The following is a 57,671-nucleotide window of genomic DNA, read 5'->3' as shown; positions in this document are numbered from 1 at the left end:
GGTAGTGGAAAGGCAAAAGCCGATTAAAAATAGATGCTTCATGATTTTTTATAGAAAGTTAAAGTTAATGTGGCTCTATGTTCCAAAGTCCGATTTCGATCGGCATACGCAATGACCAACGCGCCGGCATCTCGAAATTGCGTGCGACGAACGGTACATACCTCGTCTACGTCCAGATTTCGTTACCTACGTCATCTATCCAGATGGCTCCTCCTGGGCAATCTTCTGAGAAGAACCATATCGCAAGTCCGGTATTATTTTCCAATTCTGCCTCACTCGTAGGGAAAGACTCCAGAAATCTCCTAATTATTTTCTTTTCGTCATCCTCCGAAACCAGCTCCCTCTTTCCCATCTTAATTATTCCGTTTTCTAAAAACCTTTCCAATAGCCACAAGAATGCTTCTCTTGCGACGTCGAAATCCCCATAATCCTGCTGCACGCATAACCATACGGCATCGAGCGCCATCCCTTCTGTAAGATCGGCAATTTCCTGCAGGCGCTCATCTTCGAACATGGGAAATATCAATCCTTCCTCAAAACCACACCACCCCCTCGGCTACGCTACTGGTTCAAGTACTTCCTCCGAACCATAAGCAGATCATCGCGGAAGCTATCATTCGAGAACCTAGTCTTAGATCCGAGAATTTCCCGTTTCGATAGCAGCACGCACTGGCCGTTGAATTGCATAACTCACATCAGCTCGATGCATTCAGCCATTCCAAACCGGATAAAATCCGTTCTTTAATCTTCTTTGCATCCTCGATGATCCCATGGTCATTATCCAGCAGCACAGTTTCAGGATCACTTAGACCCAGAACGAATTTGGTAGAAAATTCCATTCCACCGTCACGCCCCTCAACCAAAATAAATCAAGGATCTGAAACTCGCTCCTTCAACCGGTCAATTTCGTCTTTGCTATAGCAGCCCATCTCGATATCAACAGGTTGAATAGCGATCCAACCATCCCGCATACCACCCGGCTCCTCGACGATATATCGCTCACCATATTCTCGTCGCATCAGACCAATATTCTTTATTAAGTCGCCGACACAATCAGGCCGACTTGAGGAATCGATGATTAGTAGGAATGTGTACATCAACGAATTCCCGATGACTCGCTGTGCGCCGCCCTGGTATATTTACGCCCACCCGGGAGAATCCAACTCTCGAAGCAGTTTCGGATCTCAGTTGGACTTCGGCACGTATTTCCAATAAATTGAACATGAGAGTCAATCCATCACATTCGGCGCAACCTCTCCATACGCGTACGATCGACCGTTCACCCCTTCATTCTTATAATACAAAAACGAAATTTCCCTCACCCCTCCCGAGCCGGCTCATCTCTTTCTAGTATCTCAAGGCGAAACCTCCTTGCCTCTACATCCACTCTAACGGATGATTTAAATCCTTTTAGACTTCCTTCAAACAAGAACTTCTCGAAACGATCTTTACCCTCCCCTTTATAACCATAAACGACAGGATCAAGCCAGACCGTCTCACCATCTTTTTCAGAAATCTGCCTCACTTCAAAGGTGAAAGTTCTCACCTCATCGAAAACCAGAACACAGTGCCCAACAAATCCATCGACATTTCTGCGCGAAAATAAATGGACCATCTCAGATCTAACAGCCAGCCAATGGCTAACATAAATCTTCAGCGCGGAACCATCGAAAATGCGAGCACCATACTGACAATTAAATGTATCAATATCGCCCCAGCAATTATTAATTGATCTCATTATCGATCTCTCCCAAGGTAGTGGCAACGCATTGAAATAAATTACGCTCACCACCGAATCGGCGACCCCTTTAAACAGAACTCTTCGCACTAGAGCCGAATTCCGCTATCAGCCTCATCGAAAACCAAAACACAATGCCCAACAACTCCATCGGAATTTCTGTACAAAAATAACTCAACTACCTCGCCGCTAGCAGCCGACCAACGACTCCCACTCGCTTCCCGCTGCGAAGAACCGACGGGTTACGGATTCCTTATCAAATCTATGGCTACGGCCATCTTAATCTGACTCATCCTCGACTTGTGGCGACTCGAATATTCTTGTCGCGAACTAGTTTCATATGAATATGGTGATCCATCCTTGGGAATTTCTAGCGTTACCACCATATCTTCCGACACAAGTAATTCATAAATATCTTCGCCTTGATCAGGTATAGAATTAAGAACCACCGCATTTTCTATAGACGGAAAAATGTCCCGTATAGCTCCCAACAAAAGCGGACACCATCCTTCAATAAAAATTGAATTTCGGCCCGCAATCAAATCTCCTCTAATTTTATTCTCCGTCACACTTCCGATGAGTTTCATTTGATTCTGCCTGACATCAAATACGATGATATTTCGAATATTATCTTTCGGCACGGTGAAGAGAGCATTATTCTCTCTTCACCGTGAGGGCGGCTGCATCAGCATAATAGAATCCACTTCTACCCATAATTCGTATCTTATTGAGATAAAAAACCCATTCTGAACCAGCGTAGATTAACGATTCATACCGTGAAAGAAACAACGAATTCAGACCCGAGCTCCTGTTGTAATTGTTTTGCAAGTTTAATACCTTGCACTTTGAATTCCGCCTTTATTTCATCACTATTGAATCCGGAATTCACTGGATCCTCTATATCGATAGCTTCATCGAAGAACCGAGCCCAATCCGCTATTTTCTGCCGAAGTTCTGTAGAGATTGGCAAAGTGTTTGGATCAATATCACCGTACATACCAGGCGACATGTCCCATAGAGGATGGCATTGATAGTCAGCCATGAGCTTCAAATTTTTCATTTCACACTTCCCTTTGGATTCGCGCTGACGCGGGTGTTGCACTTGGGACTTGAAACTGCCCACCTAATTCCAGTTTGACCTTGATGGTCTGCTGCAGGTGGTAGGGGTGGCCGACGGAGGCTGGAGGCGGCTCAGGAGGCAATGCAACCGCCACTGCGGGGATGGCCGACCGTTTACAACCGGCAGTTGCAAGCACTGCGTTGCGGTCGCTCTCCGACAACCCAGTGCCCACGCGCGGTCGAGGGACAACAGCTTGTATAGAAGCGCTGGTCATGTTCTAGCATGAAGGCGCGTGCACGAACTGATGCACACGTAAGACTATGCTGGGCGCCTTCCTCCGTCACAACTACCATCCTTGCTTACGAATATGATCCAGTTTCCAAAAATGGAATAATTAATATCACCGGTCATGAGTTTCTCCTTGCAACCCTAACAAAGATATAAAATTAAGCGCTAATTCATTGCAATCGTCACAATTAAATTATCGAATTCTGGGGCTGATGTTCCATCGCTGCAGAGCAATTTAATTCTATCTATATCGTTCTCAACAATCATTCCAGAATTACCAATCCAAGCCTGCATAATCCCGTCAACTCGCCACACATTCCAAGCCTTAAAAACAGTTTCCAATGCACATGAAATCTCCATATCAACAACATCTGGACTAGTGTCTTCCCATAGAACGATGTCTTTCTGTTTCTGGCCAGCGACGGTGATATGACCAAGATCAACCTTTAACCTAAGTCCTTGAACTGGACTATTTTTTGCTGATATTCGCTCTACACGGACATGCCACTTCCCCGCCGCGAGAGGGATCCGATAAATTGGTACCACAAGCATATCACCCAGAATTACTGGCTGTGCCTTTGACTCTTGAAACAACTTGGCGAGCGTTTTTGGATGCATAGTTTCTAGTATCCATGTCCTCTAGCTTCTATAGAAGCGCTGGTCATCTTCTAGCATGGAGGCGCATGAACGAGCTGATGCACGCGTAAGACTATGCAGGGCGCCTTCCTCCATGACAACTACCATCCTTGCTTACGAATATAGGCCAGTTTCCGACAACAGAATGATCAATATCACCGGTTTCGACGAACCGGCGCGTTTGATACGGGAAATGCCATCTCCCATCGGCCTCCCTAATGCCCGCATCGACGATTACATATTGATCGCACTTGGGAGGACTCAAACTCTCTTGCAAGTACTTCTCGGCAATCTTCCTAGCTTCCGCAATATCCATTTTCACTGCCCCGTTGATTACACCAAACCGGATGCTCTGGCTGACCTTGGGACTCTTGGAATAACTGAGCAAGTGTTTTTGAAGGCATGGATCCCGGGATATTTTTGGCTGTATACATCCATCTAACTCCGCTTTCATTTCACCTTTTTTATCTTGCCCGCTGGAACCGATTCCCCAATAAAATCAAGCAACTCTTTTCTTTGCATTGCGTGGACAAAATACCTGAGATTAATAGATCCCCTCGCAAACAGCGCTGTCCATTTAGCACCCTCGATAGCTACCATTTTTTCTTATTTAACAATATACTCCGCCATCCAGAAATATCCGGATGCCCGGAATACCTGACTAATATTGCACAGCCAACGTTAACTGGACTCACGCAGCTATTATTTCGAAAACACTGCTTTCAAATGCTCGGCCAACTCACGTAGATCCGCATAAGCCAACGGCCCGAAGTCTGGATAGTTTTCCTCTACGTATTGCTCCGGTGTAATTCCGATATCTCGCGCCATTTCCGACACATCTATAATGAGTTTTGGGCAAATCATCCAATTTGTGGTGCCCGGAAAAAAGTCCCGGGAATGACCCACAATTACCCACTTGACATTCCCCTCAAATGTATCCACACCCAATCTGATTTTTGATATTGTCTCAGAGTTCTCAACTACAAATCTAAAACTAGTAAAAGGCGGAACTTTCGATCTATCCTCGCTTATTGGATCTTGGCCTTTAAATTTGAAAGTTGGATATCTAGACTCAAATCTTTGCCAGGCGAGCGGACCAAGCTTTTCAATAAAATCAAGTAACTCCCGCCCTTGCTTTGTATCATCGGTTTCCATTATTGCAGTCCTATTAATTTTTTAGAAATTGTTATTCCATCTGGATTCATCTTTCTCATATGTTGCCCCCAGTCCCCCAATGGAATTGCTTCTTTCGAAATACGAGGATCATACACATAGCGGCCATCAGTATAGATCTGATGATAGGATAGTCCGTCTAAGTTATTTCCGTTCTCAAATATATTTAAGTTATGAGGTTTACTTGACCGAACCTCCAATATTTCACCTTTCCCGCCAGCGGCGTCAAGCAGACGCGACGCAATCTCTGAACAATCAGTGCAACGCGTATTCGCTACCATATCCCGCATTTGTGCTGTACCCATTGCATCAAGCACAGACTGGTTCGGCGGGAAACTTGGATTTGGCGGACGAACGGGGCGACTCATGCCGGGAAGAGTGACTTCACCAGTGATCCCCACGCCCTTTCCGAGGGTTGCCGCCTTTGCGGCCTCCTCCGCCGCCGTTGTCGCTGTCTTGACTACGCCGGCAGCGCCACCGAACGGCAAATACGTAACCAACTCACCACCGATTCGCCCAATTTCCTTGGCGTCTCCCTTCTCGTAGGCCGACGCCAGTCTCTCCCTCTGCTCAGCCGTAGCACTAGCTATCAACGCCTCCCAGGCTGTCGGATTCGCCAGAAGCCGACCCAATCCATCGATCGTGCCTCGCAACTCTTCACCCGCCTTCTGGTCACCCATCCCTGAGGCCACGACGGTGCCCGCCAGCTTTGCCATGTCAGCAAGTCCCTGGGCAATTGCATGCCCGGCGCCGGTAGCGGTGCCGACAAGGCGATCGACCTTCGACATCGTTCCCGCCGCCTGCGCCTCTGTGTTCATGGCAAGCAGAATGTAGTCGACCGGGCTCACGCCGAATGCACCGAAGGTGTCGTCCCGCTTACGAAGGATCTCGGCCTGGGCGGAGCGAACTTCCTGTTGCAATCCTGTGCAAATCGCGCTGCTGCTCCCCGCGCAGGCTGACAGAGCTGCATCACGTTGCTTGTCAAGTGCAACGAGCCGATCGCGCTCCCGGCAAGCTTCTGCGTTACCGCTTGCCGTGCAGGATTGATTTGCCTTCGTGAAATCAAGTATCTCTTGGTGCTTCAGATAGTTGTTTTCCGTGGCAACCTTGCCAACGCTACCGCCCACAGCCAAGTCAGAGCCGGATCCACCGGCAGCACCGCCTGCTAGGCCGCCAACGATCATGCCTGCAAGCTGCACCAGCGCCTTTCTGTCTTCTACGCTGACGCCTTCCATACCAAGCAGTTGAGCGCCGAATGACTCCACTGCCAGCTTGGCGGCGGCCCCGCCTGCTGCGCCAGCCGCAAAGTTTCCGCCGATCGCCATTGACATGAGACCGCCCAGAAGGCCGTGCACAGCCACCTTGGTCGCCGTGGGCTGGCCCTGGAGAAGGTCTCCTGCTTTGTCATAAACCATCGGCGCCAACTGCTGCACCAGTTCGGCCCGGACTTTGTTCTCCTCCTGCTGCTCCTTCACCTTCTTCGCATCAAAGATCTTATCGAGAGCCTGGTTAGCGCCATCCGTATCCCGATTCAAGCTGGCAAGCACTTCTTCCACCGTCTTGCCAGTCTTCTCCTTCTGTGCCTCGGCATTGGTGATGGTCACCGTGCTATTGGCAATGGCGCTCCGGGTAGTGCCGGCGGCGTTGCCTTCGATCGGCTTTTGCGCATTGCCTGCTGCTGTGGCTGCCAGGGAGTTGACACCGTTCTGCAGCAGGTTCCCGTTGCCCCATTCGGTGTGCGCCTTGATCAGGGTGTCGCCGTCTTTGACGTCGGGCATGCTCTTGCCCGCGGTGAAGCTGCCGGCAATAGTCGACGAACTACTGCTGTACTCCGCCTTGTTCTCAATATCGCTGGTGGTCAGCGTGCCGGTGGTGAGGCTGTTCTTGCCAGCGTCAGCCGTGCTGGCCAGCACCGCGCCCTTCAGGTCCGTGTTCTGCTTGACGTTGACCTGGAACCCGCCATTGCCCGCGTAGATGCCGCTTTGCTCCCTGACCGAGTTGTAGGTGCTGTCGGTGTTGCCGCTCGACACACTGACGCTGCCGCTGACCGTGGTGCCGTAGCAGATCGGGGGCACGCACAGGCTGGCCTGGAAGCCGGATGACGATTCGCGGCTGTGGTAGTTGTCGGTGTCTTGCCGGCTTTCCACATTGAGGTTGCGCCCCACCTCTGCCCGCACGGTGTCGCCGGTGACTTGCGCGCCCTTGAGGTTGGTGTCGCGCCCGCTGGTGATGGTGAGCTGGTCGCTGGCGCTGACATGGCTGTTGTGGTTGGTGACGGAGTCGCCGTCGCCCTTGGCCTTGTTCTGGCTGGCGGCGAGTTCGAGCGTGAAGCCGTTTTGCTGTCCGCCAAGTGCGAGGCCCACGCCGATGCTGGCGTTGCTGCCGCCGCTCTTGCTGCTTTGGCTGGCGGTGTCTTGCGCGCTTTCCAGGTTGACGTCGCGGGCGGCGCTGAGGGTGACGGTTTTGCCGTCGATCTGTACGCCGCGCCCGGTGATGTCGCCGTCGGTGGCGTAGCCGTTGGCGTCCTTGCCGCCGGAGCCGGCGGCGACGATGGTGACGGCGTTGCCGGCCTTGACGGTGGTGCCTTGGTTGGCGCTGGCCTGGCTGCGGGATTCGGACTCGGAGCTGCCGCCGCCAATGCTGACGGTGGCTTTGATCAGCGCGGTGCCGCCGGTGCCGCCGCTGGCGAGGTCCCGGACGGTGCTGACGCCGTTGGCGACCGCGAGCGCGGCCTGCGCCGCGTAGAGCCCGCGCAGACGGTCGTTCTTGCTGTCTTCCATGCCGCGGGCGGCATTCTCGATGGTTTGCGCGGCGGTCACCGCGTAGCCGGACAGGGCGAGCGTGACGCCGTACTGGCTGGTTTTGTCGACCTGGTGGCTGTTTGCCGTGTCCTTGCCGGGGTCAAGCACCACGTTCTTGCCGATCAGCGTGACGTCTTTCCCGGCGGCGATGTCGGCGCCGCGTGCGGTGAGGTCGTCCTTGGCGCTGATGGTGACGCTGCCGTTCTGGCTGACCACCTGGCTGCGGATGGTGTTTTCGGTGGTCTGCGCCGTGTCCAGGTGGTGGGACTCGGTGCGGATGCCGACGGTGCCGGTGTAGCCGGTGCCGCCCAGGTCGCCGATCTGGCGGCTGCTGCTGTCGCTGCGCTTGGTCTTGCTGTCCTGGCCGGAGAGGATGTCGACCTTGCCTTGCAGGGCGGCTAGCGTGAGGTCGCCTTCAGCCGACAGGCCGCTGCCGGCGATGGTGATGTCGCCGCTGCGGGCCTTGACGGCGACGGTATTGCCGGTGACCACCGTGGCGTTTTGCCGGGCGGCGCTGGCGTCGCCGCTGGCGCTGGCTTTCTGGTTGCCGTACGGCAGCATGGAGACGCCGCCGTTGTTGGGACCGCCGCCGACAAAGCGGCCGACGTCGCCAAGCGAGGGCGCGGCGGTGCTCAGGCTCCAGCCGCTGCTGCTGGAGCTGGTGGCTTCGCGGTAGCTGTCGGTGGAGGCTTGCAGCAGGACGTCGCGCTGGGCGTCGAGGATGGCGGCAGCGCCGGCGCTGACGGTGCTGCCGGCGATCAGGATATTGCCGTCGGTGGCTTTGCCGTTGGCGTCCTTGTCGCCGTTGCCGGTGGCGCGCAGGCGGATATCGCCGGCGCCGGTGAGCTGGCTGCCGCGCTGGGAGATCGATTCGGTCTCCACCTGGCTGCTGCTGCGGTTGCTGCCAAAGGTGATGCCCACCTGCGGCGCGGTGAAGGCGGCGGCGCCGAGTTCATTGAGCGTTTGCTTGGCGCGGGTGACGGTGCTGGGGTTGCGCTGGATGTCCTGGAGGTTGCGCGCCGTGTCGAGCGGCGTGCCGGTGAGCGCCATGGACAGGCCGCTGGAGCGGCTGCTCTGGCTGCTTTCCTGGGTGATGTGGTCCACGCCAGCCAGCACGGCGATGTTCTGCGCCTGGATGTCGATATGGCCGGCAGTGGTGTTGCCTTCCTTGCGCCCGGCGATCAGGTCGCTGCCGAGGATAGTGGCATCGCGCCCGGCGCTGATGGTGACATTGCCGTTGGTGGCGCCCACCGTGCTGCGCGCATCGCTCTGGGTGACGGCAAGTGCGTGGCCGGCGCTGTTGGCCTGGTTGCTGCCTGCCGAGACGCCGATGCCGCCCTTGCCGGCAAAGGCGGAGAGGCCGGAGGATTTCTGCTCGTGCGCGTAGCTTTCTTCGCGGGTGTTCTGGCCGGCGGTGATCAGCACGTTGCCTTTGGTGGCGGCCAGGGCTACGCCGTCGGTGGCGGCGATGCCGCTCTGGCGCACGGTGAGGTCGTTGCCGGCGGTCACGCGCACGGTGTCGCCGCTGACCAGGCTCCCTACGCCAAGGTCGGCATGGCTGCTGGTCTGGTCGTGGCTGGAGCTGCGCGAGAGCAGTCCGCTGCTTCTGCTGCGGCCATCGTAGCTGGCGTCGTGCACTTCCCGGGCTTCGCCGATGGTGATGTCCTGGGTGGCGACGATGCTGACGCCGGAGCCGCTCACGCCGGGCTTGCCGGCGCTGACTTCCGAGCCGGTCAGCGTGACGCTGCCCTTGCCCGTGCCTGTGACCGGCGCGGCGGTGATGCCGTTGGCTTCCAGCAGGCCGGCCGCCAGCGTTGTTTGCCCGGCTGCCAGGGTGGCGCTGGTGCCGCCTTGCACGGTGCTGCCGCGCACGGTTTCGTCATAGGCGGACTGCGTGTAGGACGCGCCCTTGCCGCCCAGCGAGCCTTCGCTGTGGGCGGTGGTGTCCTTGAGCGCCGTGACGGTGAGATCCCGCCCGGCGATCAGGGAGACATCGCCGCCCGCCCCCACCTTGGACCCCGCCAGCGCGGCGTCGCGCCCGGCCACCGCCACCACATTGCCGCCTGCCTGCACCGTGCTGCCGGCCACCGTGCTGGTCTTGTCGTGGGCATAGCTCTGGCCGCCGCGCGAGACGGCGTCCTGCGTGGTGCCGAGGGTGACCGCGCCAATGGTGAGGTCACGCCCGGCGCCGATCAGTGCGCCCTTGCCGGCTTCGAGCACGGCGCCGCTGAGGGTGACGTCGCGCCCGGCCAGCACCACGGCGTTGCCGGTTGCCGAAATCGCCGCCACCGCGGCCACGCCCGTGGCGCCCGCGCTGTAGCCGTTGGGCCCGATCGTGCGGACTTCCGTGACGGTCTGCGTTTCGTTGACCACATCGCGCCCGGCTTGCACCAGGACGTCCTGGCCGCCGATGCGCCCGCCCAGGTTGCGTACGTCCTGCAGGGCCTGGACCACGGTGGTGCCGGTGGTGTCGCCAATGGCGCCGCGGTTGACGATGTTGTTGCCGAGCACCTGCGTGGCGACGTCGCCAACGATGCGGCCGCTGTTGTTGACGTTGCCGGTGGCATTGAGCGCGACGCTGTTGCCGGTGACGAGCGCGCCGGTGCTGTTGAGGTCGACGGCGTTGGACTGCGCCAGGTAGACCTTGGGCACCAGCACCGATTGATGCGTGCCGTCGGGCAGCGTCACCTCTTGCGCTACCAGCCAGACCATGTCGGTGGTGAGCTGGCGCATCTGGTCGTCGGACAGGCCTACGCCGGGGGACAGGCCGAAGGCTTTGGCGTAGGTCACGCCGCTGTTCATCAGGGCCTGGTATTCCTTCAGCTGGTCGGTGTAGCCGGCCAGGAAGGTACGGCCGGTTAGTGCCGTGACCTGGTCGCGGACGAGCTTTTCTTCATAGAAGCCGTCGCCGAGGCGCTTTTGCACCTGCTGCGGGTCCAGGCCGAGGGCGCCCAGCATGTAGTCGCTGGAGAGGAAGGTCTTGTACTGGGTGAAGCGTGAGTCGGTCTCGATCAGGTAGGGCGTGGCCGGGGCCGGGCGCAGCGTGAACAGGCCGTTGACGGGCAGCGTCAGGTTGGGGATGCCGCCGGCGGCGGTGCCGAGCGTCTGCGGGCGGTTGGTGGTGCCGGTGGCGGCCGCGACGGGGCCGGCGCCGAGCGTTGGCGCGGCGCCGGCCGTGCCCGCGAGGCTGTCAAGCTGCGTGCCCGAGGCGCTGCCGCCGGCCACGCCGCTGCCAGTGACAGTCTGGCCGACGCGGTTGACGGAGCCGACGGTGATGTCCTGCGCGGTGGTCTGCACCGCCTGGTTGGCGGTGGCAAGGGCCGGCAGCGCGGCTACCGTGGTGGGCGCCTGGGGCGTGGTCGGATACGGCACCGTTTGCTCATCGCTGTTGCCGCCGGATTTCTGGTGCCAGTAGAACGTGGAGGTGTCGGTGGTGCTGACCGTCTGCTGGAGCACCGTGCCGACGTCCTGTACCCCGCCGCCGGCAGCGCGCCGGGACAGGTTGCCCCCGGCGGCCATGATGGACGACTGGTTCAGGATGCTGCCACCGTCGCTATTGATGCGGATCGAGCCCTGGGCCTGGACCTTGGCCGCGGGGGTCGCGCTGACCAGGCGGTCGGTGGCAACAGTGGTGACGGTGGTGCGGGAAGTCTCGCTGTAGTCGTGAACGTCCGGGCCGAGGTCGTAGCGCACGCGCACCTGGTCCGGGCGGAGGTGCTTGGCAGGGTCCCAGTCAGGCCAGAAGGTGATCCTGTAGGTGGTGCCGGTGTCCTGGATGTCCTGGTAGTACTGGGTGGGGTTGGTGGCAAACGGGCGCCCGCCCGGACCGTCTCCGCCGGTGCAGCCGTTGTCGTTGCAGATCGGGCCGAAGTAGCCGCCGTATGTCTCAAAGGGCGGCTCCGTGAAGGAAAGCGTCTTGGCCGTGGTATTGAGATTGACCACCTTGGACTTCGGCACTTCGAGCGTGACCGGGGCGCGCAGCGCGTTGACCATGTCCCCGCTGATGCTTGCCGCCGTAGTGCGCCAGGCCCATCCGGGGAACGTGGCACTTAAGTGACCATTGGTTTCTCCGTCACCCAGCCCGGCGAGCCAGAGCGAGAGCGTCTGCGTCGTCGTGGTCTGCGGCGTGCCCGCCTCCGTCACGATGCTGGTACGCGTGTTGTTGACCGTGCGCGCGGCGATGTCGATATCGCCGTCTGCCTCGATCGTTGCCGAGCGGTTGTTGAGCACGCCGACCTGGTTGGCCAGCATGCCGGTGCCCGGGTCGCGCGTGCCGTCGCGGGCGATCTGCAGGTTGCCGGCACTGTAGATCAGCGCGCCGTCCAGGTTGGAGACGGCGTTTGAGGCATGGATCTTGAGGTCCTGCGCGGCGGCGATGACGGCGGCCGGGCCGGTATTGCTCACGTCCGCTGCCTGCACCTGCACGGTGTTGCCGATCACGGCGCCGGTGTTGGCCAGTGCGCCGCTGATGGTGTTGACGGCATTGCCTTCGATGCGTCCGGCGTTGGTGATGGTGCCGTCGGCCTGGACGGTGGTGGCCTGCGAGTTGATGCCGGCGCCGGCGGCATTGTTCACATTGGCGCCGCGCACGGCCAGGCTGCCGCCGGCCGCCAGCGTGCCGGTGTTGGTGACCGCGCCGCTGGCACGCAGTTGCAGGTCGCCGTCGGCGCGCAGCTTGTTGGCGGCGTCGTTGAGATAGTCGCCCGCTACGTTGAGCGTCAGGTTGCGCCCCGCCGTCATCTCGCCGCTGCCGCTGACGGTGCCGGCGCGGCTGGATACGCCCACGTCCTGGTTGGCGCGTACCGCGCCGCCCTGGTTTGTCATGGATGCGACGGTGAGCTGCACGTCGGTGCCGCCAAGCACGTTGCCGCCTTCATTGGCGAGCGTGGTGCTGGCCTGGTTGAGGGTCAGGCCCTTGGCGCCGTAGATCCTGCCGCTGCGATTGTCCACGCTGCGGGTCACGCCCAGCGTGAGCGCGCCGGCCGCGGCGATCTGCGCGCCGCTTGCGTTGGCGAGATCGGTGGCGGCGAGGGTCACGTCGCCGTTGCCGCCGAGCGTGCCGCTGGTGTTGTCCAGCGCGCCGGCGGCGGTGATGGTGGTGGCGCCGTCGCCCGCGTTGGCAAGCCGCCCGCCGCGGTTGTCGATGCCGGATGCGGAGACGGTGGCCTTGCCGTGCGCGCCGTTGGCGGTGAGCGTGCCGGCGGCGTTGCTCAGTGTGCCAGCGGCTGCGACCGACAAATCGCCGCTGGTCTGCGCCGTGCCGCCGGTGTTGTCCACCTGGCCCTGGCTGGTGAGCGACAGGCCGGACTGGCCGTAGAGCGTGCCCTGGCGGTTGACCAGGTCCGCGCCCGTGGTGACACTGGCGGCGCCTTGCGCGGACAGGTTGCCCCGGGTGTTGTCCAGCGAGGCCGCCTGCACGGCGAGTGCGCCGTTGCTCTGGATGGCGCCGGCTGTATTGCCCAGCGCGCCCCGGCTCGTCAGCGCCAGGGCGCCGTCTCCGGCGTGCGCGATGCGCCCGCCGTCATTGGCCAGCGACTGCGCGTCCACCGTCAGGTTCTTGCCGTTGGTGGCCAGCGTGCCCGCGGTGTTGTCGAAGGCGCCACCCGCGTTGATGACCGTATTGGCCTTGCCGAACTGGTTGATGGCGCCGCCGTTGTTGGACAAATTGCCTGTGGTGCGGATGCCGGCCTGATCGCCTTCGATGCGGCCGGCGGCGTTGTCCAGCGACGCCGCCGACAGGTCGACGACACCACCGGACAGAGTGCCCTGGCGATTGCTGGCCGCGCCCGACACAGTGGCCGTGAGCGCTTCGCCCGCCGTGATGCTGCCCTGGCCGTTGTCCAGCGACTGTGCATCCAGGCTGGCATCGCCCTTGGCGGTGATCTGTGCATGATTGGCCAGCGTGGCGGCTGCCAGCTCCACCTTGCCGTTGCCGCCGATCCGGCCCGCATTGGCGTTGACCAAGGCTTGCTGCGCCTGGACCCGGGTCAAGCCATCGCCCGCATTGACGATGCGCCCGGCGGTGTTGTCCACGCTCGCGGCGGCAAGTGACATTGCGCTGTGCGTGCCGGCGGTTTCGATCCGGCCGGCCGCGTTGGTCACCGCGCCGGCGGCCCGCAGGTCCAGCGCGCCGTTGGTCTGGATGGTGCCCGCGGCATTGCCCAGCGCGCCACGGCTGGTCACGGCCAGCGTGCCGTCGCCCGCGTGCGCAACGCGGCCGCTGTCGTTGGACAGCGACTGCGCATCCACGGTCAGGTTCTTGCCGTTGGTGGCCAGCGTGCCCGAGGTGTTGTCCAGGACGCCACCCGCGCTGATGCGGGTGTCTGCCTTGCCGAACTGGTTGATGGCGCCGCCCCGGTTGGCCAGATCGCCCGCCGTGCGCACGCCAACCAGGTCGCCTTCGATGCGGCCCGTGGCGTTGTCGAGCGAGCCGGCCGTCAGATTGAGCGTGGCGCCTGACATCGTGCCCTGGCGATTGCTGGCCGCGCCCGCCACGGTGGCCGTGAGCGCATCACCGGCCGTCACACTGCCCCGGTTGTTGTCCAGCGACTTGGCGTCCAGGCTGGCGTTGGCCCGCGCGTTGATCTCGCCGGCATTGGCCAGCGCGCCGGCCTTCAGCCGCACATCGCCGTTTCCGCCGATCACGCCGCCCTTGGCGCCGCTGGCCGTGGTGCCGGCGGCATTGGCCAGCGTGCCTGTTGTGGTGACCGCCAGGCCGCCGGCGCCCAGCGAGGCCAGGCGGCCCGCGCTGTTGTCCAGCGAGCCGGCGTTGACGGCGAGCGCGCCGCCCGCCTGCAACTCACCTTGCTGATTGTTGACGGCGCCGGCCGATTGCAGCGTGGCTGCGTCTTGCGCCAGCATCCGCCCGCCCTGGTTGGAGACGCTGCCGGCCGTGATGGTGGTGCCACCCTGGCTGGTCAACTGTCCCCGGTCGTTGACGAGCGCCCCGCTGGCATTGGCGCTTAGCGCCCCGCCCGCCTGGCTGCTGGCGCCGCTCAGGTTGATGTCGCCCGCGCTGGCGGCGAGGCTGAGGTTGCCCAGCGCCGCGTTCTGGCTGCCGGCGAGCTGCAGCGCCGTGCCCTGCAGGCTGGCATTGCCGCCCGCGAGGTGCTTGCCGCTGGCCGACAGCGTGCCGGCCGCCACCACGCTCAGGTCCGCCTGCTGGCCGATCGCGCCGTCGCCATTGACGCCCGCGCCCAACGTGCCGCTGGAGACCACGCTGCCCGCGTTGACGCGCAAGCCCTGCTGCGCCGCCAGCGTGCCGCTGTTGCCGAGCGCGCCCGCGGTATCGAGCGAGACCGCCTGCGCGCCATAGATGGTGCCGCTGTTCTCCACGCCTTCGCGCGCGGCGATGGCGAGGTTGCCGCTGGCGCTGGTCTTGCCGGCGAGTTCCAGCCGGCCCTGCGCGCTGAGCGTCAGGTCGCCGGCCTGCGCGGCCAGCACGCCGCGGTGGCTCACGCCCACGCCAGCCTCGGTGCCGACCAGCAGGATCTTGTTGGCATACATGCCGCCTAGCTGGCTTACATCGATGCCGATGCCCGGCGCGGGACCGGTCCCGGCGATGGGCGTGGCGGCCAGCGTGGCGCGGTCTACCTGGCTGGCGCCGGCGATGACGTTGAGGTTGTTGGCATAGATGGCCGCATTGGCGGTGACGCTGCGGGCGATCAGGTCGACCTGGTCGACGTTGCCAGCGTTCAGCCCGGTGCCCTGCACCGAGATCTGCCCGCCGGTGACGCGGAAGGCGTCGAGGCTGCCGGTGCCGCCGTACACGGGCACGCCGGTGGTCAGTGTGGCGCGGCTGGTGTTGATGAAGCCACCACCGTCCACCATGATGCCGTTGGGGTTGGCCACCACCACTTCAGCCCGGGCGCCGGCCACTTCCAGGTAGCCGCGCAACTGGCTGGGCAGCGCGCTGGTGACCTGGTTGACGATGACGCGCGCGTTCTGGCCCGGCAGCAGGTTGGGGTTGCCGTTGACGAAACCGGCTTGCTGGGTCGAGACGATGGTGGGCGAGTTGTTGAGGATCGCGCCGCCCTTGGGCACGTCGAACTGGGTGTAGGCGTTGGTGGACACGCCCGCGCCCGAGGGCCGCGTGATGTTGACTTGCGCCAGGCCGTTGCTGGTCTGGATCACGCCGGGGCGGTTGGCGCCGGCATTGGGGTCCGCCACGATCTGGGCCGTGGCCGGGGCAGCCAGCCCAAGCAGGGCAACCGAGGCCAACGAGGCAGTTGAGGCAAACGAGGCAAAGCGCGCGCGCGGCATGGCTGGCAGCGCGGCCGCCATCGATGCCATCGATGCCAGCGATGCCAGCGATGCGCCAGGCGCCGGGCCTTGCCCTGCGCGGCGGCGGCGCCGTTGCGCGCGTGCGCCGCCTTGCTGTCCTGTTCCGATGCTGGCGGCCGATTCTTCAACGGCGACCAGCATCGCGCGATGCCTGCTGTAGACCAGGCGGAAACTGCCCTTGTTCATAATTGGATAGACCCTGGATTAGCGGTGCTTTTCTGATGACTGGCACCCTTGCCGGAATGACTGGCGACAACCGTCACCCTCTTTGAATGTGTGGACAATATTTAATGATGACGGCAATGCGGTCAATCGGACACGTACGAATAGAGGGGTATTGCGAGCGCACAAGAGCGGGCATTGCACACCGCTGCTCACCGCCAATCGGCGGCTGCAAGTGGCATTGCGGGAGATTTCGCAGCGCAGGGCGCGCTTTGACCTACTGAAGGGGGATTGAAAAGCAGACGCGCGGCGTGTTATTAGCGCCGGGATAAAAGGCAACGCCCAGGATTAGGACTAGGATTAGGACTAGGATTAAGACATTCCTAATCCTAGTCCTAGGCGCCTTAATCAATAGGAATTATCAGAACAGATACATTTCACTAAGAACGGAATTCAGACTATCTCCGACTACCTCCATTAACGGCAGATGTCCGCGATCCTTTAGCGCGCAAGCCGGGCGCGGCTTCAGCTACGCCCGATTTCCTGCAGGATGCGCGTGAGCAGGTACAGTCGCGGCACGATGGAATCGATCTCGATGTACTCATCGCGCGCGTGGTATCCGAAGCCCGCCAGGCCGAAGCTCTCCACGACCACCGCCTTGCCGGAGCGCCCGGCGAAGCCCGCATCGGTGGCGCCGCCGGTGCCTTCGGCCAGTGCCAGCTGGCGGCCGTCGAGCTCGGCGTAGATGGCTTGCGCGCGCTGCGCCAGTTCGCGGCCGCGCGCGTTGGCGACAAACGGCGGCCGGCCGGTTTCCATGGTCACGGTGGTTTGCGTGTCGGGGACGAGCTTGCCTTCGTCTACCTTCTTTTGCAGCGCGGCCTGCAGCTTGCCGGCGCCGTCCTTGACCGTGGTGCGCACGTCGCCGATGGCAGTGGCGTGCTCGGGGATCTGGTTGCGGACCTCGCCGGCCTGCGCGGTGGTCCAGTTGAGCTGGGTGCCCGGCACGGATTTGGCCACGTCGCGCGTTTGCTGCAGCTGGTAGGCCAGCTCGATCAGCGCATTGCGGCCCAACTCCGGCGCGGCGCCGGCGTGCGAGGCGCGCCCCTTTACTTCCATGACGGCGGTTGCCGTGCCGCTGGCGCCCATCAGCAGGGCCTCGGTCTTGACCACGGCCTTGGCTGCGGTCGGCTCGAACGACAGCACGATGTCGTGCTGGTCGGCCAGTTTGGCGATGGTCTCGCCGGAGCCGATGGAGCCGACTTCCTCGTCGGGGTTGAAGAGCACGGTCAGCTCGGCATAGTCGTTCCAGCCGGCCGCCTTGAGGATGGCCAGTGCATGCAGGATCACCGCGATGCCGCCTTTGTCGTCGGCGATGCCGGGGCCGTACAGGCGGTTGCCGTCCTGCTTGATGGGCTGCGTTGCCAGTATGTTGGCCGGATAGACCGTATCCATATGCGCGATCAGCATGATGCGGCGCTTGCCCGTGCCGGTCAGCGTGCCTTTGACCATGATGCCCGGGCCCTTGGTGACCGCGATGCGCTCGGTGCGGGCGCCCAGCGCCGCCAGCCGGCCTTCGGTGTAGCTGGCCATCTGCGCCAGGCCCGCCGCGTTGGCGCTGCCCGACTCGATCGACACCATCTCCTTGAGCGACTGGATCACCGCGGGCTCTGCGGTGCGGGCTGCGGCCAGCAATTGGGCGTCGGCGGCGTGGGCGGCGTAGGCGCCGCCGGTGGCAAGGATCAGGGTGGCGATGGCCGCCTGGGTCAGCCGGCGCAGGGAGGGATGCATGGTGTCTCCTGTGGAGGATTGGATCGTTGTGACGGCAAGCCGGGAGGCCTGCCGGGCGATGCTAGCGCGGGCACGGGCGGCAGCGCAAGGGTGCTGCCGCCCGCGCCGGAGCGCCTTAGTTGCGCCTTAGTTGCGCCCGATTTCCTGCAGGATGCGCGACATCAGGTAGAGCCGCGGCACGATCGAGTCGATCTCGATGTATTCGTCGCGGGCGTGGTATCCGAATCCCGCCAGGCCGAAGCTCTCCAGCACCGTGGCCTTGCCCGAGCGCACGGCGAAGCCGGCGTCGGTGCCGCCCCCGGTCTGCGGCACCAGCGTCAGCTCGCGGTCGATCTCCTTGTAGATCGCCTGGGCTTTTGCCGCCAGCGCGCGGCTGCGCGCGTCGCTCACGTAGGGTGGACGCCCGGAGATGACTTTGACCGTGGTTTCGGTGTCGGGAACCAGCTTGCTTGCGCTGACCTTGGCTTGCAGCGCGGCCTGCAGCTTGTCCTGCGCGTCGGGCTGGGTCAGGCGCACGTCGCCCACGGCGCTGGCCTTTTCGGTGATCTGGTTCAGCGGGCCGTTGGTGTTGGCCTGGGTCCAGATCAGCGCGGCGCCCGGCACGTCCTTGGCCACTTCGCGCGTTTGCAGCATCTGGTACGAGAGTTCATAGAGCGCGTTGCGGCCCAGCTCCGGCGCGGCGCCCGCATGCGCGGCGCGGCCCTTCACATCCAGCGTGGCCGTGGCGACACCAGCCGCGGCCAGCAGCAGCGGCTGGCCCTTCATGACCACCGAGCCCGCGGACGGCTCGCAGGACAGCACCACGTCGTGCTGCTCCGCGAGCTTGGCAATGGTGTCGCCGGAACCCAGCGAGCCCACTTCCTCATCCGGGTTGAACAGCACGGTGATCTGCGCATAGTCCTTCCACCCGGCTGCCTGCAGGATGGCCAGCGTATGCAGGATGACCGCGATGCCGCCCTTGTCGTCGGCGATGCCGGGCCCGTACAGGCGGTTGCCGTCCAGCTTGATCGGCTGGGTGGCCAGCGTGTTGGGGCCGTAGACCGTGTCCATATGCGCGATCAGCATGATGCGGCGCTTGCCGGTGCCGGTGAGCGTGCCCTTGACCATGGTGCCGGGGCCTTGCGTCACGGCGATGCGCTCGGTGGTCGCGCCCAGCGCCTTGAGGCGTGCTTCCGTGAAGCTGGCCATTTGCGCCAGGCCGGCGGCATTGGTGCTGCCGGACTCGATCGACACCATGTCCTTGAGCGACTGGATCAACGCGGGCTCGGCCGCGCGGGCCGCGTCCAGCAATTGCGTGTCCGCGGCACGTGCGCTGCCGGCTGCCCCGAAGGCCAGCGCGAGCGCTGCCACAGCGGTATGGGTAAGTCGGCGCAGGGATGGCTGCATGAAGTCTCCTGTTGCTTGCTTCGTTATTGTGGTTAGGGCGGTGGTTCGCCGAGCGACGATGCTAGCCCTTGCGGGCGCGCCAAGGTAGGATCAATCCCGCCAATTGGAATGCCGATCCCGCCATGCCTCCCTCTTCTGCCACTACCGCCCTGCCCGAGCCGCCCTCCACCAGGCGCCCCGTGCCGCTGCACGTGCGTTTGCTGTGGTTGCCCGAGGCCATGCCCGGCATGCTGTTCGGCGCGCTGGATGTACTGCGCGCCGCGGCCGGGGTGGCCCGGCTGCAACGCCCGGATGCGGACCGCGATCTGAGCTGGACCGTGATTGGCCCGTCAGGCCGCGCGCTGGCCCTGCCCGCCCTGGGGCTGGAGCCCGCGCGGCGGCGGCGCGCGACGGAAGACGGCAATGCGCTGGTGGTGGTGCCGGGCGTGCTTGCGCGCAATGCGCCGCACCTGGGCGAGATCCTGGGTGGCGCCGGCCAGGCGCTGCGCTTGCTGGAGCGGCACGCGCAGGCGGGCGGATGGATCGCGGCGGGTGCGAGCGGCATCGCCTTTCCCGCGGAGCTGGGCCTGCTGGATGGCGCGCGCATGGGCGCGCCGTGGACCTTCCAGAGCTGGATGAGCCAGCGCTATCCGCGCTGCGATTTTTCCGCGAGCGAGCCGATGGGCTTGCACCAGCGCGTGTTTGGCTGCGTGGCGCCGGCGCTGCAGACGGAGTTCATGCTGCGCGTGCTGGGGCACCTGCATGACCCGGACCTGGCGCAGACCTGTTCGCGCATGCTGCTGTACCAGGCCGAGCGCCAGCAGCTCACGCCGGAGCTGGTGTCGCAACGCTGGCTCAGCAAGACCGCCGACAGCCCCGTCTACCGCGCCATGCGCTGGCTGCAGGCCAACGTGGATACGCCGTACCGGCTGGCGCTGGTGGCCCAGGCGGCGGCCGTGAGCGAGCGGACCTTGCTGCGGCATTTCCGGCAGGTCAGCGGCATGACGCCGCTGGAATACCTGCACGGGCTGCGCGTGGAGCGTGCCAAGACCCTGCTGGAAGTGACCCTGCATGGCTCGCAGGCGGTGGCCGAAGCCTGCGGCTACAGTGATGCGGCGGCGTTCAGGCGGCTGTTCCAGCGGGCAACGGGGATGTCGATGTCGAGCTACCGGGCGCGCTTTGCGCTGCGCTCGCAGCGGCGCTACTGGCGCGTGGAGGACATGCCGCGCCCGGCGGGCACGGCATGATCCGATCCGGCGATTGAATCTGTGAACCTGCGAACTTTCGAACCTGCAAACCCGCGACGTGCTGTTGGCAGTAGTGGCGCTTAGTTGCTCAGCACGATGCGGTTGACCACGTCCTCGACACCATGCACGTACCAGGCATCGCGCTCCGCCTGGCGTTTGCCGGCCTCGGTGGTGGCGTAGCCTTCGAGCGTGACGACGCGGTCCTTGGTCTGCACGCGGATGCGGTCAGCATCGACGAACTGGTCGGTCTCCAGCACCAGCTTCAGCGCTTCCGTGACTTCGTCGTCGCGGTCGGCTTCGGCCGGGGCCACCACCAGCTCGTTGACCACGCAGCGGCAACCTCGCGACCACCACGCCAGCACACCGGCCAGGCGCATGTGCGACAGGCTGATCACGTGGCCGCGCAGGGTCACCACGCCGTCGACGACTTCGATGGCGATCTCTCCGCTGGACTCGCCAACGGCTTCGCGCACGGGTTCGATCCTCCCCTTGGCATGCGCGCAGATGCGGCAATTGCGAAAATCGATCGCCTGCAGCAACCGTACGCAGATGGCATTGCGCAGTTCGCCGTCGCCAACCGCCGCGCCGCCATCGGCAACGCGCAGGTGATCGATCACGGCGGACACACCGTCGACACGGCGTACCGACGCGGCAACGCGGCTCTTGTCGACAATATCGGGGACTTCGCCTTCGAGAATCAGCGCGCCGTCGCTCAGGCGCAGGTGGATGGTGGGATGGATGGGATGGCTGTGGAAAGGCACGTGGGCGATGGCCGCCCTAGCCTGAGTCAGGACTGCTTCACTGCTATGCATGATGTCTGCCTTATCTTGGAAGGTCTGGATATAGGAGACGCGTTCAGTCCATTGAACGCCCGCGCGGTCCCGCGCCAGGTGCGGCGCGGGACGGCGAATCTTCATTATAGGTAGCCAGGATGGCCACGCCCGACCTATTGGGCTGCTGGCCTGCTGGCCTGTTGAGATATTGACCGGACACCGGGCCTGGCACCCGCCGTGGCCGGATCAGGTTTCCACCTTGGCGTCCATGGTGATCTCCGCCTTTAGCAGCTTGGACACCGGGCAGCCGGCTTTGGCTCCTTGCAGGCATTGCTCTACCGCCGCCTTGTCGGCCCCCGGGACGCGCACCGTCACGTCCAGGTGCACGGCGGTGATGGTGAAGCCGGCGCCGTCCTTGTCGAGCGTGACCGTGGCCTTGGTGGCAATGCTCTCGGCGACCATCTTGGCCTCGCCCAGGATCAGGGACAGCGCCATGGAGAAGCATCCCGCATGGGCCGCCCCGATGAGCTCCTCTGGGTTGGTGCCGGGGCCGCCTTCGAAGCGAGCCTTGAAACCGTAGGGCGCATCCTTGAGCACGCCGCTCTCTGCCGAGATGCTGCCCTGGCCGTCCTTGATGCCGCCTTGCCATTTAGCCGATCCGTACTTTTTCATGAGCACTCTCCATCGTCGAGGGGGGAAAGGTGCGGCGTTCACCGCACCGGTAATGGGACGCTTGCGGCGCGTCCGGAAACGCTTGTGCTGCCATGGTGCGACGCTAGAATGGCCGGCCGGGTTCACGACTTGTGGCGCCCAGGGGTTTCGGACCGCAGGAAAAAACCGCCAAATCCCCGCCAAATCCCCGCCAAATCCAGCAAATAAACCTTCAATTCCTTTTAATTTAAGCGAATTTCAGGGAACTGAATCCCTGATGCGATTGCCTTACATGCGCGCTGCCGCCCGAGCGGATTGCTGCCGCCCCAAGCTGAACCACAATAGGACGCCAAGGGGAAAACGGCCAGCAAGCCCACTAAGGACGGCACTTTCTCGTCAGCCCGGACGCGCCTCATTAATCACAAAAAAGCTGAATCCACACATTTCATCAACAAGAAAGGGAGATCGGATGCCATTGACGTCGAATAAATTGCCTGCCTGGACCTTGTGGCTGCCGCTGGCAGCCTGGGGCATCCTCGGGGCGGGCATGGCCGCGCCCGGTCAGGCGCTGCTGCTGGTGTTGGCCGGCCTGGCGCTCGCGGGCTCGGTGTTTGCAGCGGTGCACCATGCCGAGGTGGTCGCGCATAAAGTGGGCGAGCCCTTTGGCACGCTGGTACTGGCGATTGCCGTGACCGTGATCGAAGTGGCGCTGATCGTCTCGGTGATGCTGTCCGCCGGCCCCGAGAAGGCCGGGCTGGCGCGCGATACCGTGTTTGCCGCGGCCATGCTGGTGTGCAACGGCATCGTGGGGATCTGCCTGTTGGTGGGTGGCCTGCGCCATCGCGAGCAGGCTTTCCAGGCGCCGGGCGCCACCGCCGCGCTGGCCGTGCTGGCCGCGCTTGCCGTGCTCACCATGGTGTTGCCCAACTACACCAGCGCAATCCCCGGGCCAATGCTGTCGCAGTCGCAGCTGGCCTTTGCGGGCATTGCCTCGCTGGTGCTCTATGGCAGCTTTGTCTTTGTGCAGACCGTGCGCCATCGGGACTACTTCCTGGTGGAAGGCACCTCCGACGAAAGCGTGCACGCCCCGCCCCCGCCCACGAAGATCGCGCTCGCCAGCGGCGGCATGCTGCTGGTGTGCCTGGTGGCGGTGGTCGGCCTGGCCAAGCTGCTCTCACCCACGGTGGAAGCGGCGGTAGCAAGTGCCGGCGCCCCGCCGGCCGTGGTTGGCATCGTGATTGCCGCGCTGGTGCTGCTGCCCGAGGGGCTGGCCGCACTGCGCGCCGCGCGCGCCGACCGCCTGCAGACCAGCATGAACCTGGCGCTGGGCTCAGCGCTGGCCAGCATCGGGCTGACCATTCCCACCGTGGCCGCGGTATTTATCGCGGTTGGCAAGCCGCTGACGCTGGGCCTGGGCCCGACGGAAACCGTGCTGCTTGCGCTGACCTTGCTGGTCAGCACGCTCACGCTGCACTCGGGCCGCACCACCATGCTGCAAGGCGTGGTGCACCTGGTCATCCTGGCGGCGTACCTGTTCTTGTCGGTCGTGCCTTAAGCCGGGCACAGTCTCGGCGGGGGCGGCTTCTGGCTGATGGCTTCTCCCCGCCGAGCGCACACAATGCGCGCTCGCCATGAGACCAAATCGGTGCTGGTTGCGTGCAGTCCTTTTGCGCAAACTGGCGCCCATGACGCTTATGACGCCCAGGATCCCCACCAAACGCATTGTCATCGTCGGCGCCGGCGTGGCCGGCAGCATCATGGCCCGCGCGCTGGCCATGCAAGCCGGGCTGGAAGTCACCTGCCTGGAGCAGGTTGCACCGGATGACCACGCAAGTGCCGGGCTGGTGATCGGCCCCAACGCCATCAAGGCCTTGCACATGCGCGACCCGCTGCTGGCCAGCGCCATTGGCGAGGCCGGCCTGCCCTGGGATCACTGGCGTGTGTCGCTGTGCAGCGGCGAGGTGCTGCTGGACCTGCCGCTCACACGCGTGGCGGACCATGGCGGCGTGCGCATCCTGCGCGCCACGCTGTACCGCGTGCTGCGCCAGGCCGCCGGCAACACCGTGCGTTACCGTTGCAAGCTGCTGGCGTGCGGCGCCAGCCCGCAGGATCCGGCACGCAGCTACGTCGTCTGGGAACAGCATGGCCAACAACACCGGCTTGACGACATCGACCTGCTGATCGCGGCCGATGGCCGTGACTCGCCGATCCGAAGCGCGTTTGACAGCCAGCCCCGGATGCACCAGCTTGGTGCCCTGCTGTTCCGCCTCCTGGTGCCGGACGCCGGCGCCGGCCGGATCGACGATTACGAACAATGGTGCAACGGCCCTAACCGCCTGCTGGCCTTCCGCTTGCCGGACGGGCGGATCAATATCGCCGGCAGCCTGCCGCTGGCCCCCGGCGAAAAGACGCAAAAGACGCCTCACGCGGGCATCGGCCCGCAGGCGCTACGCGCCGCCTACACGCCCGCACACGCCAGGCCGGGGCCGCAGGCTGGCTGGCTGATCGATACGCTTTGCGCCAATGTGGATGCCATCTGCTGGTACCGCATGCAGGCGTGCGGCATCCGCTTTGCCGAGCCGCATGCGCAGGTGATGTACCTGGGCGACAGCGCCCACGCCATGGCGCCACCGCTTGGCCAGGGCGTGGCGCAGGCCATCGAGGATGCCTGCAGCGCCGCCGAGTTGATCGCCACTTCGCTGGCCGGGGGCGAGACCAGCCCGCGCGCCTGGCTGGCGACGTTTGAAGCGGCCCGGCTTGAACGCTTGCGCTTTGTGATGTCGGTGGCCCCGCACGCTGCCGGCCTCATGCTGGGCGATGCCACGGAGCAGGACCGGGCGTCGGCGCTGGGCGCGCTGCGCCAGCTCTACTGCCAGGTCGCGTTGCCCTGCCATGGCGGCGGCTCCGTCGCTGGCGCTGGCTTTGGCCATGGCGTTGGCCCTGTCACAGGGACCGGGCTGCCCGCGTAGCGTCGGCGCGTGCACGATCCTTGCTAGTGAGAGCGGATCGTTCTCACTAGCGCCCGAGCGCACGCCGCCATGCTCCACCCGCCCCGCCTTTATCTCTATCTTGACGCCGTGGCCCGCGTTGGGTCGATCCGCAAGGCCGCCGAACAACTCCACGTCGCCTCCACCGCGCTCAACCGGAAGATCCTGGAGGTGGAGCAGGATATCGGCACGGCGTTGTTCGAGCGCCTGCCCCGCGGCGTGCGGCTGACCGCGGCTGGCGAGGTGTTGATCGCCACCGTGCGCCGCAGCCTCGCGGATCTGGATTCGGCCGCCGCGCAGATGGAGCAGCTGCGCGGGCTGGTGCGGGGCACCGTACGCATGGCGACGGTCGAGTCCGTCGCCACCGATTTCCTGCCTGAAGTCATTGGCCGCTACCAGTCCACCCACCGCGGCGTGCAGTTTCGCGTAGCGGTAGGCAACTCCGGCGACCTGCTGGCCGCGCTCAAGGAAGACGAGGCCGACCTGCTGCTGGCGCATGACCCGCCCCCGACAACCTTCCTGCACGAACTGGCGGTGTCCGCGCAGCCCTTCTGCGCAATGATGCGCCCGGACCATCCGCTGGCGAGCCGGCGCACGTTGCGTTTATCCGATTGCCAGCCCTATCCCGTGGCCCTCGGGCCAGAGAGCTTTGGCAGCCGGCGGCTGATCGAGGCGATCTGCGCGCGCAACCGCTTGTCGCTGCGGGTGATGCTGGAAGCCACCACGGTGGAGATGCTGAAGAGCTTTGCGCGCCAGACCGGCGCGATCTGTTTCCAGTTCCAGGCCGGCACGCTGCGCGAGACGCGCCAGGGCACGCTGATTGCCGTGCCCCTGTCCGACCCCGAGCTGTGCGGCGGGCGGCTGGTGCTGGGCGCGCGCAAGGGCCGCAGCCTGCCGCCCGCGGCGGCGGCGTTTGCCGAGCATCTGAAGGCCGCGCTGACCGGCCTGCACCAGCCATTGGCCGAGGCCGCCTGATGCGTGGCCGGGGCTTGCACGGCGAGCCGGCACATGCAACAGCGAGCGCACACAAATTGCGTGCGCCATGAGAAGAAATAAGTGCTGGTTGTATGCAATCGAATTGCCGCAAACTGCATCCATCGCAGTCATGCCAGGCAGCATTACCGGGCCGCTCCGGATACCCACGAAAGCAAGATGAGAATCAACGATCCCGCCATCCTCGCCGAGGTGGAAGCCGCCTTCGACGCCTATGAACGGGCGCTGGTGGGCAACGACGTCGCCGAGCTCGACCGGCTGTTCTGGGAAAGCCCGCACACGCTGCGCTACGGCGCGGGCGAAAACCTCTACGGCATCGAGGCCATCCGCGCGTTCCGCGCGGCGCGCCCGGCAAACGGCCTCGCCCGCGAGATCACCGAGCGCAGCGTCACCACCTTCGGCGACGATTTCGCCGTCGCGAATATCGCCTTTCGCCGCGCCGGCGAGCCGCGCCTGGGCCGCCAGAGCCAGAGCTGGGTGCGGCTGCCCGAAGGCTGGCAGGTGGTGGCCGCGCACGTGAGCTGGCAGCAAGCATGAGCCAGCGGCGCTAGCGTACCGGCGCCATCCCGCGCCAGCCATTTCAGGAGCACGCGTTTTTAGATAGCCGGGGCTTGCCCCCGGAGGGGTGTTGTCGTGCCCAGTGAATGCGACAGAGCCAGCAACGAGAGAAAACGGGTCAACCACGGAGGTCTTTATGCAACACAATTTCAAGCCGGTCGCGAAACTGGCAGTCATGGCAGCAGCCTTGATCTGCGGCAACGCCATGGCGCAATCCAGCGTCACGCTTTACGGGATGGTTGACGCTTATGTCGGCGCCACCAAGGCCGGCGGTGCGGACCGCGCCTACGGCGTCAACAGCGGCGGCATGCAAACCTCGTACTTCGGCATCAAGGGCACCGAGGATCTTGGCACCGGCCTGAAGGCGATCTTCGACCTGAACGGTTTCCTGCGCCCGGACACCGGCAAGCAAGGCCGCTTCGACGGCGATGCACTGTTTACCCGCAACGCCTTTGTCGGCCTGCAGAGCGCAACGCTTGGCACGGTGAAGCTCGGGCGCAACACCACACCCTACTTCATCTCGACCATCCTGTTCAACCCGCTGGTGGACTCCTATGTGTTCTCGCCGGCGATCTTCCACACCTACTTCTCGGCCAGCAATGGCCGCGTCTATGACCCGGGCATCATCGGCGACTCGGGCTGGAGCAACTCGCTGGTGTACTCCACGCCGAACTTTAGCGGCCTGACCGCCAACGCGATCTACTCGTTCGGCGAGCAGGCAGGCAGCGTCGGCAAGAACAAGTGGGGCGGCAACGTGCTCTACTTCAACGGCAACTTCGGCGCCACCGTAGCGTTCCAGCAGGTCAAGTTCAACAGCACCCCGGGCGATGTGACCGCGCCCACGGCGCTGGCCGGCTTCGACAAGCAGAACGCCGTGCAGGTCGGCGTGAGCTACGACTTCAAGGTGGTCAAGCTGTTCGCACAGGGCCAGTACATCAAGAGCGACGTCAACAACGCCACGGGCGACATCAAGCACACCAACGGCCAGGTTGGCGCTTCGATCCCGGTGGGCAACGGCAGCGTGCTGGTCTCCTATGCGTACGACAAGACCAAGAACAGTGTCGCGGACTTCAAGCGCAACACGGCCGGCCTCGCTTACGACTACAACCTGTCCAAGCGCACCGACGTGTATGCCGCGTACTTCTACGACAAGCTGAGCGACCAGTCGCACGGCGACAGCTTTGGCGTGGGCATGCGTCACCGCTTCTGATTGGAAGCGCCACGCGGGTGGGCCGTGCTTCGGCGCGGCCCGCTTGCGCAATCTGGAAAGGCTCCGTGGCCGCCCGGCCACCTTTTGTGGTCATTGCACCCCCTTGCGCACCTGCCTTGTTTGGCAAACCTCGCCGAACTGCATACACTGGGCGCCATCGGCACGACTATCCCGTTCACGTTTGCCGGACATGAAGCGCGTCCTTCCCGGAACTCCCGGAACTCCCGTAGCGTCCGTCGCTGCCTGCGCCGCAAGCGATGAGGGCAAGACCGACCTCGACACCCTGCTGACCGAGGTACGCGCCTGCCGCCTGTGCGAAGCGCACCTCCCGCTTGGTCCCCGCCCGGTGGTACAAGCAGCCGCCAGCGCCCGCATCCTGATTGTCGGCCAGGCGCCAGGCACACGCGTGCATGCCAGCGGCATTCCCTGGGACGATCCTAGCGGTGACCGGCTGCGCGAGTGGATGGGCGTGGATAAGACGGTGTTCTACGATGCCGCGCGCATTGCCATCATCCCGATGGGCCTGTGCTATCCGGGCCGTGGCGCCAGCGGCGACCTGCCGCCGCGCAAGGAATGCGCGCCGTTGTGGATGGATGCGCTGCTGGCGTGCCTGCCGGAGATCGAGCTGACCTTGCTGGTCGGGCAGTATGCGCAGCGGCGTTTCCTGGGAGCGGCGGCGCGCGGTGGCGTGACGCCTACCGTGGCGGCCTTTGGCGCGCATGGGCCGCGCTTTATTCCGCTGCCGCACCCATCGCCGCGCAACCAGGGCTGGTTCAAGCACAACGACTGGTTTGCGCGGGACTTGCTGCCGGTGCTGCGCCGGCGCGTGGAGGCCGTTCTATTGGCACCACCCGCTGGCGACGCGAGCTTGGCCCGGGCCCCGGCGAGTTGCGCCTCGGCCATCCAGAGCTCTTGGTCGATGCCGCGCGAGACTTCGGTAAGCACATCAGCGGTGTCGGCATCGCCAGGCTCGTCGGCTGACTACTCTATTTAATCCCCAAAATGGGGACATAAATCCCTCTATTGAGGATTCATCAAATAATCCCTATAATAAGGACACTTGTCCCTATTTAGAGGATTCACCGTGAGCCTTGCCGACTTTCTCTTCACACCGGGCTTGCAGCGAGTGCTCGGAGCCACACTGCTGCAGCCTGACCGCAGTTTTACGCTACAGGAACTGCTGCATCTGGCAGACAGTGGGCGCGGAAGCGCTCAAAAGCAGGTGGACCGCCTAGTCGCCGCCGGCGTACTTCGGGAAGACGCCCGACGAGGCCGGCAACGAAGCATCCGGGCGAATACCGAATTCACCCTCTATCCAGAATTGCTCAGTATCGCGCGCAAATCATTTGCCGTTGTGGAGCCGCTGAAAGAAGCCCTCGCGCCTTTTGCCGACCACATCACCTCAGCGTTCGTGTTTGGCTCCGTGGCCAAGCGCACCGACGGTGGCCAGAGCGATATCGATCTGATTGTTGTCGGCAGCATCCCTCTGCTCGAGCTATCCGAGGCCTTGCACAAGGCCGAACAAGGTCTGCTGCGCCCCGTCAACTTCTCTTTGTACGAGCCTGCTGAATGGGCCGCTCTGTTAGAGTCTGACCCCATCATGGCCCAGATTGCACAAGGCCCTACGCTGAGGGTACTGTGATGCCGCGCGCAGCTGAATACGAAAACCTTATCGAGACGAAAGCCTTTGAGGCGGTCGCCCCAACGCCTGGCGCTATCGCAGGCTTCCTGCGTAATGCAGCGGACTATAGGTCCACAGCCTGGCCGACATCTGCAGGTGTTTACTTTGGCCTACGAAGGCTATTTCCAGGTGGTCCAGGCCGTACTGGAGTTCTATGAGGTACGCACCAAAGATGCCGGCCGTAACCTAGCCATCCAGCGTGTGTCCACCTCGCTGGGCGTGGACTCCCAAGAATTTGCCTTCATCACGAAGGCCCACGAGCGTCGCAACGGTACCTCGTACGTTTCACCGTTTCCCCCGGTATCGAAGGCTGAGGCCGCCACCATGCTGAGCATCTTGGCTAAGTACCTTCCCGTTGCGCATACACTGGCCGGTACGCCGTGAGGCCCTAATTTGCGGAGCAGTTTTTCGCTGAGAGACAAAGTGAAAAATCCTTCGCCAACCCCAGTCGCATGGCTGGGTTTTGGCCGTCCTCACACTACAGAGCACGACGACGCAGATCCCGCTTTGTCAGCAAAAAAAAACTGCGCCACATGGGCGCAGTTTTCTTGCTACTAGCTTTGGCTTCACAGCGGCCAGCGGTGCCGCCTGGCTTGGCCTTACTTGGCAGCCGTGGCGGGCATGACCTTCTCTAAGGCGTCGCGCATCGGCTTCATGGCCGTTTCGTAGGCTGCCACCCAGCTCGGTGCGCTCGCGCCGGCAGCCGGGAACGCGCCACCGGCGCTCGACATCAGGTTCTGGCCGAACGACGCCATGGCTTCCTGGGTCTGCGTGGCGTAGGTGCTCATCTGGCGCTGGGCTTCCTGCGCGAACTCTGCGCCGGTGCTGGCGAAGATCTCGCTCATGTGGCCGGCATAGGCGTTCATCTTCTGGGCAAACCCGTTCGCCAGTTCCGGCTTGAGGCCGGACATGCCGGCGCCTACCGGCTGCTGGCTGGATTCGCGGACGTAGTTCGTGGTATCCGCCAGGCTGGTCTTGACGGCCTGCATGTTCAGCTCGTTGATTTTCTCCGCGCCACGGGCCAGGGGACCGACCAAGGCCAGGAACAGGTCCAGGTTAGCTTGCTGGACGCCGAAGAATTGAGCTTGGGTGGGATGTGCCATGAAATAGTCTCCTGGGGATGATCCAACGCTGTCGAAGAAGGTTCCGTGAGCGGCATCATCGTTTTGCTGCAATGCAGCAATTGGACACATCATAAGCTTATTACCCGAGGAGTCAAGCGATTCCCGGAAAGACTTCTCCGGGCATCGCCAGATGCATCCCATGCATCCCATTCCGCCTTGTTCCGCCTTATTCCGCCGCCGCCGGGATGCATACCAGCAGCCTGTGCCTGCCATCGTCCAGCGGCACGCGCACGGCACCGTCGCCGCATGCCACCGCCAGCCCATCGAGGACGGCATGCGCGCCGCCCGCGCCTGGCGCCAGCGTCTGCACCCGGATGTCGTAGTGGCACGCCCCCAGGCACACCGTCGCCTCAAACCCAGGCCAGGCCGCCGGAATGCTCGGCGCCACGATCAGCCAGCCCGCTTCGCGGCGAATCCCCAGGATGCCTTCCACCCCGGCGCGATACATCCAGCCGGCCGCGCCGGTGTACCAGGTCCAACCGCCGCGCCCGATGTGAGGCGCCACCGAATACACATCGGCCGCGATCACGTACGGCTCGACCTTGTAACGCTGCACGCCTGCGGGCGTGCTGGCGTGGTGGATGGGGTTGAGCATCGAGAACAGGTCCACGGCCTTTGCGCCCGCGCCGAGACGGGCAAAGGCAAGCACCGACCACATCGCGGCGTGGCTGTATTGCCCGCCGTTCTCGCGCACGCCCGGGGGATAGCCTTCGATGTAGCCAGGATCGGGCGAGGCGCCATTGAAGGGCGGCGCGAACAGCAGCGCCAGGCCGTCGTTGCGCCGCACCAGGTGCTCGGCCATGGCCGCCATGGCGGTGGCAGCGCGCACGGGATCCCCGGCGCCCGACAGCACGGCCCACGACTGGGCAATGGCGTCGATCCGGCAGGCCGGGCTGGTCTTTGAACCCAGCCAGCTGCCGTCATCGAAAGTGGCACGGCGATACCATTCGCCGTCCCAGCCGTCGCGCTCCAATGCCGCGCCCAGCATTGCCCCGTGGGCACGCCAGTGCGCTGCGCGCCCGGCATCGCGCACCTCGGCAAGCGGCGCGAAGAGTGCGATCGTGCGCATCAGCAGCCAGCCAAGCCACACGCTCTCGCCCTTGCCGCCGGCCCCGACCCGGTTCATGCCGTCGTTCCAGTCACCGCCGCCGATCAGCGGCAGGCCATGCTCGCCGGTCAAGGCAAGGCATCGCTCGATGCCGCGCGCGCAATGCTCGAACAGCGAGGCCGACGCCTCCCCGGTCATCGGCTGGAAGAAGACGTCATGCGCATCCGCGCCGAGCACCGGCCCGTCGAGGAAGGACACCGCCTCATCCAGCACCGCCGCATCGCCAGAGCCGGCAATGTAGGTCGCCGTGGCGAAGGCCAGCCAGACGCAATCGTCGGAGATGCGCGTGCGCACGCCCTGCCCGGTGTGCGGCAGCCACCAATGCTGGACGTCGCCTTCGGCAAATTGCCTGGCCGCGGCACGCAGCAGGTGCTGGCGCGTGGCCGCCGGCTTGGCGAAGGTAAGCGCCATGGTGTCTTGCAACTGATCGCGAAAGCCATAGGCACCGCTCGCCTGGTAGAAGGCCGAGCGGGCCCAGATGCGGCAGGCCAGGGTCTGGTACAGCAGCCAGCCGTTGAGCATGATGTCCATTGCCCGGTCCGGCGTGCTGACCTGCACGGCGCCAAGCAGGCTATCCCAGTGCCCGGTCACGGCATCGAGCACGGCGTCGAGATCGGCAGCGCGATAGCGGGCGATCAGCGCCCTCGCCGCCCCGGCCGAGCCGCACTCGCCGAGAAACGCGACGATATCGAGCGTCTCGCCCGCGGCAAGCTCCACGACACACTGCACCGCGGCGCACGGATCCAGCCCCGCGCCCACCGCGCCGGACAACGGCGTGGTGCCAAGCAGGGCCGCCGGCGCCTCGGCGCCGCCGTTGTAGCCGAGGAATTCCGTGCGGTCGGCGGTCCAGGCCGTTTGCCTGCCGCCGAGATCGGCAAAGGCGACCCGGCCCGGGAAGGCGGAGCTCCAGGGATTGCGCGCCAGCATCGCGCCGGTGGCCTCGTCGCGCTCGGTCACGATGAACGGTGCCGATGCGCCGCGCGACGTGCCGAGTACCCACTCCACGTAGGCGGTGACAGACAGCCGGCGGCGCCCGGCGGTCAGGTTGCTCAGCGTCAGCCGTGAAATCTTGACCGGGTCTTCCAGCGGGACGAACTGCAGCAGCTCAGCCGCGATGCCGTTCGCGTGGTGCGCAAAGCGGCTGTAGCCATGGCCGTGGCGGGCCGTGTAGGTGCCTGCGTCGCGGATGGGCTGCGCGGTCGGGCTCCAGACTTCAAGGCTGTCTTCGTCGCGGATGTAGAACGCTTCGCCGGCCGGATCCAGCACCGGGTCGTTGGACCAGGGCGTGAGCTGGTTCTCGCGGCTGCTCTCGGCCCAGGTATAGCCGCTGCCCTGTGCCGAGGCATGGAAACCAAAGCTGGGGTTGGCGATCACGTTGATCCAAGGCGCGGGTGTGGTGGCGGCGCCGTCAAGCACGATCACATACTCCCGCCCGTCCTTGTCGAAGCCGCCGAGGCCGTTGAAGAACTCGAGCGCCGACGTGGCTGGCGCTGGCGCTGGCATTGGCGCCGGCCGTGGTGGCGTGCGGCGGCGTATGGGCGCGGCGCGCTGCGGCGCCTGGGGCACCCGGCCAAGTTGTTCGGCAATGGCCCCCCTGCGCGCGGACAGCGCGACGCGGGCCACCGACAAGAGCAGCGCGCGGGCATCGCAGTGCATCAGGTCGGCGCGCAGCGTGTAGACCGAGCCCTGGGCGAGCTCATCGCCAAAGCGTGGCCGCGACTGGCTGCTGCGCACCGCGGTGTCGATGGCGTTCTGCAGGTCCTGCGTATAAGACGACGCGCGCTCGTTGACGATGACCAGGTCCACGCCAAGCCGCTTCATGCGCCAGTACTCGTGCGCGCGCAGCAACTGGCGCACCTGCGCCATATCCTCGATCTCGTCGATGCGCAGCAGCACGATCGGCAGGTCGCCGGAGATGGCGTGCGGCCAAAGCCCGGACTGCGGGCCCGCGCCGCGGGCTATGGCCTCGGAGGAACCCCGAAAGCGGGGATCGGCGTAGAGGATCGGCGCGGCCAGGCGCTGGAAATCGGCCGCTTCGTCTGCCTTGACGTCGAGATGGCGCAACTGGACCTGGGCCTGCGTCCAGGCCAGGGTCTTGGCGCGCTCGAAGGCACTGCGGTCATGGTGCTTGTCGATCAGATCCAGCAGCGCGGCGCGCGAGGGCGCCACCAGCGTCCAGAATGCGATGCGCGCCACGCCGCCCGGTGCGACCCGCACGCGCTGCCTGAGCGAAAAGATGGCGTCGAGCACCGTGCCCGTGGTGTTGGACAGCGCACGGCCATGCCGCACGCCGTGCGCTATCCTGCCCGTTTGCCCCGCTTCCAGGAAGCGCGCCCGGTCGGTCTCGTACTGCGGATCCGCTACCACATCGCCTTCGACGATGGCGAAATGGGCAGCCCATATCGTGGGCTCCGTCGGCGAGCGCGGGCGGCGCGTGGCAACCAGCGCGCCGAACTCGGGCAGGTACTCGGTTTCCACAAACAGCTTGGAGAAGGCCGGATGCGCGGCGTCGGCCGCCGGCACGGTCAGCACCAGTTCCGCATACGAGGTCAGCTCGATCTCGCGCGCGCGCCGCCCGCTGTTGGCCAGCGAAACCCGCCGCACTTCCCCATCATCCTCGCCGGAGACCAGGATGGAGAGCGTGGTGACCAGGCTGCCATCGCGGCGGATGAACTCCGCGTGGTCTTCTGCGAAGACCACTTCGCTGCCCTGCTCGCCATCGTCCGTATCGCCGCCGGCAAATTGCGCGCCGGCCGGCCAGACGGCACGGCTTTGCGTATCGCGCAGGAAGATAAAGCTGCCAGCGTCGTCGCGGGTGGCATCCTCGCGCCAGCGCGTCACCGCCAGGTCGCGCCAGCGGCTGTAGCCCGCGCCGGCCGCGGTCAGCATCACCGCGTAGCGCCCGTTCGACAGCAGATGCGTGACGGGCGCACCGGGCGCATAGCCCGCAAGCCTGCGCACCGTGGAATCCTCGCTGCCGGACTCCATCGTGGACGCTTTCACCTCTTCGGCGCGCGGATGCGCAATGGCGACGTTGCGCGGCATGCGCTCCTGCAGCAGCAGCTCGGTGGCCTGGATCATCGGCTCGCGGTGAAAGCGCTCCCGCATCTGGCCGCCGTGCAGCGTGTTGGCGATCGCCACGATGGTCATGCCCTGATGGTGGGCCATGTAGCTGCGCACGATGGCGAACGCCTCATCCTCGGGCAGCCGGGAGCGGGTGAAATCGATGGCCTCGTAGAAGCCGAAGCGCCCCTTTGCCCCCATCCGCGCCAGACGCGCGAAGTTCTGCTGCGCGCCTTGCGGATCCACCATGGTGGCCAGCCCGCTCGCATAAGGTGCGATCACCACATTGTCGGAAAGCCCGCGTTTCAGGCCCAGGCCAGGCACGCCGAAGTTGGAGTACTGGTAGGTGAACTCCATGTCGCGCGCGTTGTAGGCGGATTCGGACACGCCCCATGGCACGCCCAGCGCGCGGCCGTAGCCTTGCTGGCGCTCCACCACCAGCCGGTTGGTCTGCTCGAGCAGGCTGCCCGCCGGCGCGCGCATGATCAGCGACGGCATCAGGTACTCGAACATCGACCCGGACCACGAGATCAGCGCCGACCCATTGCCCAGCGGCGTGGCCGTGCGCCCAAGCCGGAACCAGTGGCGTGTCGACACATCGCCCTTGGCGATGGCAAACAGGCTGGCAAGACGGGCCTCCGACGCAAGCAGGTCATAGCAGCTGACATCGAGCCGGTTGTCGTCCTGCGAGTAGCCGATCGAAAGCAGCTTGCGCTCTTCGTCAAACAGGAACGCAAAATCCATCGACAGCGCCATGTCGCGCGCAACGACGGCCAGCGCTTGCAGGCGCGCGCCGAGCAGGTCCGGCGCTTCGATCCGCTCTACCCGGTCTTGCTCGTGCTCGGCCACGGCCTTGCGCAGCGCCTGCACCCAGAAGGCCAGGTCGCCAAGGCTGTCGTCGCCGGTGGCGGGCAGGATGTCGCTGGCGATCGCGGCGGCTTTTTCCGTCAGCCGCTTGAGCGCGGGCATCAGCATGGCCATGGCCTGCGTGCCCTGCGTGCCCTGCGTGCCGTTAAGCTGGGTTTCGACCTGTTCCAGGAGTTCGCCGAGCTTGCCGGCGCGCTCGCCGCCCGCCAGCGCCAGCCCGGCAATGGCCTCGCGCGCCAACGTGACGGTATCCATCATGCCGAGCCGGAAATCCGGCGTCACCTCGGCATGGGTCCATTCCTCACAGGCATTGGCCAGCGCAATCAGGTGGCCAGCCAGGTTGCCGCTGTCGACCGATGAAACATAGGCAGGCGTCAGGGCACGCAGATCCTGCGTGCCATACCAGTTATAGAAGTGGCCATGGCAGCGCTGCAGCTTTTGCATGGCGGCGAAGGCTGCTTCCAGCCGCGCGGCCGTGGCCGCCGTACCGCTCCAGCCGAAGTCGCGCGCGGCGATGGCCGATAGCAGGTACAGGCCGATGTTGGTAGGCGAGGTCCGGTGCGCCAGGACCGGCTTCGGGCGCTCCTGGAAATTGTCGGGCGGCAGCATGTTGTCCGCTGGCGTGACCATGGTCTCGAAAAAGCGCCAGGTGCGGCGCGCGGTCAGGCGCAGCTCGCGCGTGTCAGCATCCGACACTACCAGCCGCCGTGCCACCTTCGGTGCCCGGCTTGCCCACAGCGCCAGCATGGGCGCGGCCAGCCAGAGCCATCCAAGCGGCAGCGCGAGCGGCCAGGACGCGGGCGCGAAGGCCAGCGTGCCCGCCAGCAGCGCCAGCGTCAGCAAGACGCCGCCCGCCATCTGGCGGTAGGAGCCGGCCAGGTCAAGCCGGGGGCTGGTCATGGACTGGGCGGCCGTGGTCCACTCCAGCAGGTGGCGGCGGGTCAAGCGCAGCCGCACCAGCGTGCGCGCGATGGCGTCGCTCATGCGCCAGGCCACGTCGGGCAGGAACGCCAGCGTCAGCAGCACCTGCGCCACGGCGGCGCGCAGGTCGTCCCACAGTATCCTCACGTGGGTGCGCAGCTGGATGCCGGCACGATGGGGAATGACGGAAAACACACCCGGCAACAGGGCGGGAATCGCCATGGCCGCCAGCAACAGCAGCGTGCCGCGCAAAGCCGCGCCCGGCGGCAGCAGCCAGCACGCGCCAAAGCACAGCAGCAGCGACGGTGCTAGCACCGAGCGCCGCAGGTTGTCCAGCATCTTCCAGCGGCCGAGCATCGGCACCGCCTGGCTGCCCTTGCGGCCGCGCACGATCCAGCCAAGGAGTTGCCAGTCGCCACGCGTCCAGCGATGCTGGCGTTTGGCCGCCACGTCATAGCGCGCGGGAAAATCCTCGACGACCTCGATATCCGAGGCCAGCCCGGCACGGGCGAACATGCCCTCGAACAGGTCGTGGCTGAGCACCGCGTTCGCCGGCACGCGGCCGCGCAGCGCGGCCTCGAAGGCATCCACGTCATAGATGCCCTTGCCGGTATAGGAACCCTCACCGAAGATGTCCTGGTACACGTCCGACGCGGCCGCCGCATAGGGATCGATGCCGCCTGGCGCGGAGAATATGCGCTGATAGAACGAGCCCTCGCTCCCCACCGGCAGGGATGGCGTGACGCGTGGCTGCAGGATGGCGTAGCCGCCAATGACACGTTGCAGCGTCTCGTCGAACCTTGGCCGGTTCAGCGGGTGGGCCATCTTGCCGATCAGCCGGAGCGCCGCGTCGCGCGGCAAGCGCGTGTCGGCATCGAGCGTGATCACGTAACGCACGTCGGGCGGAACCTGGGGCGGCGCGCCATCGACAGCAACAAAGCTGGTGTCCGTGGCGCCGCGCAGCAGGCGGTTGAGTTCATGGAGCTTGCCGCGCTTGCGCTCCCAGCCCATCCACTTGCCTTCTCCGGCGTTGAACATGCGGTGCCGGTGCAGCAGCAGGAAGCGGTTGCCGGCGGGGCCCGGCCCGTAGCGGCGATTCAGCGCGCCGATGGCTTCGGCCGCCACCGCCAGCAAGGCCGCGTCGCCGGGCATGACGGCCTGGTCGGCGTCGGTGCCGTCGGTGAGCAGCGCAAAGGTCAGGTCACCACCGGCGCCGGCGAGATGGTGCACCTCCAGGCGCTCGATCTGCTCGCGCAGGCTGGCTTCGCCCGATAGCAGCGTAGGCACCGCCACCAGCGTGCGCAGCGCTGGCGGCACGCCCGCCGTGAGCTCAAGCCCCGGCAGGATGGATGCGCCAAAGAGCCAGGCGATGCCGCGGTTGACCACCGCCGTTGCCACCTCGCTGGCCGGGACAAAGCCCAGGCAGCCGATCAGCGCAAGCCAGCCGCCGGAGAGCGCCGGCATGGCCGCCGCCGCAAGCAACCAGAGCGATCCACCGAGCAGCGCAAGGGTGACCAGCAGGATGGCGCCCACATAGCCACCAATGCCCAGCGCGATATTGAGGCGGGAAAACCGCAGCCGCGCCGGGGGACGAAAGCCGATTGCGCGCTCGAAGGCACGCCGGCCCTCCGCGATCAGGTGATATCCCGGGTCCCCGATGCGCTGCGCCTGCGCCGCATCGGCGGTGCCTGCCGCCGCGGCGCGGGCCGTGGCCAGCGCTAGATCGGCAATCTCCAGCTCCGAGGCAGGCGAGCCGCGCGCGAGCTGCTCGATGGCGCTGCGGTAAAGATTGCGCGTGGGGAAGTCCATGTCGGCGTAGCCGCTGCCATCGCGCAAACGCGCGTCGACCAGGCTCACGCTCTCGAACAGTTCGGCCCAGTCGATATCCGATATCAGCCGCATGCTGGTAATGACATTGCGCACGGTCACGTTGGATGCGCCCTGGCGCTGCTGGGCGTGGCGCACCACGTCCTCGATGGATGCGCCCTGCCGGCCGAGCCGCTCTTCCAGCCAGCCCAGGGTTGGCGTGGTCCGTGGGTCCTGGTCCCGCAGGCGCTTGGCCAGTTGCGCGGCGAACAGCTCCGACAACGGCGCGGCGGCGCGCGAGGCGATATCCGTGTCGAGCGCCGAGCGGGCGCAGCCCGACTTGAGCAGTTGCCTGGACAGATCGTCCGCGTCGGCGCGGGCGATGCGCCCGGCGGTCATCTGCTCGGCCAGGCGGCGCAGGTTCTCGATCAGCACGATGCGCAGCGTGATGGCCACGGCCCACAGCTCGCCGATGGTCAGCGGCTGCACGCGCTGGTAGGCGGCAATGAAGCGCCGCAGGGTGTCCGGGTCGATATGGCTGTCGGTATGCGCGACAAAGGCCCAGGCAAGGCCAAATACGCGGGGATAGCCGGCGAAGGGACCCTCGCTGAGCTTGGGCAGCTGGCGATAGTAGCCAGGCGGCAGGTCATCGCGGATCTCGCGGATCTGCGCTTCCACTAGGTGGTAGTTGTCCAGCAGCCACTCGGCCGCGGGCACCACGGCCCTGCCGCTCTCCAGCTCCGCCGCGCTGGCCCGGTAGGCCGCGAGCAGTACTTCGGCATTGTCGTTGAGGCGGCTGCGCAGCGTGCGCACGCGCGGGGGCTTGGCGGTAACGGGCTGGGCGGCGGCAAGGCTTTGCGCATGCTGCTCCAGCCGCTCGATGCCGAACAGCTCCTCCCGGACTGGCGCCTTGCTGTCCCACGGCGAAGGGATGGATGCGTACTCGAACGTACGGCCTAGCACTGAATACATGGGCGCCTTGGTTGCCAACGGGGATCGGGAGACGGGTTCGCCTCCTTAAAAACGGCTGGCCGGCAAGCCTGAAGCTTGCCGGCCATCACGCGATCGCTTCGCGGACTGTTGCGCCAAGGCGAGCTTTCTCGCCTCTTTCTCGCCTATAGGCGGCCCATCAGCACCAGCACAAGCACCACGATCAGCAGCAGGCCCAGCACGCCGCTGGGCATGTAGCCCCAGGAACGGCTATGCGGCCAGGTCGGCATGGCACCGAGCAAGACAAGCACCAGCACGACCAGTAATACGGTTCCTAGCATGGAACGCTCCTTTCCCGACTCCGCGTAATGGGCCAGGCCGCCGCCGATACCTCGCCAGGGGACCGGAATCTTCGAGCCCGATGCGAATGTAGCCGCGCCGTTTGGCATGGACCTGACCGCTACGGGCACGTTGCCATGGATGGCGTGCGGTGTCGGTACGATGACGGACAATTGGCGCCCGCTACCGGGGCTGAGGCTTGGGGGGTTGGGCCTTGGCGGTTGGACGGCGCAGGAGTGAGAGCGAGCGGAAAACACGACGGGCATGACCGCCGTGTGGTGGCCTTGAGGCCAGCGGGAAGGCAGCATGCTTCGGGAAAGAACTGAACCAGGGGCAAGGCCGCAGGCGGAAAGTCGTGGGTGCGACTGGGGTCAGGTCCAGACAGCCGGCCGCGCGTATTCGCAGCGCCGCTGTGCGCGCATCTTCGCATACTCCAGCCCGGAACCCTTCTTATATTTCCGGCGGCGGCGTTTCTGCGCCCCGCGAGCACGCCAGGCCGCGCTTGCTCGCTCGCCATGTGTCATAAGAGACACATTGACACCCTGACCGCCTATCCCGACGCTGGATTTTCTGCACGCCACCAAACCGTGCGCCGCGCCCCATTCCTGCTCGCCAATCCCGAAACCCTGCTGCCGGTGCCCATTTTTTGCGCATGGCACCATTCCCCCGGCAAGCCGCCGAAGCCGCCCGGCAGCCCGCCATCCACGCCAAGGCAAGCCCGCATTCCCTTGAAAATCAACGCCTTGCATCTCGCACTGCAACATATGCGGCTGCAAATTGAACACGTGGCCTGAACTTTGCGTAATCGGTATAAGTGCCAACTGTCGACAGCTGACCATCGACCTACAGTGACCTAATCGCCAATCCAAGGAAACACAAACATGGGCAACAACGTCTCTTCCCGCCTGGTTCCCGCCATCTCCGAGGCCGAGCAACAGGTGCGTGAGGATCTCGCCGCCGCATACCGCCTGGTCGCCCTGTACGGCATGGACGACAGCATCTACACCCATATCTCGGCCCGGGTGCCGGGCACCGAGGACCGCTTCCTGATCAACCCGTTCGGGATGCTGTTCCGGGATATCACCGCGTCTTCGCTGGTGTGCATCGACCTGGATGGGAACATCATCAGCGGCCCGCCGGGGCAAGACGTGAACCCGGCGGGCTTCACCATCCACAGCGCCGTGCATGCCGCCCGGCATGACGCGGTCTGCGTGCTGCATACGCATACCGTGGCGGGCGTGGCCGTATCGTCACTGGCGTGTGGCCTGCAGCCCTCCAACCAGTGGGCGCTGCAATTCCATGACCGCGTGTCGTACCACGACTTCGAAGGCATTGCGCTGGACCACGAGGAGCGCGTGCGCCTGGTGGCCGATCTCGGCCCGGACAAGCGCGCCCTGATCCTGCGCAATCACGGCCTGGTGACGCTGGGCCGCAGCGTGGCGGAGGCCTTCATCCTGATGCACAACCTGGAGCGCGCCTGCCGCGTGCAGGTGGCGATCCAGTCCAGCGGCCAGCGCGTCAATCCGGTGCCGCCAGCCATTTGCGAGAAGACCGCGCGCCAGTACGAGAGCGGCGACACCAACCGCCTGCCCGGCGCGGCCGATCCGTACGCGCGGGAATGGCGCGCCTTGCGGGAGCGGCTGGAGCCGGCCGCTGCCACGTCGTTCCGCGAGTGACGCCCTGCCTGCCCTGCCCGCCCCGCGCGCTTTCGCCATTTTGTGTTGCCAGTTCCGTCTTGCCAGTTACCCATCCCTAGCCCCCAGGAGAGTTCCGCAATGAATCGTCGCCAACTGATCAAAATGGGTGTTGCCACCACCGGGCTGTCGCTCGCCGGTGTGCCTTTCCACGTCCTCGCGGCCGGCAAGAAAGGCGGCGTGATCAACGCGCTCGTCCAGCCTGAGCCTTCCGGCCTGATGATCGGCATTACCCAGAATGGCCCCACCCAGCTGATCTCCGGCAACATCTATGAGGGCTTGCTGCGCTACGACGAAAAGCTGGAGCCGCAGCCAGCGCTGGCGACCTCCTGGACGGTAAACCCGGCCGGCACCGTGTACACATTCAAGCTCAAGCCCAAGGTCACCTGGCATGACGGCAAGCCGTTTACCGCGGCCGACGTGGTGTTCTCCGCCGACGTGTTCCTGCGCAAGACCCACGCCCGGCTGCGCGCCAACCTGGCTGCGGTGGAGAGCATCCGCGCGGTGGACCCGCTCACGGTGGAGTTCAAGCTGAAGTACCCGTTCAGCCCGTTCCTCGGCATCTTCGAAGTGGGCACCATGCCCATGGTGCCCAAGCATATCTACGAGGGCACGGATTTCCTGACCAACCCGGCCAACGCCAAGCCCATCGGCACTGGCCCGCTGAAGTTCAAGGAATGGGTGCGCGGCTCGTACATCCAGCTGGTGCGCAACGACGCGTATCACCAACCCGACGTGCCGCTGGTCGACAGCGTGTACTTCCACGTGATCCCCGATGCCTCGGCGCGCGCCGCGGCGTTCGAGTCCGGCAAGGTCGACCTGGTGCCCGGCGGCGCGGTGGAGTACTTCGACGTGGCGCGCCTGAGCAAGCTGCCCGGCGTGCAGGTCACCACCAAGGGCTGGGAGTTCTTCGCGCCGCACTCGTGGCTGTGGGTCAACAACCGCAAGGCGCCGATGGACAACATCAAGTTCCGCCAGGCGCTGGCCTTTGCCATCGACCGCGACGCGATCGCCAAGGTGGCATGGCAAGGCTATGCCAAGAGCGCCACCGGCCCCTTCAACAGCCATATCAAGTACGCCAGCACCGACGTGGCCAAGTATCCGCGCGACCTGGCTCGCGCCAAGCAGCTGCTGACCGAATCCGGCTACAAGGGCGAAACCCTGCGTCTGCTGCCCCTGCCCTACGGCGAAACCTGGACCCGCTCCGCCGAGATCGTTCGGCAGAACCTGCAGCAGGCCGGCGTGAAGATCGAGATGACCCCCACCGACGTGGCGGGCTGGGGCGAGCGGCTGAACAAATGGGACTACGACCTGGCCTTCACCTATGTCTACCAGTACGGTGACCCGGCGCTGGGCGTGGCGCGCAACTACACTTCGGACAACATCGCGCAAGGCTCGCCCTTCAACAATGTGGAGGGCTATCGCAACGCCAAGGTCGACGAGTTGTTCCAGGCTGGCGCGCGCGAGATCGACCCCGCCAAGCGCGCAGCGATCTACCACGAAGTGCAGAAGATCCTGGTGGACGAGATGCCGGTGGTGTGGCTGCACGAGCTCAACTTCCCCACGCTGTACCGCAGCCGCATCAACAATCCCATCAGTTCCGGCATTGGCCTGAACGACGGCATCGGCCGCGCCTGGCTGGCGTGATGGCAGTCATCTTTATCTCTGGGGCAAAGCCATGAGTCGTACGCAGCGCATGCTAGGCCGGGTGGTACAGGGCGTGATCGCGATCCTGGTCATCGCGACCGTCAACTTCCTGCTGATCCGGGCCGCGCCGGGAGACCCTGTCTCGGTGATGGCTGGCGAGGCCGGGGCCTCCGACCCGCAGTTCGTGGCGCAGTTGCGCACGCAGTTCGGGCTGGACAAACCGGTGCCGGAGCAGCTTGCCACTTACCTCGGCCATGTGGTGCACCTGGACCTGGGCTACTCCTACCGCCAGCAGCAGCCGGTGCTGGACCTGATCCTGCAGCGCCTGCCTGCCACGCTGATCCTGACCGGCAGCGCCTTCTTGCTCTCCGTGCTGTTCGGCGTGGTGCTGGGGGCGTGGGCTAGCCGGCGCGCGGGGAGCTGGGTGGACAACGCCATCACCCTGTTCGCCCTGGTGTTCTACGCAACGCCCTTGTACTGGCTGGCGATGATGGCGGTGCTGCTGTTCTCGGTCAAGCTCGACTGGCTGCCCGGCTTTGGCTACTTCACCGTGGGGGCGGACCTGCATGGCCTGGCGCTGGTGTTCGACATTGCCACGCACCTGGTGCTGCCCGCGCTCACGCTGGCGCTGTTCTACATGGCGGTGTATGCGCGCATGACGCGGGCCTCGATGTTGGAGGTGGCGCAGATGGATTTCGTCAAGACCGCGCGCGCCAAGGGTGTGCGGCCCGGGCGCATCCAGCGCGCCCACATCCTGCGCAACGCCCTGCTGCCGGTGGTGACGCTGGCCGGCATCCAGGCCGGCGGCATGATCGGCGGCGCGGTGCTGACCGAGACGGTGTTCGCCTGGCCGGGCATTGGCCGCCTGATGTTCGACGCCCTGCTGCAGCGTGACTACAACCTGCTGCTGGGCTGCTTCCTGGTCACCGCGGCCATGGCCGTGTTGTTCAACCTGTTGACCGACTTTGTCTACACGCTGGTCGACCCGCGGATCGAGATGCAATGAAAAACACTTTCTGGCGGCGGTTCTGCCGCAACAAGGCAGCCGTGCTCGGCATGGTGGTACTGGTGGGCTTTGCCGTGCTCGCGCTGTTCGGGCCGTGGATGGCCGGGCATGATCCCTGGGACATGGTGCAGCAGCCGTTCCTGCAACCGATGCAGGAACCCGGCTTTGCCATGGGCACCGACACCATGGGGCGCGACATCCTGGCGGGCGTGATCCACGGCGCGCGCATCTCGCTGCTGATCGGCGTGGTGTCCACGGTGGTCTCGCTCTTGATCGGCGTGACGCTGGGCGCCATTTCCGGCTACTTCGGCGGGTGGATCGATGCGGCGCTGATGCGCTTCACCGAGCTGTTCCAGGCGGTGCCGAGCTTTGCGCTGGCGCTGGTGCTGGTGGCGATCTTCGAGCCGTCCATCGGCTCCATCGTGGCAGCGATCGCCATCGTGTCCTGGCCGCCGGTGGCGCGCCTGGTGCGCAGCGAGTTCCTCACGCTGCGCCAGCGCGACTTTGTGCAAGCCGCGAAGCTGGCCGGGCAATCGACACCGCGCATCATCCTGTCGCAGATCCTGCCTAATGCCAGCTCGCCCATCGTCGTGATGGCCTCGCTGATGGTGGCGACCGCCATCCTGCTGGAATCCAGCCTGAGCTTCCTGGGTCTCGGCGACCCGAACCACATGAGCTGGGGCTATATGGTGGGCTCGGCGCGCACCGTGCTGCGCCAGGCCTGGTGGATGGCGGTGTTCCCCGGCACGGCCATCCTGCTGACGGTGCTCGCGCTCAATATGGTGGGCGAAGGCCTGAACGACGCGCTCAATGCGCGCCTTGGCGGGAGTGGACGATGAGCACACCGGTACTAGATATCCAGGACCTGAGCATCCGCCTGCCTGCCGGCGGCGACCGCGCGCTGGCAGTGCAGGCAGCCTCGCTGACGCTGCAAGCGGGCCAGACGCTGTGCGTGGTGGGCGAGTCCGGCTCCGGCAAGTCCATGATCGCCAATGCGGTGATGGGCCTGCTGCCGCGGCCCCATGTGGAGCCGGTGGCCGGGCGCATCCTGTTCGAGGGCCAGGACCTGCTGCAGCTGGATGACGACGCCATGCGCGAGCTGCGCGGGCAGAAGATCGGCATGGTGTTCCAGGAACCCATGACGGCGCTCAACCCGGTCATGCGCATCGGCGACCAGATCGCCGAAGTGTTCGACGCGCACCAGCGGCTGGGCGCGGCCGAGAAGCGCAAGCGCATCGTGGCGGCGCTGGCCGACGTGGGCCTGCCCGATCCGGAGCTGCTGTATGACAGCTACCCCTTCCGCCTGTCGGGCGGGCAACGCCAGCGCGTGATGATCGCGTGCGCCATGGCGCTGGAGCCGCGCCTGCTGATCGCCGACGAGCCCACCACCGCGCTCGACGTCACCACGCAGGCGCAGATCCTGCAACTGATCCGCGAGCTGCAAAAGCGGCGCGGCATGGCCGTGCTGTTCATCACGCACGATTTCGGCGTGGTGTCGGAGATCGCCGACCAGGTGGTGGTGATGCAGACCGGCACCATCGTCGAGACCGGGCCGGCCGCGCGCGTGCTGACCGATCCGCAGCATTCCTATACCCGCAAGCTGATCAGCGCCATTCCCGGCGGGCACCTGCGCCAGCCGCCCGTGCAGGTGGAGGTCAACCGCGTGCTGCAGGTGCAGGACCTGTGCAAGACCTACCGCACCGGTGGCGGTCTGCTGCGGCGCGGGCGCGAGGTGCAAGCCGCGCGCAACGTGAACTTCGAGCTGCTGCGCGGGCAAACGCTCGGGCTGGTGGGTGAATCGGGCTCCGGCAAATCGACGGTGGGCCGCTGCATCGTGGGCCTGGCACCGTTCGACAGCGGCCGCATCGTGATCAACGGGCGCAACCTGTCCCAAGGCGGCGGGCTGCTGCAGCGCGCGGGCGGCAAGCTGCAGATGGTGTTCCAGGACCCTTATGCCTCGCTCAATCCCCGGCATCGGATCGGTGCGGCCATCGCTGCCGGCCCCATCGCGCAGGGCGTATCGCGCCAGGAGGCACAGGCGCGCACGCTGGAGCTGCTCGGGCTGGTCGGGCTGGGGCCGGAGGCGGCCGAGCGCTACCCGCATGAGTTTTCCGGCGGGCAGCGCCAGCGCATCGGCATTGCCCGGGCGCTAGCGATGCAGCCGGAATTGCTGGTGGCGGACGAGCCCGTCTCCGCGCTGGATGTGTCGGTGCAGGCGCAGGTGCTGGAGCTGTTCGCCAAGGTGCGCGAGCAGTTCAAGCTGGCTATGGTCTTTATCACCCACGACCTGCGCGTGGCCGCGCAGATGTGCGACAAGATCGCCGTCATGCAGCGCGGCGAGGTGGTCGAGTACGGCGAGACGGCTCGCGTGCTGAGCGCACCCGAGCATGCCTACACGCGCAAGCTGATCGAAGCCATCCCGCGCCTGACCCGGGTGCAGGAGGCAGCGCAGGCACCCGAGACACCAGAAACACCAGAGCCAGCCCGCCTGCAAGCGGTCGGGGGCTACGCATGACCCGCACCGACCTCGACAATCTGGCCGGAACACGCAACAAGATGGACATGACGACAACCAAGCCTCCCTGTGTGGCACTGCTCAGCAGCGTGCTCGACATGCACTACCTGGTACCCGCCTTCCGCGCGGCGGCGCCCGGGCTGGACCTGCGCGTGGGCGCCGACCTGGGCACGCTTGACGACATCGATGCCGCGGTCTGCTGGGCGCCCCCGCCCGGCTTGCTGGCGGCCATGCCCAAGCTGAGCCTGGTGCAGTCGCTGGGCGCGGGCATCGACCACCTGCGCAGCGATCCGGACCTGCCGCCAGGGCCAACCGTCTGCCGCATCGTGGATACCGCCATGGCGGGCACCATGACGGCCTACGTGACGTGGGCCGTGATCCAGCACCAGCGCAGCATGGGCGCCTATTTGGCCAGCGCGGCGGCCGGGCAGTGGCAAGAGCAGCCCATCGTGGCGCCGTCGCGGCACCGGGTGGGCATTGCGGGGCTGGGCACGCTGGGCATTGCCAGCGCCCGCGCGCTGCAGGCGGTGGGCTATGCGGTGCGCGGCTGGAGCCGCAGCCCCAAGGCGGACCTGCCCGAGGGCGTGGAAGCCTTCCACGGCCAGGACGGCCTGGATGCCTTCCTGGCGGGCTGCGACGCGCTGGTTTGCCTGCTGCCGCTCACCGCGCAGACGCAGGGTTTCCTGTGCGCGGACCTGTTCGCCCGCCTGCCGCGCGGCGCGCACTTGATCAACGTAGGCCGGGGCGGCCACCTGGTCGAGGCCGACCTGCTGCGCGCGCTGGACGACGGTACGCTGGGCGCGGCCACGCTGGATGCCTTCCAGCACGAGCCGCTGCCATCCGGGCATCCGTTCTGGCGGCATCCGCGCATCAACGTCACGCCGCATGTGGCGGCCCGCACCGATCCGGCGACGATCGCGCGCCAGACGCTGGATAATCTGGCCCAGCTGCGCCGCGGGCAGCGACCTGCCGTGGCAGTCGACCCGGCACAGGGATATTGATATTGACGCGTTTGACCTTGGCATGCCGCTGCCCCAGCACTCCGACACACCCGATACCAACAACAGGACGTCACTGACATGACCGTCGCCTTGCCCTCCCACGCCGCCCTTGCCGCAGACGATATCGCGGCCCATCTGCATCCCTTTACCAACCTGGCCGCCCACCCCGGCGTCGGCCCGCTCGTCATCACCAAAGGCGACGGCATCTATGTGGAGGACGACCAGGGCAAGCGCTACCTGGAGGGGATGTCCGGCCTGTGGTGCAGCTCGCTCGGATTCAGCCATGCGCGCGTGATCGAGGCCGGCGTGCAGGCCATGCGCACGCTGCCCTACTATCACACGTTCAACCATCGCTCCAACCCGGCGGCCATCATGCTGGCCGAGAAGCTGGTGGCGATGGCGCCGGTACCGATGTCCAAGGTGTTCTTCGCCAACTCCGGCTCGGAGGCCAATGACACCGCCGTGAAGCTGGTCTGGTATTACCACAACGCCATCGGCAAACCGGACAAGAAAAAGATCATCGCGCGCACCAACGCCTATCACGGCGTCACCGTGGCAGCGGCGAGCCTGAGCGGCCTGCAGGCCAATCACCGCGATTTCGACCTGCCCATCGACCGCATCCTGCGCGCTGGCTGCCCGCACCACTACCGCTACGGCGCGCCGGGCGAGAGCGAGGCGGCGTTCGCCAGCCGCCTGGCGCAGGAGCTCGAAGCACTGATCCAGGCGGGGGGCCCGGACACCATCGGCGCCTTCATCGCCGAGCCAGTGATGGGCGCGGGCGGCGTGATCGTGCCGCCAGCCACCTACTTTGCCGAGATCCAGGCCGTGCTGCGCCGCCATGACATCCTGCTGATCGCCGACGAGGTGATCTGCGGCTTTGGCCGGACCGGCGCGATGTTTGGCTCCACCACCTACGGCATGCGGCCCGACATCCTCACCTGCGCCAAGGCGCTGTCCTCCGGCTACATGCCGATCTCGGCGGTGATGGTGTCGGAGAAGGTGCATGCGGCCATTGCCGCCAACAGCGGCAAGATCGGCACCTTCGGCCATGGCTTCACCTACTCGGGCCATCCGGTCACTACGGCGGTGGCGCTGGAGACGCTGCGCGTCTATGAGGATGACCACATCCTCGATCACGTGAACGCCATCGCGCCCCGCTTCCAGCAAGCGCTGCGGGCCTATGCCGGGCGAGCGCTGGTGGGCGAGGTGCGCGGGGTCGGCCTGCTGGGCGCGGTCGAACTGGCGGCGGATCCGGCGGCGCGGCGCGCCTTCGACCCGGCCCTGAAGGCTGGCCCGCGCCTGGCTCAGCTGGCGCAGGAGCACGGCCTGATCGTGCGCGCCATGGGCGACACCATTGCGTTCTGCCCGCCGCTGATCATCACCGAGGCGCAGATCGACGAGCTGTTCGCGCGGTTCGAGCGCGCCATGGTGGCGCTGGAGCGTGAGCTCCCGGCCGGCAGCAAGGGAAGCAATAGCGGCCATGGTGGCAACAAGGCTGCAGCCTGATGACCGGCCCGGCCAATCCTTCGCTACGGCTCACCACGGCGAGTGCGCGCCGCGATGGCATCGCGCTGTTCTTCTGCGCGCTGGTGGCGTTTGCCAGCTACGACGCCTTCTGCAAATGGATGCTGCGCGACCACTCGGCGCCCATGATGAACCTCACCCGCTATGTGTCGGTAAGCGTCATCGCGCTGGTGTGGCTGGTGCGCGAAGGCGACCTGAAGCTGTGGCGCACGCCCTGCAAGTGGCTGCTGCTGGCGCGCGGGCTGGCGCTTGGGATCGTGGCGAGCTGCTTCATGGCCGCGCTGGTGCACATGCCTCTGGCAGAGGCCACCGCCATCTACTTCACCGCGCCGCTGATCATGGTGGCACTGTCGCCGGCGGTGCTGGGCGAACGGGTGGGACGCGCCCAGTGGGCGGCGGTGCTGGCCGGCTTTGGCGGCATGCTGCTGATCGTGCGGCCCGGCGGCGACCTGCCGCTCGTGGGCACGGTGCTGATGATGGTCTCGGCCGTATGCTACGCCGCCTTCCAGCTGCTGACGCGCCGGCTGGCCGGCGTGGTCGCCGGGCCGGTGCTCTATGCCTGGACCGCGCTGATCTGCCTGGTGGTGACCGGCGTGCCGGCGCTGGCGACGCTGCCTGAGGTCATGCCGCCCGCGCCCGACATCTTGCTGATGATGATCGGTGGCGCCTGCAGCGGCCTGGCCCAGTTGCTGCTGCTGGCCGCCTTCCGGCGCGTTGCCGCCTCCACGCTCGCGCCGCTCAATTACTTTCAACTGCTGCTCGCCGTGCTGATCAGTACCTTTGTCTTCCAGCGCCCGCCCGATGGCATCGCGCTGGCGGGCATCGTGCTGATCATGCTGTCGGGCGGCTACCTCGCATTGCGCGGGCGGCAGGCGCCGCCCGCGCCGCCAGCACCGCTGGTAAAGCCGGTCGTAGCCCGACCCAAGGACTAAGCCCATGTCTGATTCCGCATTCGACGAATCCTCGCCCTTTGCCTCCATCGAAGTCTCCGACCTGGTGGCGGCGGTGGAGGCGCAACTCACCCAGGCCATCGTCGAAGGCCGGCTCCCGCCCGGCAGCCGCATCGTCGAGGCCGACATCGCCCGCCGCATGAATGTCAGCCGCGCGCCGGTGCGCGAGGCGGCCCGGCGGCTGGAGCGCCAGGGCGTGCTGGTCTCGCGCCCGCGCCATGGCTTTGCGGTGCGCACGGTGACGGTGCGCGAGATCGACGACCTGTTCCAGGTACGGCTGAATCTGGAGCTGATGGCCGCATCGCTCGCCTGCAAGCAGGCGCCGGAGGCCGGGCTGAAGCAGCTCGTGGCCATGGTCGACCGCATGGTGCAGGACGCCGAATCGCTGCCGCAGATCGAGCGCGTGGCGCGCGACCTGGCGTTCCACACGGCCATCTGCGAGCTGTCCGGCAACGCTTACCTGCATCGCATGTTCTCCATGATGCAAACGGAGATCCGCATGATCGTGGCGCTGATCGACAGCGTGTACCACGACCCGAAGGCCGTGGCCGAGACCCATCGCCCCATTGCCGAGGCGATTGCGCGGCGCGACGAAGCCGCCGCGCAAGCCGCGGTGCGCTTCCATATCGATGACGCCTGGGTCCATGTCCGGGCGGTGTTCATGCAAAAACAAGGCGCCGCCGAGGCGCCCCCGATGGAGTCCGTCCTATGAAAGTCGTCTACAGCGATCTGCATCTCGACCACGACCCGCACGCGTTCATGGTGCGCGGCAAGATGAAACGCAGCAACGAGCAGCCCGAGCGCGCCCTGCGCCTCTTGGCAGCGGTGCGTGCCGATGGCCACGACGTGATTGCCCCCGCCGATCACGGCCCCGGCCCGCGCGCCGCGATCCACACGCCGGAATACCTGCGCTTCCTGGAAACCGCGTACGACCGCTGGCAACTGCTGCCCGACGCCTCCGAGGAGGTCTTGCCCAACATCCATCCGTTCCCCGGGCAGCCCTGCACCTATCCCGACAGCGTGGTCGGCCAGGCGGGCTTCCACATGGGCGACGCCGCCTGCTCCATCGGGCCCAACACCTGGCGCGCGGCGGTCGGCTCAGCCGACGTGGCCACCCACGCCGCGCAACTGGTCGCCGACGGCGAACGCGCCGCCTATGCGCTGTGCCGCCCGCCGGGCCACCACGCTTATGCGGACCGCGCCAACGGCTTTTGCTACCTGAACAACACCGCCATTGCCGCGCAGCACCTGCGCCGCCACCATGACCGCGTCGCCATCCTCGACATCGACATGCACCACGGCAACGGCACCCAGGGCATCTTCTACCGGCGCAACGATGTGCTGACCGTGTCGCTGCATGGCGACCCGATGCTGTTCACGCCCTTCTTCACCGGACACGCGCACGAGCGCGGCGAGGCGGAGGGCCTCGGCTACAACATCAACCGCCCGCTGGCGCGCGGCACCGGCGACGAGGCCTACCTGGCAGCGCTGCGCGACGTGTGCCAGAGCATCCGCGCCTTCGCGCCCGGCGCGCTGGTGGTGGCGCTGGGGCTGGACGCGCACGAGCGCGACCCGTACCAGGCGCTGGCCGTCACCACGCCCGGCTTCGCGCTGATCACCGCGGAAATCGCGCGGCTGGGCTTGCCGACGGTGCTGGTGCAGGAAGGCGGGTATCTCTCCGACGATCTCGGGCCCAACCTGTCCAGCGCGCTGCGCGGCTTCGCGAGCGCGGCATGAACGGGCCGGCAAGCGCGGCACTGGCTGCCGCCGATGTGCTTAGCGAAGGCTCGCCCGAAGTCCCTGTGACGTGGGCGATGGCGCTGCTCACGCAGCACTACGGGCTGGCGGGCCGGCTCTCCCCGCTGAGCGGCGAGCGCGACCGGAACTTCCTGCTGGAAACGCCCGCGGCAAGCTACATGCTCAAGGTATCCCACCCGGCCGAGCTGCCGCTGGTGGCGGACTTCCAGACCCAGGCGCTGCTGCACATCGCCGCGGCCGACCCCGCCCTGCCCGTGCAGCGCATCGTGCCAACCCTGGCGGGCCAGCCAGCGCTGATCGCCCAGCCACCCGGTGGCGAAGCGCGTGTGGTGCGCCTGTTCAGCTACTTGCCTGGCGTGCCGCTGCCCAAGGCGCAGCGCTCGCAAGCACAGGCACGGGAGCTGGCGCGCACGCTGGCCCGGCTCGACCTGGCGCTGCGCGACTTCCGCCATCCCGCCGGCGAACTGGAGCTGCCGTGGGACATCCAGCGCGCCGACCGCGTGCGCGGCCTGCTCGACAGCGTCCCGGACGAGAGCCGCCGCGCGCTGGCAAACCGCGCGCTGGATCGCTTTGCCGCCAATGTGCAGCCCCGGCTGGCGCACCTGCGGGCCCAGCCGATCCACAACGACTTCAATATCTATAACGTGCTGGTCGATCCGCAAGACCATGCGCGCATCGCGGGCGTGCTGGATTTTGGCGACATGGTCCATGCGCCCCTGATCGACGACCTGGCCGTTGCCGCCGCCTATCAGGTTGACCCCGCCGGCGACACGATGGCCACGCTGGCGGACTTTGCCGCCACCTATCACGCGGTACTGCCGCTGCAAGCCGATGAGGTCGACGTGCTGTTCGACCTGGTGCAGGCCCGGCTGGTGATGGTGGTAGCCATCAGTGGCTGGCGCGCCGCGCGGCATCCGGAAAACGCGCCTTACCTGTTGCGCAACAACGCGGTCTCCTGGGACCGGCTGGCAGCCTGCGACGCGATCCCCACCGAACAAGCACGCTCCGTCCTGCGCCGCGCCTGCGGGATGGCGTGACCACGACACCAAGGAATCCGATGACCACGGCAGCAGCCACCCCTAGCGTTGCAGCACTGACCGAGCGGCGCGCCCGCGTGCTCGGCCCGGCGTACCGCCTGTTCTACGAGGAGCCGCTGCACATCGTGCGCGGCGATGGCGTCTGGCTTTACGACGCCAACGGCGAGCGCTACCTCGATGCATATAACAATGTGGCATCGGTCGGCCATTGCCATCCACAGGTGGTGCAAGCCATCGCCCGCCAGGCGGCGCAGCTCAACACGCACACACGCTACCTGCACGAGGGCATCCTGGATTACGCGGAGCGCCTGCTGGCCACCATGCCGGACGCGCTGGGCCATGCCATGCTCACCTGCACCGGCAGCGAGGCCAACGACCTGGCGATGCGCATCGCGCGCGCCCACACCGGCGCGCAAGGGCTGATCATCACGCGCTTTGCCTACCATGGCGTGACCGCGTCCATTGCCGAAGCATCGCCCTCGCTCGGGCGCTACGTGAAGCTTGGCGACAACGTGCGTACCGTGCCGGCACCGGACAGCTACCGCGTTGCGCCGGCGCAGCTCGGTGTTGTCTTTGCCGACGGTGTGCGCCAAGCCATCGAGGACCTGCGCGCGCATGGCATCCGCCCCGCCGCGCTGCTGGTCGATACCGTGTTCTCCAGCGACGGCATCTTCTGCGATCCGCCCGGCTTCCTGAACGATGCGGTCGCCGCCATCCGCGCGGCCGGCGGCGTGTTCATCGCCGACGAGGTGCAGCCCGGCCTGGGGCGCACGGGCGAGGCGTTCTGGGGATTCCAGCGGCATGGCGTGGTGCCGGACATCGTCACCATGGGCAAGCCAATGGGCAACGGGCATCCGCTGGCCGGGCTGGCCGTGCGCCCCGAAGTGCTGGCGGCGTTTGGGCGCGAGTGCCGTTACTTCAATACCTTCGGCGGCAACCCGGTGTCTGTCGCCGCCGGCATGGCGGTGCTTGACGTCATCGAGCAGACGCATCTCATGGCGCAGGTGCGGCGCGTGGGCAAGTACCTGCGCGAGCGGCTGGCAGGCGTGGCGGCGCGGCATCCACTGATCGGCGATATCCGCGGGGCCGGGCTGTTCGTCGCGGTGGAGTTTGTCGAAGACGGCGATGCCGCGCGGCCCGCGACCGCGCGCACGGCGCGCATCGTCAACGGTCTGCGGCGGCGCCACGTGCTGGTTGGTGCCACCGGCGAAGCGGCCAACATCCTGAAGATCCGCCCGCCGATGGTGTTCACCGAAGCGCACGCCGACCTGCTGGCCGACACCCTGGACGCAGTGCTCGCCGAGGTGGAGAACGAGCGATTGGCCTGAACCTGAACCCGCCCGCCAGCCATCCGGCCACGGCCAGCAGCCCGGCTAACGCGCCGCGAGCCTGGCGGCTATGCCGGCCACGTGCCGGCCCTGATACTTTGCGATCGCCAGTTCGTTCTCGCTGGGCTGGCGCGAGCCGTCGGCGGCCGTGAGGGTGGAAGCGCCATAGGGTGTGCCCCCCGTGATCTGGCTCATGTCCAGCAGCCGCGCTTCGGCGTAGGGCACGCCGACAATCACCATGCCCTGGTGCAGCAGCGTGGTGTGGAAGCTGGTGATCGTGGTCTCCTGGCCGCCGTGCTGGGTGGCGGTGCTGGTAAAGACACTGCCGACCTTGCCCACCAGCCCGCCGCTCATCCACAGCCCGCCGGTCTGGTCGAGAAAATTGCGCATCTGCGCGCACATATTGCCAAACCGTGTGGGGGTGCCGAACAGGATGGCATCGGCGTCGGCCAGTTTGTCCGGCTCCGCCACCGGCACATGGGCGAAAGCCGCCCGGGCGGCCTTGGCGCCACTCTTTTCCAGCACGGCGTCGGGCACCAGTTCCGGCACCTGGAGCAACGTCACCTCGGCGCCATCGACTTCGCGAGCGCCCGCCGCCACGGCCTCCGCCATTTTGTAGACGTGCCCGTACATGCTGTAGAAGACCACCTGGATCTTGCAGGTCATGACATCCTCCTGAGTGCAATGCCAAATTCGAAATGAAAAATGACGAAATACGAAATCGGGACTTCAGGCCGCAACAGGCCATTCGTTGAGTCTAGGCGAAGCAAGCGCGCCGCGCGGTGACTGCCGCGCTTCCCTTCGCATCTTCGCCGCCTACAATAAAAGACCCTGGCTCATCCGCGCGCGGCACGGGCCCGCCCTGCCGGGGCCAACGTTGGAGTACCGCAATGACAACGGCGTGTGCGCACCTTGCATTGAGCCATCCCGTCACACCCAGCGCAGAAGGCTGCGAGGAATGCCTGCGCAGCGGCGACGAATGGGTGCACCTGCGCTTGTGCCTGTGCTGCGGCCATGTCGGCTGCTGCGACGACTCGCCCAACCAGCACGCCACCCGGCATTTCCTGGCCACGGAACATCCGGTGATCCAGTCGTTCGAGCCGGGCGAAACCTGGCGCTGGTGCTATATCGACAAGCTGTTCATTCCTTGAGGGGTGCCCGGCGCCCGGCACACGCTCAGGCCAACCCCCATGCGCCAATCCTGCAAGGAGAATGTCATGCTGTCGACACCCGTTGAAAAGACCGACCATGTACTGGGGCCTGCCTCGGCCCACGTCACCGTGGTCGAGTACGGCGACTTCGAATGCCAGTATTGCCGCCTGGCCTACGGCGGCGTGAAGATCCTGCTTGCCCGCTACCACGACCGCGTGCGCTTTGTGTACCGCCATTTCCCGCTGACGGCCTGGCACCCGCTGGCGCTAGCCGCCGCGGAGGCTGCCGAGGCCGCGGCGGCCCAGCACAAGTTCTGGCCGATGCACCAGCAGATCTTCGAGCAACATCACGGCATCAAGCCGGCGATGCTGCGGGAGTACGCCGCTACGCTGGAACTGGACCTGGAGCGTTATGACTACGACATGAAGGCCCACACCTACCTGCAGCGCGTGCGCGAGCACCAGCAAGGCGGCATTGCCAGCCATGTGCGCAGCACGCCGGCATTCTTCGTCAATGGGGCAATACAGGACGTGACCTTCGGCATCGAACACCTGGACCATGCCATTGCCGTGGCGCTGCGTCACTGAGGGGCTGGGGGCCAGGGGCCTAGGCTTGCGGGCCAGCAGGCGTTGCCGCCTCCGCCGCGCTGTACACATGGCGCGTGGCGAGCAGTGACGCAAGGTCGGCGTCGCCGGCAATCACCGCCCGCAGGATCTGCGCGTGCTCGTCCCAGTTCTGCTGCGCGCGCTGCCGGTGCGCGGGCGCAAACACCAGTCCGGTGCGTTCGCGCAAGGAGCGCATCATCTCCTGCAGCACGCTGTTGGCGGCGATATTGCCCAGCACTTCGTGAAAGCGGAAATTGAGCGTGAGCAGGCGCGCATCCTCGCCGCCGCATGCCGCCGCGCTGCCCTGGCGCAAGACCTCCTGCAACTCGGCGACCAGCCGGGGATCGCGCCGTTGCGCGGCCAGCTTGGCGTTCAGGCCTTCGAGCGTGGCGCGCACCTCCACCATCTCCCGGGCCACCTGCTCCGACAGGCACGCCACCGACGCGCCCCGGCGCGGCTCGATGCGAACCAGCCCCTCGGCCGCCAGCGCGCGCAGCGCCTCACGCACCGGCACGCGCGACACGCCCAGTTCGGCCGACAGCGTGTGCTCCACCAGGCGGTCGCCCTGGCGGTACACGCCACCGACAATGCGCTGGCGCAAGGTATCGGTCACCTGCGAAAACAGCGGCGAATGGCGCGAGCCGAGGCTGGCGCCGGAATGGCCCGCCGGGTGGGCGGGTGGAACACTGCCGTGGTCGTCGGACATGTTCGTCTTGTGGGCGCGCGGGCCGGCCTTGGCCAGCCCGCGCGCGCTGGTTCAGCTGCGCTGGAATGTAAAGCTGTCGGCGTAGATATGCGCGCCGCTGGCGCCGAGCCCGAGAAAGGTCTCGCGGGCGTCGCGGATCATGTCGGGCGAGCCGCACAGGTAGATGGCATGCTCGGACAGGTCCGGCAGGTCGGCGGCAACGGCGTGCTGCACGTGGCCGCGCCGGCCGCTCCATGCGCCGTCGGCACGCGAGAGCACCGGCACGTACTGGAAATCGTAGAGCCGCGCGCCCCACGCCTGGATCTGTTCGTGCAGGTACAGGTCCGCCTGGGTGCGCATGCCCCAGTACAGCGAGACCGGCGGGCAATCGGGATCGTCCATCAGCGATTCGAGGATGCTCTTGATCGGCGCCAGCCCGGTGCCCGTGGCCACCATCACCAGCGGGCGATAGTCGTCCTTGCGGAAATAGAAGCCGCCCAGCGGCAGCTCCACGTCGAGCTGGTCATCGGAGCGCAGTCCCGCCAGCAAGCGCTCGGTGAAGTAGCCGCCAGGAATACGGCGCACGTGCAGGTCCACCGTGCGGTCCTTGGGAATCGACGCCATCGAGAAACTGCGCGCGATGCCGTCACCGGTAAAGATCTTGAGGTACTGGCCGGGACGGTAGTCAATCGCCTGCGCCTGCGGCAGCTCCAGCGTCAGGTGCACCACGTCAGCGCTGAGCGGCGCGATCTTGCGGATCACCGCGGTGTGGCGCGCGGGCTCGGCGCATGGCTCGCCTGGCCGCGCGGTGCTGATCACCAGGTCGCTGGTGGGCCGCGCCTGGCACGCCAGCGCAAAGCCTTCGGCCTCTTCTTCCGGGGTCAGGCCCATGGGGTACTCGTCATAGGCCACCGCGCCTTCGACCAGCCTGACGCGGCACGTTGCGCAGCCGCCGAAGCGGCAGTCGTGTGCCATCTGCACATTGGCGCGCTGGGCGCCGTCCAGTACCGTTTCGCCGGCGCTGGTTTCGAACGATTGCTGGGATTCGATGAGATGGATGCGGTAGGACATGGTGGACTCGGAATGCGGGGGGGGGGGGGGACGGGCTTCTGGATCTAAAACCTAAAACCTAAAGCCTAAAGTCAAAGGCAGTTTCACCACCCCTGCGGGGCGGCGACCTACTTTCTTGTCTTGCCAAGAAAGTAGGCAAAGAAGGC

At 65.6% G+C, this 57,671-nt stretch carries 43 protein-coding genes and 1 pseudogene (1 of these 44 running past the window's edge); 23 read left to right on the top strand and 21 right to left on the bottom strand.

Features of this window, described 5'->3' with window-relative positions; translation table 11 throughout:
• The 13 genes from AC1RQC_RS15670 to AC1RQC_RS15610 form a co-directional block, all read right to left on the bottom strand.
• Positions 1 to 42 carry the start of a hypothetical protein gene (locus tag AC1RQC_RS15670; protein ID WP_492883899.1) on the bottom strand. 528 nt of this gene lie to the left of the window's left edge, so 42 of the gene's 570 nt are visible here — the first part of the coding sequence; it begins with the start codon at positions 40 to 42; the stop codon falls past the left edge of the window.
• Positions 43 to 166: 124 nt separating this feature from the next.
• Entirely contained in the window at positions 167 to 514 is a 348-nt protein-coding gene (locus AC1RQC_RS15665; protein ID WP_492807045.1) for a DUF596 domain-containing protein, read from the bottom strand.
• A 181-nt stretch (positions 515 to 695) separates the two neighbouring features.
• Positions 696 to 839: a hypothetical protein gene (locus AC1RQC_RS15660; protein ID WP_492807043.1), complete on the bottom strand. Its 144-nt coding sequence runs from the start codon at positions 837 to 839 to the stop codon at positions 696 to 698.
• 30 nt (positions 840 to 869) lie between these two features.
• A complete protein-coding gene (locus AC1RQC_RS15655; protein WP_492807041.1) occupies positions 870 to 1,097 on the bottom strand; it encodes a hypothetical protein in 228 nt (75 codons plus the stop codon).
• 221 nt (positions 1,098 to 1,318) lie between these two features.
• Positions 1,319 to 1,738 carry a hypothetical protein gene (locus tag AC1RQC_RS15650; RefSeq protein WP_492807039.1) on the bottom strand — a complete coding sequence of 140 codons (420 nt, stop codon included), beginning with the start codon at positions 1,736 to 1,738 and terminating at the stop codon, positions 1,319 to 1,321.
• Positions 1,739 to 1,980: 242 nt separating this feature from the next.
• A complete protein-coding gene (locus tag AC1RQC_RS15645; protein WP_492807038.1) occupies positions 1,981 to 2,325 on the bottom strand; it encodes a hypothetical protein in 345 nt (114 codons plus the stop codon).
• Between the two features lie 182 nt (positions 2,326 to 2,507).
• Positions 2,508 to 2,798: an immunity protein CdiI family protein gene (locus AC1RQC_RS15640; protein ID WP_492807036.1), complete on the bottom strand. Its 291-nt coding sequence runs from the start codon at positions 2,796 to 2,798 to the stop codon at positions 2,508 to 2,510.
• Between the two features lie 453 nt (positions 2,799 to 3,251).
• Positions 3,252 to 3,704 (bottom strand): hypothetical protein, encoded by a 453-nt coding sequence (locus AC1RQC_RS15635; protein ID WP_492807034.1) that lies wholly within the window; start codon positions 3,702 to 3,704, stop codon positions 3,252 to 3,254.
• A gap of 91 nt (positions 3,705 to 3,795) precedes the next feature.
• Entirely contained in the window at positions 3,796 to 4,038 is a 243-nt protein-coding gene (locus AC1RQC_RS15630) for a YrhB domain-containing protein (protein ID WP_492807467.1), read from the bottom strand.
• 386 nt (positions 4,039 to 4,424) lie between these two features.
• Complete coding sequence (locus tag AC1RQC_RS15625) at positions 4,425 to 4,877, bottom strand: hypothetical protein (protein WP_492829489.1); 453 nt, start codon at positions 4,875 to 4,877, stop codon at positions 4,425 to 4,427.
• Positions 4,877 to 16,165, bottom strand: coding sequence for a hemagglutinin repeat-containing protein (locus AC1RQC_RS15620; protein WP_492883897.1), 11,289 nt, complete (start codon positions 16,163 to 16,165; stop codon positions 4,877 to 4,879). The genes AC1RQC_RS15625 and AC1RQC_RS15620 overlap by 1 nt, the downstream gene beginning before the upstream one ends.
• Before the next feature lie 501 nt (positions 16,166 to 16,666).
• Positions 16,667 to 17,929 (bottom strand): M20/M25/M40 family metallo-hydrolase, encoded by a 1,263-nt coding sequence (locus tag AC1RQC_RS15615; protein WP_492883895.1) that lies wholly within the window; start codon positions 17,927 to 17,929, stop codon positions 16,667 to 16,669.
• 126 nt (positions 17,930 to 18,055) lie between these two features.
• Entirely contained in the window at positions 18,056 to 19,315 is a 1,260-nt protein-coding gene (locus AC1RQC_RS15610) for a M20/M25/M40 family metallo-hydrolase (protein ID WP_492372100.1), read from the bottom strand.
• A 122-nt stretch (positions 19,316 to 19,437) separates the two neighbouring features.
• Here AC1RQC_RS15610 and AC1RQC_RS15605 point away from each other — a divergent pair, with 122 nt between their 5' ends.
• The gene (locus AC1RQC_RS15605) at positions 19,438 to 20,541 is read left to right on the top strand and encodes a GlxA family transcriptional regulator (RefSeq protein ID WP_492883893.1); all 1,104 of its coding nucleotides are present in this window, start codon (positions 19,438 to 19,440) and stop codon (positions 20,539 to 20,541) included.
• Between the two features lie 80 nt (positions 20,542 to 20,621).
• Here AC1RQC_RS15605 and AC1RQC_RS15600 read toward each other — a convergent pair whose 3' ends face one another.
• A complete protein-coding gene (locus AC1RQC_RS15600) occupies positions 20,622 to 21,353 on the bottom strand; it encodes a BON domain-containing protein (RefSeq protein WP_183032701.1) in 732 nt (243 codons plus the stop codon).
• Between the two features lie 207 nt (positions 21,354 to 21,560).
• Positions 21,561 to 21,986, bottom strand: coding sequence for an OsmC family protein (locus tag AC1RQC_RS15595; RefSeq protein WP_150988105.1), 426 nt, complete (start codon positions 21,984 to 21,986; stop codon positions 21,561 to 21,563).
• A gap of 448 nt (positions 21,987 to 22,434) precedes the next feature.
• On the opposite strand from AC1RQC_RS15595, the gene AC1RQC_RS15590 reads away from it, so the two are divergent.
• From AC1RQC_RS15590 to AC1RQC_RS15555, 8 genes and pseudogenes are all read left to right on the top strand, one after another.
• A complete protein-coding gene (locus AC1RQC_RS15590) occupies positions 22,435 to 23,520 on the top strand; it encodes a calcium:cation antiporter (RefSeq protein ID WP_492387135.1) in 1,086 nt (361 codons plus the stop codon).
• Positions 23,521 to 23,650: 130 nt separating this feature from the next.
• Complete coding sequence (locus AC1RQC_RS15585) at positions 23,651 to 24,934, top strand: FAD-dependent oxidoreductase (RefSeq protein WP_492883891.1); 1,284 nt, start codon at positions 23,651 to 23,653, stop codon at positions 24,932 to 24,934.
• 69 nt (positions 24,935 to 25,003) lie between these two features.
• Entirely contained in the window at positions 25,004 to 25,927 is a 924-nt protein-coding gene (locus AC1RQC_RS15580) for a LysR family transcriptional regulator (protein ID WP_174428014.1), read from the top strand.
• A 177-nt stretch (positions 25,928 to 26,104) separates the two neighbouring features.
• Positions 26,105 to 26,482 carry an oxalurate catabolism protein HpxZ gene (hpxZ, locus tag AC1RQC_RS15575; RefSeq protein WP_492883889.1) on the top strand — a complete coding sequence of 126 codons (378 nt, stop codon included), beginning with the start codon at positions 26,105 to 26,107 and terminating at the stop codon, positions 26,480 to 26,482.
• 157 nt (positions 26,483 to 26,639) lie between these two features.
• Positions 26,640 to 27,713, top strand: coding sequence for a porin (locus tag AC1RQC_RS15570; RefSeq protein WP_492883887.1), 1,074 nt, complete (start codon positions 26,640 to 26,642; stop codon positions 27,711 to 27,713).
• Between the two features lie 283 nt (positions 27,714 to 27,996).
• Positions 27,997 to 28,542, top strand: a pseudogene (locus tag AC1RQC_RS15565) (uracil-DNA glycosylase family protein); the annotation flags it as partial.
• A 255-nt stretch (positions 28,543 to 28,797) separates the two neighbouring features.
• Positions 28,798 to 29,355, top strand: a complete 558-nt coding sequence (locus AC1RQC_RS15560; protein ID WP_492372094.1) for a nucleotidyltransferase domain-containing protein — start codon at positions 28,798 to 28,800, stop codon at positions 29,353 to 29,355.
• A gap of 144 nt (positions 29,356 to 29,499) precedes the next feature.
• Positions 29,500 to 29,778, top strand: a complete 279-nt coding sequence (locus AC1RQC_RS15555) for a hypothetical protein (protein WP_492883885.1) — start codon at positions 29,500 to 29,502, stop codon at positions 29,776 to 29,778.
• A 215-nt stretch (positions 29,779 to 29,993) separates the two neighbouring features.
• Here the strand turns inward: AC1RQC_RS15555 and AC1RQC_RS15550 are convergent, their stop codons facing one another.
• The 3 genes from AC1RQC_RS15550 to AC1RQC_RS15540 all read right to left on the bottom strand — a co-directional run bounded on the left by AC1RQC_RS15550 (position 29,994) and on the right by AC1RQC_RS15540 (position 39,554).
• Positions 29,994 to 30,497 (bottom strand): phasin family protein, encoded by a 504-nt coding sequence (locus AC1RQC_RS15550; RefSeq protein WP_492883883.1) that lies wholly within the window; start codon positions 30,495 to 30,497, stop codon positions 29,994 to 29,996.
• 187 nt (positions 30,498 to 30,684) lie between these two features.
• On the bottom strand, positions 30,685 to 39,255 hold the full coding sequence (locus AC1RQC_RS15545; RefSeq protein WP_492883881.1) for a GH36-type glycosyl hydrolase domain-containing protein: 8,571 nt from the start codon (positions 39,253 to 39,255) through the stop codon (positions 30,685 to 30,687).
• A 143-nt stretch (positions 39,256 to 39,398) separates the two neighbouring features.
• On the bottom strand, positions 39,399 to 39,554 hold the full coding sequence (locus AC1RQC_RS15540) for a DUF3309 family protein (RefSeq protein ID WP_183032690.1): 156 nt from the start codon (positions 39,552 to 39,554) through the stop codon (positions 39,399 to 39,401).
• Between the two features lie 879 nt (positions 39,555 to 40,433).
• Between AC1RQC_RS15540 and AC1RQC_RS15535 the strand changes: the two genes are divergently transcribed.
• The 12 genes from AC1RQC_RS15535 (at position 40,434) to AC1RQC_RS15480 (ending at position 54,012) form a co-directional block, all read left to right on the top strand.
• On the top strand, positions 40,434 to 41,228 hold the full coding sequence (locus AC1RQC_RS15535; RefSeq protein ID WP_492807017.1) for a class II aldolase/adducin family protein: 795 nt from the start codon (positions 40,434 to 40,436) through the stop codon (positions 41,226 to 41,228).
• 99 nt (positions 41,229 to 41,327) lie between these two features.
• A complete protein-coding gene (locus tag AC1RQC_RS15530) occupies positions 41,328 to 42,893 on the top strand; it encodes an ABC transporter substrate-binding protein (protein WP_492883879.1) in 1,566 nt (521 codons plus the stop codon).
• Positions 42,894 to 42,924: 31 nt separating this feature from the next.
• Positions 42,925 to 43,899, top strand: a complete 975-nt coding sequence (locus AC1RQC_RS15525; protein ID WP_043354633.1) for an ABC transporter permease — start codon at positions 42,925 to 42,927, stop codon at positions 43,897 to 43,899.
• A complete protein-coding gene (locus tag AC1RQC_RS15520; protein WP_174428021.1) occupies positions 43,896 to 44,738 on the top strand; it encodes an ABC transporter permease in 843 nt (280 codons plus the stop codon). Before AC1RQC_RS15525 ends, AC1RQC_RS15520 begins: the two co-directional genes overlap by 4 nt.
• Positions 44,735 to 46,414, top strand: coding sequence for a dipeptide ABC transporter ATP-binding protein (locus AC1RQC_RS15515; protein ID WP_492807013.1), 1,680 nt, complete (start codon positions 44,735 to 44,737; stop codon positions 46,412 to 46,414). The genes AC1RQC_RS15520 and AC1RQC_RS15515 overlap by 4 nt, the downstream gene beginning before the upstream one ends.
• Complete coding sequence (locus tag AC1RQC_RS15510) at positions 46,411 to 47,415, top strand: 2-hydroxyacid dehydrogenase (protein ID WP_492372087.1); 1,005 nt, start codon at positions 46,411 to 46,413, stop codon at positions 47,413 to 47,415. The genes AC1RQC_RS15515 and AC1RQC_RS15510 overlap by 4 nt, the downstream gene beginning before the upstream one ends.
• Before the next feature lie 78 nt (positions 47,416 to 47,493).
• Positions 47,494 to 48,921, top strand: coding sequence for an aspartate aminotransferase family protein (locus tag AC1RQC_RS15505; protein WP_492807011.1), 1,428 nt, complete (start codon positions 47,494 to 47,496; stop codon positions 48,919 to 48,921).
• Complete coding sequence (locus AC1RQC_RS15500; protein WP_492883877.1) at positions 48,921 to 49,871, top strand: DMT family transporter; 951 nt, start codon at positions 48,921 to 48,923, stop codon at positions 49,869 to 49,871. The genes AC1RQC_RS15505 and AC1RQC_RS15500 overlap by 1 nt, the downstream gene beginning before the upstream one ends.
• 4 nt (positions 49,872 to 49,875) lie before the next feature.
• On the top strand, positions 49,876 to 50,601 hold the full coding sequence (locus AC1RQC_RS15495; RefSeq protein ID WP_492372084.1) for a GntR family transcriptional regulator: 726 nt from the start codon (positions 49,876 to 49,878) through the stop codon (positions 50,599 to 50,601).
• Positions 50,598 to 51,626 (top strand): histone deacetylase family protein, encoded by a 1,029-nt coding sequence (locus AC1RQC_RS15490; RefSeq protein ID WP_183032683.1) that lies wholly within the window; start codon positions 50,598 to 50,600, stop codon positions 51,624 to 51,626. The genes AC1RQC_RS15495 and AC1RQC_RS15490 overlap by 4 nt, the downstream gene beginning before the upstream one ends.
• The gene (locus AC1RQC_RS15485; protein ID WP_492807009.1) at positions 51,623 to 52,684 is read left to right on the top strand and encodes a phosphotransferase; all 1,062 of its coding nucleotides are present in this window, start codon (positions 51,623 to 51,625) and stop codon (positions 52,682 to 52,684) included. The genes AC1RQC_RS15490 and AC1RQC_RS15485 overlap by 4 nt, the downstream gene beginning before the upstream one ends.
• 20 nt (positions 52,685 to 52,704) lie before the next feature.
• Complete coding sequence (locus AC1RQC_RS15480) at positions 52,705 to 54,012, top strand: aspartate aminotransferase family protein (RefSeq protein ID WP_492807007.1); 1,308 nt, start codon at positions 52,705 to 52,707, stop codon at positions 54,010 to 54,012.
• A gap of 45 nt (positions 54,013 to 54,057) precedes the next feature.
• On the opposite strand, the gene wrbA is transcribed toward AC1RQC_RS15480, so the two are convergent.
• The gene (gene wrbA / locus AC1RQC_RS15475) at positions 54,058 to 54,678 is read right to left on the bottom strand and encodes an NAD(P)H:quinone oxidoreductase (RefSeq protein ID WP_174428029.1); all 621 of its coding nucleotides are present in this window, start codon (positions 54,676 to 54,678) and stop codon (positions 54,058 to 54,060) included.
• Positions 54,679 to 54,902: 224 nt separating this feature from the next.
• Between wrbA and AC1RQC_RS15470 the strand changes: the two genes are divergently transcribed.
• The gene (locus AC1RQC_RS15470; RefSeq protein WP_043354618.1) at positions 54,903 to 55,163 is read left to right on the top strand and encodes a UBP-type zinc finger domain-containing protein; all 261 of its coding nucleotides are present in this window, start codon (positions 54,903 to 54,905) and stop codon (positions 55,161 to 55,163) included.
• A gap of 66 nt (positions 55,164 to 55,229) precedes the next feature.
• Positions 55,230 to 55,751 (top strand): DsbA family protein, encoded by a 522-nt coding sequence (locus AC1RQC_RS15465; protein ID WP_492831529.1) that lies wholly within the window; start codon positions 55,230 to 55,232, stop codon positions 55,749 to 55,751.
• Positions 55,752 to 55,770: 19 nt separating this feature from the next.
• Here the strand turns inward: AC1RQC_RS15465 and AC1RQC_RS15460 are convergent, their stop codons facing one another.
• Together AC1RQC_RS15460 and AC1RQC_RS15455 are read right to left on the bottom strand one after the other, a co-directional pair.
• Entirely contained in the window at positions 55,771 to 56,475 is a 705-nt protein-coding gene (locus tag AC1RQC_RS15460; protein WP_492883875.1) for a GntR family transcriptional regulator, read from the bottom strand.
• A gap of 51 nt (positions 56,476 to 56,526) precedes the next feature.
• Positions 56,527 to 57,525: a 2Fe-2S iron-sulfur cluster-binding protein gene (locus tag AC1RQC_RS15455; RefSeq protein ID WP_492883873.1), complete on the bottom strand. Its 999-nt coding sequence runs from the start codon at positions 57,523 to 57,525 to the stop codon at positions 56,527 to 56,529.
• Positions 57,526 to 57,671: the final 146 nt, after the last annotated feature.

The sequence above is a fragment of the Cupriavidus sp. GW822-FHT03E04 genome (genome assembly GCF_058801495.1).
The sequence above is the reverse complement of the archived record's forward strand: the minus strand, read 5'-3'. Positions and strand labels throughout refer to the sequence as shown.

What these genes read in the sequence shown, in the direction of transcription:
- AC1RQC_RS15665 (WP_492807045.1), bottom strand. Translation starts at nt 514, where the DNA reads ATGTTCGAAGATGAGCGCCTGCAGGAAATTGCCGATCTTACAGAAGGG.
- AC1RQC_RS15660 (WP_492807043.1), bottom strand. Translation starts at nt 839, where the DNA reads ATGGAATTTTCTACCAAATTCGTTCTGGGTCTAAGTGATCCTGAAACT.
- AC1RQC_RS15655 (WP_492807041.1), bottom strand. Translation starts at nt 1,097, where the DNA reads ATGTACACATTCCTACTAATCATCGATTCCTCAAGTCGGCCTGATTGT.
- AC1RQC_RS15650 (WP_492807039.1), bottom strand. Translation starts at nt 1,738, where the DNA reads ATGAGATCAATTAATAATTGCTGGGGCGATATTGATACATTTAATTGT.
- AC1RQC_RS15645 (WP_492807038.1), bottom strand. Translation starts at nt 2,325, where the DNA reads ATGAAACTCATCGGAAGTGTGACGGAGAATAAAATTAGAGGAGATTTG.
- AC1RQC_RS15640 (WP_492807036.1), bottom strand. Translation starts at nt 2,798, where the DNA reads ATGAAAAATTTGAAGCTCATGGCTGACTATCAATGCCATCCTCTATGG.
- AC1RQC_RS15635 (WP_492807034.1), bottom strand. Translation starts at nt 3,704, where the DNA reads ATGCATCCAAAAACGCTCGCCAAGTTGTTTCAAGAGTCAAAGGCACAG.
- AC1RQC_RS15630 (WP_492807467.1), bottom strand. Translation starts at nt 4,038, where the DNA reads ATGGATATTGCGGAAGCTAGGAAGATTGCCGAGAAGTACTTGCAAGAG.
- AC1RQC_RS15625 (WP_492829489.1), bottom strand. Translation starts at nt 4,877, where the DNA reads ATGGAAACCGATGATACAAAGCAAGGGCGGGAGTTACTTGATTTTATT.
- AC1RQC_RS15620 (WP_492883897.1), bottom strand. Translation starts at nt 16,165, where the DNA reads ATGAACAAGGGCAGTTTCCGCCTGGTCTACAGCAGGCATCGCGCGATG.
- AC1RQC_RS15615 (WP_492883895.1), bottom strand. Translation starts at nt 17,929, where the DNA reads ATGCATCCCTCCCTGCGCCGGCTGACCCAGGCGGCCATCGCCACCCTG.
- AC1RQC_RS15610 (WP_492372100.1), bottom strand. Translation starts at nt 19,315, where the DNA reads ATGCAGCCATCCCTGCGCCGACTTACCCATACCGCTGTGGCAGCGCTC.
- AC1RQC_RS15605 (WP_492883893.1), top strand. Translation starts at nt 19,438, where the DNA reads ATGCCTCCCTCTTCTGCCACTACCGCCCTGCCCGAGCCGCCCTCCACC.
- AC1RQC_RS15600 (WP_183032701.1), bottom strand. Translation starts at nt 21,353, where the DNA reads ATGCATAGCAGTGAAGCAGTCCTGACTCAGGCTAGGGCGGCCATCGCC.
- AC1RQC_RS15595 (WP_150988105.1), bottom strand. Translation starts at nt 21,986, where the DNA reads ATGAAAAAGTACGGATCGGCTAAATGGCAAGGCGGCATCAAGGACGGC.
- AC1RQC_RS15590 (WP_492387135.1), top strand. Translation starts at nt 22,435, where the DNA reads ATGCCATTGACGTCGAATAAATTGCCTGCCTGGACCTTGTGGCTGCCG.
- AC1RQC_RS15585 (WP_492883891.1), top strand. Translation starts at nt 23,651, where the DNA reads ATGACGCTTATGACGCCCAGGATCCCCACCAAACGCATTGTCATCGTC.
- AC1RQC_RS15580 (WP_174428014.1), top strand. Translation starts at nt 25,004, where the DNA reads ATGCTCCACCCGCCCCGCCTTTATCTCTATCTTGACGCCGTGGCCCGC.
- hpxZ (WP_492883889.1), top strand. Translation starts at nt 26,105, where the DNA reads ATGAGAATCAACGATCCCGCCATCCTCGCCGAGGTGGAAGCCGCCTTC.
- AC1RQC_RS15570 (WP_492883887.1), top strand. Translation starts at nt 26,640, where the DNA reads ATGCAACACAATTTCAAGCCGGTCGCGAAACTGGCAGTCATGGCAGCA.
- AC1RQC_RS15550 (WP_492883883.1), bottom strand. Translation starts at nt 30,497, where the DNA reads ATGGCACATCCCACCCAAGCTCAATTCTTCGGCGTCCAGCAAGCTAAC.
- AC1RQC_RS15545 (WP_492883881.1), bottom strand. Translation starts at nt 39,255, where the DNA reads ATGTATTCAGTGCTAGGCCGTACGTTCGAGTACGCATCCATCCCTTCG.
- AC1RQC_RS15540 (WP_183032690.1), bottom strand. Translation starts at nt 39,554, where the DNA reads ATGCTAGGAACCGTATTACTGGTCGTGCTGGTGCTTGTCTTGCTCGGT.
- AC1RQC_RS15535 (WP_492807017.1), top strand. Translation starts at nt 40,434, where the DNA reads ATGGGCAACAACGTCTCTTCCCGCCTGGTTCCCGCCATCTCCGAGGCC.
- AC1RQC_RS15530 (WP_492883879.1), top strand. Translation starts at nt 41,328, where the DNA reads ATGAATCGTCGCCAACTGATCAAAATGGGTGTTGCCACCACCGGGCTG.
- AC1RQC_RS15525 (WP_043354633.1), top strand. Translation starts at nt 42,925, where the DNA reads ATGAGTCGTACGCAGCGCATGCTAGGCCGGGTGGTACAGGGCGTGATC.
- AC1RQC_RS15520 (WP_174428021.1), top strand. Translation starts at nt 43,896, where the DNA reads ATGAAAAACACTTTCTGGCGGCGGTTCTGCCGCAACAAGGCAGCCGTG.
- AC1RQC_RS15515 (WP_492807013.1), top strand. Translation starts at nt 44,735, where the DNA reads ATGAGCACACCGGTACTAGATATCCAGGACCTGAGCATCCGCCTGCCT.
- AC1RQC_RS15510 (WP_492372087.1), top strand. Translation starts at nt 46,411, where the DNA reads ATGACCCGCACCGACCTCGACAATCTGGCCGGAACACGCAACAAGATG.
- AC1RQC_RS15505 (WP_492807011.1), top strand. Translation starts at nt 47,494, where the DNA reads ATGACCGTCGCCTTGCCCTCCCACGCCGCCCTTGCCGCAGACGATATC.
- AC1RQC_RS15500 (WP_492883877.1), top strand. Translation starts at nt 48,921, where the DNA reads ATGACCGGCCCGGCCAATCCTTCGCTACGGCTCACCACGGCGAGTGCG.
- AC1RQC_RS15495 (WP_492372084.1), top strand. Translation starts at nt 49,876, where the DNA reads ATGTCTGATTCCGCATTCGACGAATCCTCGCCCTTTGCCTCCATCGAA.
- AC1RQC_RS15490 (WP_183032683.1), top strand. Translation starts at nt 50,598, where the DNA reads ATGAAAGTCGTCTACAGCGATCTGCATCTCGACCACGACCCGCACGCG.
- AC1RQC_RS15485 (WP_492807009.1), top strand. Translation starts at nt 51,623, where the DNA reads ATGAACGGGCCGGCAAGCGCGGCACTGGCTGCCGCCGATGTGCTTAGC.
- AC1RQC_RS15480 (WP_492807007.1), top strand. Translation starts at nt 52,705, where the DNA reads ATGACCACGGCAGCAGCCACCCCTAGCGTTGCAGCACTGACCGAGCGG.
- wrbA (WP_174428029.1), bottom strand. Translation starts at nt 54,678, where the DNA reads ATGACCTGCAAGATCCAGGTGGTCTTCTACAGCATGTACGGGCACGTC.
- AC1RQC_RS15470 (WP_043354618.1), top strand. Translation starts at nt 54,903, where the DNA reads ATGACAACGGCGTGTGCGCACCTTGCATTGAGCCATCCCGTCACACCC.
- AC1RQC_RS15465 (WP_492831529.1), top strand. Translation starts at nt 55,230, where the DNA reads ATGCTGTCGACACCCGTTGAAAAGACCGACCATGTACTGGGGCCTGCC.
- AC1RQC_RS15460 (WP_492883875.1), bottom strand. Translation starts at nt 56,475, where the DNA reads ATGTCCGACGACCACGGCAGTGTTCCACCCGCCCACCCGGCGGGCCAT.
- AC1RQC_RS15455 (WP_492883873.1), bottom strand. Translation starts at nt 57,525, where the DNA reads ATGTCCTACCGCATCCATCTCATCGAATCCCAGCAATCGTTCGAAACC.